51 protein-coding genes (1 of these 51 running past the window's edge) are annotated in these 57,443 nt (G+C 65.2%); 16 read left to right on the top strand and 35 right to left on the bottom strand.

Annotated elements, in window-relative coordinates; genetic code table 11:
* The 3 genes from MNI96_RS03685 to MNI96_RS21960 all read right to left on the bottom strand — a co-directional run.
* Window positions 1–794 carry the 5' portion of a WD40 repeat domain-containing protein gene (locus MNI96_RS03685; RefSeq protein WP_249690508.1) on the bottom strand. Its footprint begins 181 nt before the window's first position, so only the first 794 of its 975 coding nucleotides appear in the window; the start codon lies at window positions 792–794; its stop codon lies off the left edge, out of view.
* Between the two features lie 5 nt (window positions 795–799).
* Entirely contained in the window at window positions 800–1,861 is a 1,062-nt protein-coding gene (locus tag MNI96_RS03680; protein WP_249690506.1) for a CobW family GTP-binding protein, read from the bottom strand.
* Window positions 1,862–2,004: 143 nt separating this feature from the next.
* Window positions 2,005–2,463: a methylated-DNA--[protein]-cysteine S-methyltransferase gene (locus MNI96_RS21960; protein ID WP_249690504.1), complete on the bottom strand. Its 459-nt coding sequence runs from the start codon at window positions 2,461–2,463 to the stop codon at window positions 2,005–2,007.
* A 154-nt stretch (window positions 2,464–2,617) separates the two neighbouring features.
* On the opposite strand from MNI96_RS21960, the gene MNI96_RS03670 reads away from it, so the two are divergent.
* Window positions 2,618–3,796, top strand: coding sequence for a pyridoxal phosphate-dependent aminotransferase (locus MNI96_RS03670; RefSeq protein WP_249690502.1), 1,179 nt, complete (start codon window positions 2,618–2,620; stop codon window positions 3,794–3,796).
* A gap of 16 nt (window positions 3,797–3,812) precedes the next feature.
* Here the strand turns inward: MNI96_RS03670 and MNI96_RS03665 are convergent, their stop codons facing one another.
* From MNI96_RS03665 to MNI96_RS03610, 12 genes are all read right to left on the bottom strand, one after another.
* Complete coding sequence (locus tag MNI96_RS03665; protein WP_249690500.1) at window positions 3,813–4,253, bottom strand: AprI/Inh family metalloprotease inhibitor; 441 nt, start codon at window positions 4,251–4,253, stop codon at window positions 3,813–3,815.
* Window positions 4,254–4,403: 150 nt separating this feature from the next.
* Window positions 4,404–5,372, bottom strand: coding sequence for a 2-hydroxyacid dehydrogenase (locus MNI96_RS03660; protein WP_249690498.1), 969 nt, complete (start codon window positions 5,370–5,372; stop codon window positions 4,404–4,406).
* A gap of 45 nt (window positions 5,373–5,417) precedes the next feature.
* The gene (locus MNI96_RS03655) at window positions 5,418–6,548 is read right to left on the bottom strand and encodes a LacI family DNA-binding transcriptional regulator (RefSeq protein ID WP_249690496.1); all 1,131 of its coding nucleotides are present in this window, start codon (window positions 6,546–6,548) and stop codon (window positions 5,418–5,420) included.
* A gap of 84 nt (window positions 6,549–6,632) precedes the next feature.
* Window positions 6,633–7,574 (bottom strand): DMT family transporter, encoded by a 942-nt coding sequence (locus MNI96_RS03650; protein WP_249690494.1) that lies wholly within the window; start codon window positions 7,572–7,574, stop codon window positions 6,633–6,635.
* Window positions 7,575–7,828: 254 nt separating this feature from the next.
* Complete coding sequence (locus tag MNI96_RS03645) at window positions 7,829–8,299, bottom strand: MarR family winged helix-turn-helix transcriptional regulator (RefSeq protein ID WP_249691349.1); 471 nt, start codon at window positions 8,297–8,299, stop codon at window positions 7,829–7,831.
* A 196-nt stretch (window positions 8,300–8,495) separates the two neighbouring features.
* Window positions 8,496–9,083, bottom strand: coding sequence for an NAD(P)H-dependent oxidoreductase (locus MNI96_RS03640; RefSeq protein ID WP_249690492.1), 588 nt, complete (start codon window positions 9,081–9,083; stop codon window positions 8,496–8,498).
* Window positions 9,083–9,664: an NAD(P)H-dependent oxidoreductase gene (locus MNI96_RS03635; RefSeq protein WP_249690491.1), complete on the bottom strand. Its 582-nt coding sequence runs from the start codon at window positions 9,662–9,664 to the stop codon at window positions 9,083–9,085. Before MNI96_RS03635 ends, MNI96_RS03640 begins: the two co-directional genes overlap by 1 nt.
* Window positions 9,665–9,674: 10 nt before the next feature.
* Window positions 9,675–11,075: an FAD-binding oxidoreductase gene (locus MNI96_RS03630; RefSeq protein WP_249690488.1), complete on the bottom strand. Its 1,401-nt coding sequence runs from the start codon at window positions 11,073–11,075 to the stop codon at window positions 9,675–9,677.
* Window positions 11,076–11,078: 3 nt separating this feature from the next.
* Window positions 11,079–12,398, bottom strand: a complete 1,320-nt coding sequence (locus MNI96_RS03625; protein WP_249690486.1) for a cytosine deaminase — start codon at window positions 12,396–12,398, stop codon at window positions 11,079–11,081.
* A gap of 4 nt (window positions 12,399–12,402) precedes the next feature.
* Complete coding sequence (locus tag MNI96_RS03620; RefSeq protein WP_249690485.1) at window positions 12,403–13,278, bottom strand: ABC transporter permease; 876 nt, start codon at window positions 13,276–13,278, stop codon at window positions 12,403–12,405.
* 62 nt (window positions 13,279–13,340) lie between these two features.
* Complete coding sequence (locus MNI96_RS03615) at window positions 13,341–14,162, bottom strand: ABC transporter ATP-binding protein (RefSeq protein ID WP_249690483.1); 822 nt, start codon at window positions 14,160–14,162, stop codon at window positions 13,341–13,343.
* A gap of 62 nt (window positions 14,163–14,224) precedes the next feature.
* Window positions 14,225–15,250, bottom strand: coding sequence for an ABC transporter substrate-binding protein (locus MNI96_RS03610; RefSeq protein ID WP_249690481.1), 1,026 nt, complete (start codon window positions 15,248–15,250; stop codon window positions 14,225–14,227).
* A gap of 538 nt (window positions 15,251–15,788) precedes the next feature.
* Between MNI96_RS03610 and MNI96_RS03605 the strand changes: the two genes are divergently transcribed.
* From MNI96_RS03605 to MNI96_RS03595, 3 genes are all read left to right on the top strand, one after another.
* Window positions 15,789–16,181: a RidA family protein gene (locus tag MNI96_RS03605; protein WP_249690479.1), complete on the top strand. Its 393-nt coding sequence runs from the start codon at window positions 15,789–15,791 to the stop codon at window positions 16,179–16,181.
* A 180-nt stretch (window positions 16,182–16,361) separates the two neighbouring features.
* Window positions 16,362–17,705 carry an 8-oxoguanine deaminase gene (locus MNI96_RS03600; protein ID WP_249690478.1) on the top strand — a complete coding sequence of 448 codons (1,344 nt, stop codon included), beginning with the start codon at window positions 16,362–16,364 and terminating at the stop codon, window positions 17,703–17,705.
* 113 nt (window positions 17,706–17,818) lie between these two features.
* Entirely contained in the window at window positions 17,819–18,634 is an 816-nt protein-coding gene (locus MNI96_RS03595) for a creatininase family protein (protein ID WP_249690475.1), read from the top strand.
* A 9-nt stretch (window positions 18,635–18,643) separates the two neighbouring features.
* Here the strand turns inward: MNI96_RS03595 and MNI96_RS03590 are convergent, their stop codons facing one another.
* On the bottom strand, window positions 18,644–18,991 hold the full coding sequence (locus MNI96_RS03590; protein ID WP_249690473.1) for an ArsC family reductase: 348 nt from the start codon (window positions 18,989–18,991) through the stop codon (window positions 18,644–18,646).
* A gap of 143 nt (window positions 18,992–19,134) precedes the next feature.
* On the opposite strand from MNI96_RS03590, the gene MNI96_RS03585 reads away from it, so the two are divergent.
* From MNI96_RS03585 to MNI96_RS03540, 10 genes are all read left to right on the top strand, one after another.
* Window positions 19,135–20,838, top strand: coding sequence for an adenylate/guanylate cyclase domain-containing protein (locus MNI96_RS03585; RefSeq protein ID WP_249690471.1), 1,704 nt, complete (start codon window positions 19,135–19,137; stop codon window positions 20,836–20,838).
* 17 nt (window positions 20,839–20,855) lie between these two features.
* Complete coding sequence (argE, locus tag MNI96_RS03580) at window positions 20,856–22,016, top strand: acetylornithine deacetylase (RefSeq protein WP_249690470.1); 1,161 nt, start codon at window positions 20,856–20,858, stop codon at window positions 22,014–22,016.
* A 292-nt stretch (window positions 22,017–22,308) separates the two neighbouring features.
* Window positions 22,309–23,892: an ABC transporter substrate-binding protein gene (locus tag MNI96_RS03575; RefSeq protein ID WP_249690468.1), complete on the top strand. Its 1,584-nt coding sequence runs from the start codon at window positions 22,309–22,311 to the stop codon at window positions 23,890–23,892.
* Window positions 23,893–24,039: 147 nt separating this feature from the next.
* The gene (locus MNI96_RS03570; protein WP_249690466.1) at window positions 24,040–25,017 is read left to right on the top strand and encodes an ABC transporter permease; all 978 of its coding nucleotides are present in this window, start codon (window positions 24,040–24,042) and stop codon (window positions 25,015–25,017) included.
* 9 nt (window positions 25,018–25,026) lie between these two features.
* Complete coding sequence (locus tag MNI96_RS03565) at window positions 25,027–25,986, top strand: ABC transporter permease (protein WP_249690464.1); 960 nt, start codon at window positions 25,027–25,029, stop codon at window positions 25,984–25,986.
* Between the two features lie 30 nt (window positions 25,987–26,016).
* Window positions 26,017–27,000: an ABC transporter ATP-binding protein gene (locus tag MNI96_RS03560; RefSeq protein WP_249691347.1), complete on the top strand. Its 984-nt coding sequence runs from the start codon at window positions 26,017–26,019 to the stop codon at window positions 26,998–27,000.
* Window positions 27,001–27,008: 8 nt separating this feature from the next.
* A complete protein-coding gene (locus MNI96_RS03555; protein WP_249691345.1) occupies window positions 27,009–28,025 on the top strand; it encodes an ABC transporter ATP-binding protein in 1,017 nt (338 codons plus the stop codon).
* A gap of 117 nt (window positions 28,026–28,142) precedes the next feature.
* Window positions 28,143–30,401: a heavy metal translocating P-type ATPase gene (locus MNI96_RS03550; RefSeq protein ID WP_249690462.1), complete on the top strand. Its 2,259-nt coding sequence runs from the start codon at window positions 28,143–28,145 to the stop codon at window positions 30,399–30,401.
* A gap of 65 nt (window positions 30,402–30,466) precedes the next feature.
* On the top strand, window positions 30,467–32,266 hold the full coding sequence (locus tag MNI96_RS03545; protein WP_249690460.1) for an IlvD/Edd family dehydratase: 1,800 nt from the start codon (window positions 30,467–30,469) through the stop codon (window positions 32,264–32,266).
* A gap of 101 nt (window positions 32,267–32,367) precedes the next feature.
* Complete coding sequence (locus tag MNI96_RS03540; protein WP_249690458.1) at window positions 32,368–32,649, top strand: SCP2 sterol-binding domain-containing protein; 282 nt, start codon at window positions 32,368–32,370, stop codon at window positions 32,647–32,649.
* 99 nt (window positions 32,650–32,748) lie between these two features.
* Here MNI96_RS03540 and MNI96_RS03535 read toward each other — a convergent pair whose 3' ends face one another.
* From MNI96_RS03535 to MNI96_RS03500, 8 genes are all read right to left on the bottom strand, one after another.
* The gene (locus MNI96_RS03535; protein ID WP_249690456.1) at window positions 32,749–34,155 is read right to left on the bottom strand and encodes a TRAP transporter large permease; all 1,407 of its coding nucleotides are present in this window, start codon (window positions 34,153–34,155) and stop codon (window positions 32,749–32,751) included.
* A 7-nt stretch (window positions 34,156–34,162) separates the two neighbouring features.
* Window positions 34,163–34,783 carry a TRAP transporter small permease gene (locus MNI96_RS03530; RefSeq protein ID WP_249690454.1) on the bottom strand — a complete coding sequence of 207 codons (621 nt, stop codon included), beginning with the start codon at window positions 34,781–34,783 and terminating at the stop codon, window positions 34,163–34,165.
* A 157-nt stretch (window positions 34,784–34,940) separates the two neighbouring features.
* On the bottom strand, window positions 34,941–35,942 hold the full coding sequence (locus tag MNI96_RS03525; protein ID WP_249690452.1) for a DctP family TRAP transporter solute-binding subunit: 1,002 nt from the start codon (window positions 35,940–35,942) through the stop codon (window positions 34,941–34,943).
* Window positions 35,943–36,182: 240 nt separating this feature from the next.
* A complete protein-coding gene (locus MNI96_RS03520) occupies window positions 36,183–37,538 on the bottom strand; it encodes a sigma-54-dependent transcriptional regulator (RefSeq protein ID WP_249690450.1) in 1,356 nt (451 codons plus the stop codon).
* Between the two features lie 48 nt (window positions 37,539–37,586).
* Window positions 37,587–39,389 (bottom strand): sensor histidine kinase, encoded by a 1,803-nt coding sequence (locus tag MNI96_RS03515; RefSeq protein WP_249690448.1) that lies wholly within the window; start codon window positions 39,387–39,389, stop codon window positions 37,587–37,589.
* 76 nt (window positions 39,390–39,465) lie between these two features.
* Window positions 39,466–41,073 (bottom strand): GMC family oxidoreductase, encoded by a 1,608-nt coding sequence (locus tag MNI96_RS03510; RefSeq protein WP_249690445.1) that lies wholly within the window; start codon window positions 41,071–41,073, stop codon window positions 39,466–39,468.
* 105 nt (window positions 41,074–41,178) lie between these two features.
* Complete coding sequence (locus MNI96_RS03505; protein ID WP_249690443.1) at window positions 41,179–41,958, bottom strand: tellurite resistance TerB family protein; 780 nt, start codon at window positions 41,956–41,958, stop codon at window positions 41,179–41,181.
* Between the two features lie 113 nt (window positions 41,959–42,071).
* Window positions 42,072–42,572 (bottom strand): Lrp/AsnC family transcriptional regulator, encoded by a 501-nt coding sequence (locus MNI96_RS03500; RefSeq protein ID WP_249690442.1) that lies wholly within the window; start codon window positions 42,570–42,572, stop codon window positions 42,072–42,074.
* A 93-nt stretch (window positions 42,573–42,665) separates the two neighbouring features.
* Here MNI96_RS03500 and hppD point away from each other — a divergent pair, with 93 nt between their 5' ends.
* On the top strand, window positions 42,666–43,778 hold the full coding sequence (gene hppD / locus MNI96_RS03495) for a 4-hydroxyphenylpyruvate dioxygenase (protein WP_249690441.1): 1,113 nt from the start codon (window positions 42,666–42,668) through the stop codon (window positions 43,776–43,778).
* A gap of 76 nt (window positions 43,779–43,854) precedes the next feature.
* On the opposite strand, the gene MNI96_RS03490 is transcribed toward hppD, so the two are convergent.
* From MNI96_RS03490 to xylF, 6 genes are all read right to left on the bottom strand, one after another.
* On the bottom strand, window positions 43,855–45,237 hold the full coding sequence (locus MNI96_RS03490; RefSeq protein ID WP_249690440.1) for an alpha,alpha-trehalose-phosphate synthase (UDP-forming): 1,383 nt from the start codon (window positions 45,235–45,237) through the stop codon (window positions 43,855–43,857).
* A 128-nt stretch (window positions 45,238–45,365) separates the two neighbouring features.
* Window positions 45,366–47,162 carry a glycoside hydrolase family 15 protein gene (locus MNI96_RS03485; RefSeq protein WP_249690439.1) on the bottom strand — a complete coding sequence of 599 codons (1,797 nt, stop codon included), beginning with the start codon at window positions 47,160–47,162 and terminating at the stop codon, window positions 45,366–45,368.
* Window positions 47,159–47,896 (bottom strand): trehalose-phosphatase, encoded by a 738-nt coding sequence (gene otsB, locus MNI96_RS03480; protein ID WP_249690438.1) that lies wholly within the window; start codon window positions 47,894–47,896, stop codon window positions 47,159–47,161. The genes MNI96_RS03485 and otsB overlap by 4 nt, the downstream gene beginning before the upstream one ends.
* A gap of 102 nt (window positions 47,897–47,998) precedes the next feature.
* Entirely contained in the window at window positions 47,999–48,763 is a 765-nt protein-coding gene (locus MNI96_RS03475; protein WP_349629126.1) for an ATP-binding cassette domain-containing protein, read from the bottom strand.
* A gap of 24 nt (window positions 48,764–48,787) precedes the next feature.
* Window positions 48,788–50,083 (bottom strand): sugar ABC transporter permease, encoded by a 1,296-nt coding sequence (locus MNI96_RS03470; RefSeq protein WP_249690434.1) that lies wholly within the window; start codon window positions 50,081–50,083, stop codon window positions 48,788–48,790.
* 121 nt (window positions 50,084–50,204) lie between these two features.
* Window positions 50,205–51,239 (bottom strand): D-xylose ABC transporter substrate-binding protein, encoded by a 1,035-nt coding sequence (gene xylF / locus MNI96_RS03465; RefSeq protein WP_249690432.1) that lies wholly within the window; start codon window positions 51,237–51,239, stop codon window positions 50,205–50,207.
* 306 nt (window positions 51,240–51,545) lie between these two features.
* On the opposite strand from xylF, the gene MNI96_RS03460 reads away from it, so the two are divergent.
* Entirely contained in the window at window positions 51,546–52,793 is a 1,248-nt protein-coding gene (locus tag MNI96_RS03460) for an ROK family transcriptional regulator (protein WP_249690430.1), read from the top strand.
* A gap of 110 nt (window positions 52,794–52,903) precedes the next feature.
* Here the strand turns inward: MNI96_RS03460 and MNI96_RS03455 are convergent, their stop codons facing one another.
* From MNI96_RS03455 to MNI96_RS03435, 5 genes are read right to left on the bottom strand one after another with little or no spacing between them, the layout of a single operon-like run.
* Window positions 52,904–54,031 (bottom strand): thiolase family protein, encoded by a 1,128-nt coding sequence (locus MNI96_RS03455; RefSeq protein WP_249690428.1) that lies wholly within the window; start codon window positions 54,029–54,031, stop codon window positions 52,904–52,906.
* The gene (locus tag MNI96_RS03450) at window positions 54,000–55,490 is read right to left on the bottom strand and encodes an AMP-binding protein (protein ID WP_249690426.1); all 1,491 of its coding nucleotides are present in this window, start codon (window positions 55,488–55,490) and stop codon (window positions 54,000–54,002) included. The genes MNI96_RS03455 and MNI96_RS03450 overlap by 32 nt, the downstream gene beginning before the upstream one ends.
* Window positions 55,468–56,007: a biotin transporter BioY gene (locus tag MNI96_RS03445; RefSeq protein ID WP_249691343.1), complete on the bottom strand. Its 540-nt coding sequence runs from the start codon at window positions 56,005–56,007 to the stop codon at window positions 55,468–55,470. The genes MNI96_RS03450 and MNI96_RS03445 overlap by 23 nt, the downstream gene beginning before the upstream one ends.
* Window positions 56,008–56,024: 17 nt before the next feature.
* Window positions 56,025–56,669 carry an energy-coupling factor transporter transmembrane component T family protein gene (locus tag MNI96_RS03440; RefSeq protein ID WP_249690423.1) on the bottom strand — a complete coding sequence of 215 codons (645 nt, stop codon included), beginning with the start codon at window positions 56,667–56,669 and terminating at the stop codon, window positions 56,025–56,027.
* Window positions 56,666–57,310, bottom strand: coding sequence for an energy-coupling factor ABC transporter ATP-binding protein (locus tag MNI96_RS03435; RefSeq protein ID WP_249690421.1), 645 nt, complete (start codon window positions 57,308–57,310; stop codon window positions 56,666–56,668). The genes MNI96_RS03440 and MNI96_RS03435 overlap by 4 nt, the downstream gene beginning before the upstream one ends.
* Between the last annotated feature and the right edge of the window lie 133 nt (window positions 57,311–57,443).

Genomic DNA, 57,443 nt, shown 5'->3' with positions numbered 1-57,443 from the left:
TCGTGCGGGTGACAGGCGACGCGCGTGACGACCTGATCGCCGCGGGCACCCAGCTGCAGCGGTTGCTGGCCCATCGGCCCGCTCTTGCCGAAGAAGGGCCACACGATTGCGGCATTGGCACCGGAGGTCGCGAGATAGCGTCCCTTTGCCGACCAGCTCATCGAGCGGATCTTGCCGGGATAGCCGGTCATCCGCATGTCCTGCCCGTCGGACAGCCGCCAGCCGTGCAGCGCGTTCTCCTGCATGGTCGTCACCAGATACTTGCCGTCCGGCGAGAATGTGACGTCCTTGTGCGCGCCCTTCCAGTCGAGCAGCTGCGGCGCTGCGGCCGTGTTGACGAATTGCAGGGTCGCCCCGTCGTAGCGGGCGATCGCCAGCCGCAGTCCCTTCGGCGCGAAAGCAAGCCCGCCGACGGCGCGGCCTTGCGAGAAGTCCTTCACGGTGTCATCGGACTGGCGAACGAATGCACTGCGCCCGGCGCCATAGGCAACTGCGCGCTGCGGACCGGCCGCGAGCATGTCGATCCACTTGCGCGGCATCTCGGCAAGCGTCTCGACGGTGCCGTCGGCGCAAAGGCGCCGCACCGTCCCGTCATCGCCGCCGGACAGCAGCGCGTCGCCCTCCAGCGTGCGGCAGGCGACGAGCAGCCCGCCGTCATGGACGGGGATGCGGCGCTCGCCTGCATCGGTGAGAAGAAGCACGGCGCCAGCGCCGGAGGCGAAGGCCGGCTGCCCCCGGAGGAAGGCAGCCGCCACAACGAAACCGCCCGGATCGAGCGGAGCAACGGAGACCATCCCGATCAGGCCTCGCACGCCTTGAACGCGACCTCGAGCGCATCGAAATCGAGTTCGCGGCCGATCACCACCAGGCGGCTGTTGCGGGCTTCCCCGTCCTTCCACTCGCGCTGATGGTCGCCCTCCAGGATCATGTGGACGCCCTGCACCACATAGCGCTGCGGGTCGTCCTTGAAGGCGATGATGCCCTTCAGCCGCAGGATGTTCGGCCCGTTGACCTGGGTCATGTCGCCGATCCAGCGGAAGAAGACCTGCGGGTCGAGCTCGCCTGCGGTCATCGACACGCTCTTCACCGAATGCGGCGCATCGTGGTCGTGGTGATGGTGGTGATCATGGCCGTGATCGTGCCCATGATGGTGATGATGATGGTCGTGGTCGCAGTCCGGCCCGCATTCGTGCGTGTGCTCGGCCTCTTCCAGGAAATGCGGATCGAGCGACAGGATCCGCTCCAGGTCGAAAGCGCCCCGGTTCAGCACCTCGTCCAGCGGCACCGCGCAGCGCTCGCTGCGGATCCGCTTGGCATAGGGGTTGATCGACTGGATGCGCGTCTCGACGGCCTTCAGTTCGTCTGCGGTCACCAGGTCGGTCTTGTTGAGCAGGATCACGTCGGCGAAGGCGATCTGGTCCTCGGCCTCTTCCGTGTCGGCCAGCCGCTGCAGCACGTGGCGGCAGTCGACGACGGCAACCACCGCATCCAACTTCGCCTTGGCGCGCACGTCCTCGTCCATGAAGAAGGTCTGCGCCACCGGTGCCGGATCGGCAACGCCGGTGGTCTCGACGACGATGGCGTCGAAGCTGCCCTGGCGCTTCATCAGGTTCTCGACGGTGCGGATCAGGTCGCCGCGAACGGTGCAGCAGATGCAGCCGTTGTTCATCTCGAAGATTTCCTCGTCGGATTCGACGAGCAGGTCGTTGTCGATGCCGATCTCGCCGAACTCGTTGACGATCACCGCATAGCGGGTGCCGTGGTTCTCGCTGAGGATGCGGTTGAGCAGCGTCGTCTTGCCGGCGCCGAGATAGCCCGTCAGCACGGTAACGGGAATCTTGCTGTCCTGGGATAGGGTCATGGCCTTGCCTGTATCTGACTTGGGCGCGGCCCGGCGAGGATCGCCGGCCGCGCTTTCCCGTGAATATGGGGTGCGTTACCCATCGCAGTACCGAATTTTCCGCGCCTTGGCAAAATCTGGCGCGCGAGGCGAGGCGCAAGACGCTAGAGCAGGAAAGGAAAGCCGCCCTCGAGCTTCAAGAGCGCGATCTTGGTCTCGCTGCCGCCTTCCCCCGAATACCCGCCGAGACCGCCGGCCGACAGCACCCTGTGACAGGGAATAATCACCGGGATCGGGTTCGCGCCGCAAGCCTGACCGATCGGCTGGCCAAAGGTGGAGAGCCGGGCCGCAAGGTCGCCATAGGTGCGCGTCTCGCCATAGGGAATGGCCAGCAACTCGCGAAACACCGACTGCTGGAACGCGTTGCCGGCCGGCGCCAGGGGCAGGTCGAAGCGCGTCAACTCGCCGGCGAAATAGCGCCGCAGCTGGTCGAGCGCCTCCTCCAGAAGCGGCGTCGGCGATGCGTCCCGGCGGCGCCCCCAGCCGACACGCACAATGGCGTCCCGCTCCGCCTCTATCTCCAGAGGACCGACAGGGGTATCGAGATGTGCAACATCGCTCACGACAACCGCTCCGGAAAGTGCGCGGGGATACCCCGGCGGCCCATGACATCACTCCCCTTCCACGGGGCGTAAGCCCGCGATATCAAGGGCCTCAATGACTTTATCATGACCACACCGTGCGGACGACATCGCCTGCCCGGTCCCGGGAGGAACCATGCTGAAAACCATCGAAGGCTTCAACAGGATCGGCGAAGAGAACGCCTTCGCCGTGCTGGCGCGTGCCACCGAACTCGCCCGCACGGGCAAGGACATCATCAATCTCGGCATCGGCCAACCCGATTTCCGCACGCCCGACCACATCGTCGAGGCGGCGGTGAAGGCACTGCGCGACGGCCATCACGGCTATACGCCGGCGACCGGTATCCTACCTCTGCGCGAAGGCGTTGCAGCCGACATCGAAAAGCGCATCGGCGTTGCCGTCGATCCCGACAAGGTCGTCGTTGTGCCGGGCGGCAAGGTCACCATGTTCATGGCGATCCTGATGTTCGGCGAGCCCGGCGCGGAAATCCTCTATCCGGATCCCGGCTTTCCTATCTACCGCTCGATGATCGAGTTCACCGGCGCGACGCCGGTGCCGGTGCCGATCCGCGAGAAGAACGACTTCGCCTTCTCCGCGGAGGAAACGCTCGGCCTGCTGACGCCAAAGACCCGCCTGATTATTCTCAACTCGCCCGCCAACCCGACCGGCGGCGTGACGCCGCGCGCCGAGATCGAGAAGCTGGTGGCCGGCCTTGCCGCACGTCCCGACATCGCCATCCTGTCGGACGAGATCTACGGCCAGATGACCTATGACGGTGCGGTCCACACCTCGCTGCTGGAGTTCGAGGCGATCCGCGACCGGCTGATCCTGCTCGATGGCTGGTCGAAGACCTATGCCATGACCGGATGGCGCATGGGCTATGCGGTCTGGCCGCAGGCCCTGATCGACAAGGCGCGCAAGCTCGCGGTCAACTGCTGGTCCTGCGTCAACGCGCCCGCCCAATATGCCGGCCTTGCCGCGCTGGAGGGGCCGCAGGATGCGGTCGCCGACATGATGCGGGAATTCGACAAGCGCCGGAAACTGGTGGTGGATGGGCTGAACGCCCTGCCCGGTGTCAGTGCACGCACGCCCACGGGCGCCTTCTACGCCTTCCCCAACATCTCCGCGACCGGCTGGAAGGCCAAGCCCCTGGCAAGCGCGCTGCTGGAGGAAACCGGCGTTGCCACCATCGGCGGGCCGGATTTCGGCATTCTCGGCGAGGGCTATATCCGCCTGTCCTACGCCAACTCGGCCGAAAACATCGCCCGCGCGCTGGAGCGCATGGGCGAGTTCCTGTCGGAGAAGGCCAAGTAGGTTCTGAGGCGCCGGATCAGCGCGCTGTCGGAATGAGTGCCGACAGCGCCACCGCCCGCTCGGGCACCAGCAGCAGGAAGGCGCCGGCCGGCGCCACCGAGGCCAGAGCCTCGCTCTCCCCCACATCGAAGGCGGCGAGCACGCTGCCGTTGGCGAGGACGAACTCGATGCCACCCTCCGGCGGCACGCGCCAACCCAGTTGCGGCAGCTCGCCGCCGGCCGGGCTCGTGCAGGCGCTCATGTCAGCGCGAAACGCGTCCTGCGGAAAGAGGCCGCCAGCCGCCTCGGCCTTAAGATGAAGCCGGCAAACCGCACCCGACACCTCGTCGATGAGCTGCCATTGCCCGGCGACGCGCGCCTCGACCGGCTGAGCGCCCGTGAAGCCGGTGCCGAAGAACACCAGCGAGAACAGCGTGACGGCGACGAGAACGCCGATCCGTTGCATGTGAAGCGCCATGATCCCGTTCCTGCTTCTGCAAGGCGCGCGCGATGCGCAACCTGGTCCGGCAGCGGATGAGGACGGACGGTCTCAACCGCTCGTACCATCATCACCCGACTGCAATCGGAACAGGATCGGCCGAACCCATTAACGCTTCGTTAAGCTTGTTCAGACCTTTCGCACGAAAGGCGTCTCGGCGACCGGGGTAACCGGCTTTCCATCCCGGAACCAGGACAGCAGGTTGTCGACAACGAGCTGGCCCATGGCGTTGCGGGTGTGCTGCGACGCCGATCCCACATGCGGCAGCAGGACCACGTGCTCCATGTCGATGAGCGCCTGCGGCACCCGCGGCTCGTCCTCGAAGACATCGAGACCGGCGGACAGGATCGTTCCGTCCTGCAAGGCCTTCACCAGCGCCGGCTCGTCGATCACCGTCCCGCGGCCGACATTGACGACGATGCCGTCCGGCCCCAGCGCCTTCAGCACCTCGGCATTGACGATCCCCTTTGTGGAAGCGCCGCCGGGTGCCACCACCATCAGCGTGTCGCAGGCCTCGGCCATGCCCAGCAGCGTCTCGTGATAGCGATAGGCAACATCCGGCTGGCGCGAGCGGCCGTGATAATGGATCTCGAGGCCGAACGCCTCGGCGCGCGTTGCGATCGCCTTGCCGATACGGCCGAGGCCGAGAATGCCGAGCTTGCGTCCGCGCAGCGTCGCACGTGTGAGCGGAAACGGCCCCTTTGCCACCCACTGTCCGGCACGCAGGTAGCGCTCGGCCGCCGGCAGTTCGCGCGCCGCCATCAAGAGCAGGCTCATCGCGGTGTCGGCGACTTCCTCGCTCAAAACGTCGGGCGTGTTGGTGACGCAAATGCCCTTCGTCGCGCAGTAGCGGGCATCGACGGAATCGTAGCCGACACCGAAATTCGCGACGATCTCCAGCGACGGCAGCCGGTCGATCAGCGCGGCATTGACCGGAACATGCGCCCCGCCTGCCACCGCCTGAATGCGCGCGCGCAGATCGGCGGGCAATGCGGCCACGTCCGCCGCCGCCACCCGATTGACGGTGAAGTGCTTATCGAGACTCGTCTCCACCAGCGGCAGCATACGTCCGAGCATCAAGATTTCGGCCAGCGCCATTATGTCTTTCTCCCTTTAAGATCACATGGGGGATTGCACGAATCCTCACCCCGCAGCCCCTCCTGGCGGCGGAGTGCTCTCGCGGATGTTGAGGGTCGGCGCGATCATGCGACGCTCGTCGCCGACGGCTTCTCCGCCGATCTGGCGCAGGATCAGCTCCGCCGCCTCGCGGCCGATGCGACCCGGATTGTTGCCGACCGACGTCAACGACGGCGAACCGCCGGCGGCCCCATCGGTGTCGTCATAGCCGCCGACCGCCATCCCGGTCCCCGGTTCTACGCCGGAACGCTTCAGCGCGTCGATCAGCCCGAAGGCGATGAGATCGTTGAAGCCGAAGACGGCTGTCGGTCGAGACTGCGCCGCCAGAAGCGCCGGCACCGCGTCGCGCCCGTCCGCCTGTGTCATCAACTCGGGGATGTCCACCTGGGCGGCCGGATCGAGACCCGCCGCCTCCAGCGCCTGGCGCCAGCCGAGATTGCGGTCGCGACCGGCCGAACTGCGGCGTCTGCCGCCGACCATAGCGATACGTTCGTGCCCTTGCGCGATCAGATGCTCGGTGAGCATACGCCCGCCGGCGATATCGTCGCCTCGAACCACCGGGGCCCGCGCTCCCTCCACATCGCGGCAGATCAGCGTCACCGGGATGCCGGTCTCGACCAGTTGGTTGATTTCTTCGGCGGTGGTGTCGACGGAGGCGCACAGAAGCAGGCCATCGATGCGGTGCTGCAGCAGGCTGTCGACGAAACTGCGCTGGCGTCGCACGTCGTCCCGGTGATTGCAGATCAGGACGACCTGCTGCTCCCGTCCCAGCTCGTCCTCCAGCGCGCGGAAGATCTCGGCGAAATACGGGTTGAGGATATCGTGGACGGCAATGCCGACCATGTTGGAGCGCGCGGTGCGCAAGGCTGCGGCCGAGCGATTGTAGATATAGCCGACGCCACGGGCATGCGCCTTGATCCGGTCGCGGGTTTCCGCTGCGACCAGAGGCGAATTGCGCAGGGCAAGCGATACCGTGGCCGTCGAGACCTGAAGCTCTGCCGCCATGTCGCCGAGCGTGATGCGCCGGTGCGCGCTGCGAGAGGAAGTACGCGAGGATGAGGCATCAGCCGGGCCAGCTCCGGTCTCGCCTGCCGACCTGTCGGGACGATCCCGGTTCGGGGAAGATCTGTCGCTCACGATGCGTCCCTCGCACCGGATCGCTTGCCTGCGACCCTAATCGATTGAAAGATCGCCCATCGCACGAGAGCACACAAGGCGAACCTATCCCCGCCCTAGCGATGCGGCGTCGGCCGCTACCTCTGCCTTCGAGATCTTGCGCTCGCGATAGAGGATGTAGAGGCCCGAGGCGGTGACGATGGAGGCGCCGATCACCGTGTAGACGGTCGGGACGTCGGCAAAGACGAGATAGCCGAGCGCCACCATCCACAGGATCTGCGTATACATGAAAGGCGCCAGCACCGGGGCCGGCGCCAGCACATGTGCGCGGATCAGCGCGAAATGACCGATGCCGCCCAGCGCGCCGGTGGCCAGCAGCAGCACCCAGTGCCAGGCACTGGACGGCATCTGCCAGGCGGAAATGCCGAAGGGCGCGATTGCAGTGGCAGCGACGATTGCTGAGATCATCAGCATTCCGACCGGCGAATCGGTCTGTGTCAGCATGCGTGTTGTCAGCACGTAGATCGCATAGCAGAGCATCGAGCAGACAGAGAGCAGGGCCGCCCAGTGCATCTCGCCGAAGCCCGGCCGCGTGACGACCAGAATGCCGATGAAGCCGACGATAATCGCCATCCATCGGCGCAGACCGGCCCATTCGTTCAGCAGCGGCCCCGCCAGCGCGGTCACCACGAAGGGCGTCGCGAACATGATCGACACCGTCTCGGCCAGCTGCATGTAGCGGATCGCGAAAAAGTTGAACGCCGTCGAGCCCAACAGGCAAAGAGCCCTGAGAATCTGCAAGCCCCAGCGGCGCGTGTGCAGCACCTGCGGCGTACGCCAGAGACGGAACAGCAGGATACCGTAGAAGATATGCGTCATGAACCGCATCCACACGACCTGCTCGGTCGGCAGATACTGACCGAGATACTTCGCCGTCGTATCGAGGCAGGAAAAACACAGGAAGGCGAAACAGATCAGCGCAATGCCGATGAAACGCTCCGGAATGAGCTGATGCCAGCCGCTGACCGCCCGTTGCAGGGAATCCAAGATATACCCTCACTCGTCTGCCGACCGGCGCCGGCAGGTCGACGCACTCCATCGGTCACGACCGGAATCGTGCATTTGTCCTATTAATTAGAGTAGATCAGGGAATCTTGCGACTTGTCATGTCGCGGAAATGCACACCGGCTATGCGCTGGAGGCAACCCGGACCGTCGCTTCGCGCAGGGCACGCGCGCAAAACGCAGCACGCTCCTGGGTGCACTCCGCTGAACATGCAGGAAAACGGCAGAAATCTTGGCCTACTCGGCGTCGTCGACCTCGAGATCGACCTCGTCGACGGTCCGAGAGCCGAGGTTCTTCTCGACCTGCCTGAGCAGCTTGCGCAGCTTCTTGCGGTCCTTCTCGTCGAGACCGGTAAGCGCCTCCCGCTCGAGACGTTTCCATGCCCGATCGATCGTCTCGACCAGCGCCCGGCCCTCGTCGGTAAGGAAGACCCGGGCAAGGCGCCCGTCGGTTTCGGAGGCCGCGCGGCGCAGGAAGCCCTGCGCCGAAAGGCGGGTCACCATCTTGGTGATGGTCGGCGGCTGTACCGAGAGCACGGCCGCAAGCTGGCTCATGGTTTGGCCGTCGTCTTCCGACAGAACCTTGAGCACGGCTTCCTGACCCGGATGAAGCCCGATCCGGGAGAGGTGGATGCCTGCGCGCGAACGTTGGGCCTTGGCCGTTTGAGCCAGGCGAAACGTCACGCTCTTTTTGTAATTGAACGCCATGTCTCGCCTTCTAATGCCGGCAAATGAAAGCTTGATGACAGCGAACGAAAATCGCACCCATCCTTCATGGCCAATCCCGGACATGACGTCCACATCCGCATAATGCGTCCGGAATGACACGGAATCAAAAGGGATTCGCCGCCAAGGCGAAAACACCTGCCCGGTAGTCAGGTACCGAAGCGGACAGAAAGGCGGCTTACCACCGCGCCAGCTTGCGTTTCACTTTCTCAAGATAGCGCCTGCGACTGTCGTCGGTGGAGGTGTCCATCTTGTAGTGGGCAAGATAGCGGACACGGCACCACGGATGGCACAGGGCCCGGATGCCGCGCAACACGGTCTTGCGGCCCGGCTCGCCGATCACCTTCGACACCAGCCACGACGCGCCGCAGGTCGTGACCACCGCGATCTTGCGGATATGCTGCATGCGCGGCCGCGTGCCGGTTGTCTCCGTGGGAATATCGAAGGTGACATGGGGGATCCAGACCCGGTCCAGATAGCCCTTGAGCATCGCCGGCAGCCCGTACCACCAGGTCGGGTAGACGAAGAGCAGCGCCTCGGCCCACAGGATGTCTTCGACATGCTCGGCGACCGGGTCCCGGTTGACCGCCGGATCGGCGTAGCGCCGCCATTCGCTCTCCTGCATCACGGGATCGAACCCGCTTGCATAAAGGTCGGTAAGGCGCGTCTCGTGGCCGGCGGCGCCCAGTGTTTCCACCGCCGCCTTGCACAAAGCTGCGGCAAAGCTGTCCGAAGCGGGATGGCAGAAGATCACAAGAACGCGCATCAAAGCCTCTCGAGTTCCGCCGTAACGCGCGCGACGAAAGCCTTGCGTCCGGCCTCATCGATCCGGTTCATGTCGTAGAGCGCCAGATAGGACAGCCGCCCGGTCGGCGCGATCAGCGCCCGTAGCACCCTTCTCACCAGTTTGCGCGGCGGATCGCCGACCAGACAGGCGCGCAGCCGACTGCCGCCATAGGTGGTGACCGCAACGAGCCTGCGGATGTGCTGGAGGTTGGGCACGACCTTGCCGTCGCGCATCCGAAAGGAAACGCCGGGCAGGAACACCCGGTCGAAATAGCCCTTCAGGATCGCCGGAAAGCCGAAGTTCCAGACCGGGTAGACGAGCACGATCGCCTCCGCCCGCATCAGCTGCTCGACATAGTCCGCCACCGGTTCGCGATTGCGCTCCACGTCATGATAGGCGAACCGCTCCTCCCGGCTGAGGACCGGGTCGAAGCCCTTGGCGTAAAGATCGCATTCCTCGACCGAATGGCCCGCGGCCACGAGCACCCGCAGTGCCTCGGTCTTGAGCGCGGCGGAGAAGCTTTCCTCCACCGGATGCGCATGGATGAGCAGCACGCGCAAGGGAGCCGGCCTATCGTGCGAGACCGGGGAACAGGAATGTCTGCTCGGCCGAGAAATCGAAATCCGGATTTTCCCAGGCGATCATCTTGCCGGGATTGAGCAGACCCTTGGGGTCGGCTTCGCCCTTGAAGGAGAGCTGCACCGCATCGGTCTGCTTCATGCCGCCCTCTTCGAGCGTGTAGCGATGCGGATTGAAGATCGGACAGCCGAGGTCCTCATGGATGCGGATGATCTCGTTGAGCCGCTCCTCGGTCGTGTAGCGCACCACCGGCAGGCCGAAGCAGGTGATCTTGCCGTCGAAGCGCACGAACTCCAGATGCCCCGGCACCTCGTCGCCGAACATCTCGGCCAGCTGCACCGCCTTCTGCACATGATCCGGGAACGGATAGAGCACCTGCAGGTAGGTGATCGTGGGATCGACCCGCAGGCCACGCAGCGTGGTGTGGTTCCAGGTCAGCTCATAGACCGGAGGCAGCCCCTTGCTCTCCTCCTCGCTCGCCAGATCCGAGCGATAGACGACCTCCGCTCCCTTCTGGCGCCGGGTGAACGCGGCGAAAGCATCCATTGCGAAGGGCGCCACCATGAGCGCACAGACGGACTGGTCGGAGCGCAGGAACTTGCGATGACGCAGGAAATAGTCGTGCGGCAGCGGCGCGGCGATCGGTGCGATCTCCTTGGTCAGGATGCCGTCCTGATTGGCAATCGCATCAGCATACCGCGCCGCGCCGGCGAAATCGTCGAAGCCGACCAGCACATCGACCCAGTCGTAGGCTGCCGTCAGCGGCACCGTCACCTCGGTGATGATGCCGTTGGTGCCATAGGCGTGGCTGACCTTGTGCATGTCCTCGCCGGACAGCGTCAGCACCCGCGGCTCGGCCTCCATCGTCACCACCTTCAGCGAGATGATATTGCCGAAATCCCTGAGCCCGCCCCAGTTGATCGACCCGACGCCGCCCGAACCGCCGGCGATGAAGCCGCCGATGGTTGCCGTCCGGTAGGTGGACGGGTGCATGCGCAGTTCCTGCCCCGTGGGACGGACGGCTTCGTCGATGGCGTACATGATCGCACCGGCCTCTGCCCGTACGAAGCCGCGCCCCGTCTCCAGCACCTGGTTCATCTCGGCAAGGCTCAGCACCACACCGCCGGACAGCGGCATGGCCTGGCCATAGTTGCCCGTGCCGGCGCCACGCGTCGTGACCGGGATATTCAGCTCGTAGCAGGCCTTCAACACGCGGATCACATCGGCCTGGCTGCGGGCGCTGACGACGAGATCGGCGGTGACGTCCTCGAGCTGACGCTTGAGAACCGGCGAGTACCAGAAGAAATCACGGCTCTTCTGCCGCACGATCTGCGGGTTGTCCTCGATCGCCAGACCTTCCAGAGCGGTCTTGAGTGCGGCGATGTCATGCATGATTCAAGGCTCCATCAGATCGTCGAGTTCGCGATAGTCGGGCAGTGCGTGCTCAAGGGCAATGCCGGCGCGCAGCACCCGACGGGGTCCGGACGGCCGTGCGCACAGTTCGTTCCAGTTGCGGGCCCGGAACAACACGAGGTCGGCGGCGAGCCCCGCTTCGATCCGCCCGCGCGTCGGATCGCCGAGCAAGCTCGCGGGCGTCGTCGTGACCGTACGTATCCAGTCGCCTGAAGGATGATCGAGATGGAGGATGCGGGTCGCCTGGGTGAACACCTCGACCATATCGAGGTCGCCATAGGCATAGAACGGATCGCGCGTATTGTCGGAGGCGACCGCGACGGGAATGCCCCGCGCCTTCATCTCGTGCAACAGCGTCACCCCGCGCCAGCGCGGCGTCCGCCCGGCCTGCCGGTCCATCAGATACATGTTGCAGAGCGGCAGCGACACCACGCCGATCCCCGCTTTTGCAACGAGGTCAAGCGTGCGATCGACGTCGTCCGCCTCCTGCCGGGCCAGCGAGCAGCAATGACCGCAGACGATCCGTCCCTCGAAGCGGTTGCGCAGCGCGCCCTCGGCAATGAGCGCCAGCGAGCGGGCCTGCGGGTCGGCGGTCTCGTCCACATGGAAATCGAGATCGAGACCACGCTCGGTTGCGGCGCGAAACAGCGCGTCGATATGCCCTTCCAACCCCTCGATCATGTAGGTGACCGCGCCGAGCGTGCCGCCCGTCTTCAGCACCGTATCGGCGATCCGGTCGAGAAAGCCGGGGATCAGAAGGCTTTCGACACCGTAGAGGGCGGACGCCTGCAACTCGACTCGGTCCATCCAGTCCTGCCGGATCTCGGCAAACACCGGCCAGCTGATGTCGTCCTGCGGCGGGATGCTGTCGAGATGCGTGCGGATCATCACCGTGCCATGGGCATGGGCGCAGCGCAGGGCGAAGTCCATGCGCCGCCGCAGGTCCGCTGCCGTCCAGCGCGCAGGCCGATCCGCCGACACCGCCTCCAGCGCCCCGGGAAAAGTACCGTCCGGATTGGGCCGGCGCGGCCAGATGTGGCCCTTGTCGAGATGCGTGTGCATGTCGACGAAGCCGGGCAGCACAAGTCCACCGTCGAGATCGACCACGGTCACGCCGTCACGCCGGTCGAGCAGGCCCGGCGGAGCGATAGCGGCGATCTCGCCGTGCTCGATCTGGATGTCCGCCCGGCCGAGGCCGTCGCCGATATGGTTCAGCGTGCCGCCGGTGACGGCGCTCGGCACAGTGGCATTGGTCAGCAGGGCCCTGCCGGTTGTTGGAATTTCAGGCACGACATGTGTCATCAGGTCAGGAGTCCCGCTTGATCGCGCTTTCGTGCCAGTGGCGCAGCAACAGATGCGACAGCACGCTCAAGCTGGCGAAGATGATGATGCCGGTGACCGAGATGAGCAGGATCGCCGCAAACATGCGCGGGATGTTCAGCCGGTAGCTCGCCTCCAGGATCTTGAACGCAAGCCCCGAACCGAGGCCGCCGGTTCCGGCGACGAATTCCGCAACGATGGCGCCGATCAGCGACAGGCCGCCGGCGATCTTCAGACCGCCGAGGAAATAGGGCAATGCCGCCGGCAGGCGCAGATAGCGCAGCGTCTGCCAGCGGGTCGCCCCATAGAGCTGGAACAGGTTGCGCAGGTTGTGGTCAGCGGAGTTCAGCCCGAGCGTCGTGTTCGACAGGATCGGAAAGAACGCGACGATCCACGCGCAGATCAAGAGGCCGGCGATCTTCGAGGGCACGTAGATGAAGATCAGCGGTGCGATGACGATGACCGGTGTCACCTGCAGGATCACCGCATAGGGAAAGAACGACATCTCCACCCATTTCGACTGGGCAAAGAGGACCGCGAGACCGACGCCACCAATGGTGGCGATGACCAGCGCCCCAAGCGTGATCGCGATGGTGATCAGCAGGGCCGGCCACAGCATCGACCAGTCGGCGATGAGCGCCTGCACCACCCGGTCTGGACCGGGCAGGATGTAGTGGGGCACCTTGAAGGCGTCGACATACCACTGCCAAAGGGCGATCGTCGCAACCATCACCACCACCGGCAGCAGCCAGCGGGCGGTCCGGTCGACACGCTCGCGGCGCGCCTTGCGCAGTTCCGCCGGATCGACGGGCGCAGCCGCCTCGACGTTCAAGCTTGCGGTGGTGTCCAGGTTGGCCGTCATCCGGTCGTCCTCTGGCTGTTCGACGGAAAGCGGCGCAGGTCGCCTCGACCCGGCACCGCAACTTAGTGGTTGCTGTCGCCTTCTGCGGCCATCGCTGCCTGCAACGCCTCGGATGCGCTGCGGCAATGGTCGGAATAGGCGTGCGAGGTGCGGAAAGTCTCGTCCCGCGGATACGGGGCATCCACGGAAAGGTCGGCAACGACGCGCCCGGGCCGGGCCGCCATCACGACGATCCGGTTGGACAGATAGACGCTCTCGAACACCGAGTGGGTCACGAAGATCACGGTCCAGCCGAACTCCTGCCACAGGCGCAGCAGGTCGTTGTTGAGGCGGAAGCGGGTGATCTCGTCGAGCGCAGCGAAGGGCTCGTCCATCAGCAGAAGTCGCGGCTTCGTGACGAGCGCCCGGGCGATGGAAACGCGCATTTTCATGCCGCCGGACAATTCGCGCGGATAGCTTGTCGCGAACCGCTCCAGCCCCACCATCTCAAGCGCCTCCATCACGGTCGCACGGGAGGCGTCGGCGGATTTGCCCTTCAGCTTGAGCGGCAGGTGCACATTGTCGAACACCGTCGCCCAGGGCATCAGCGTCGGCTCCTGGAACACGAAGCTGATGGCGTGGTCATGGGCACCGGGTCGCTCGTCCGGCCACACCAAGCGGCCTGCCGTCGGGCTAGACAGCCCGGCGATGATCCGCAACGCCGTCGACTTGCCGCAGCCAGAGGGGCCTAGCAGGCTGACGAACTCGCCGCTGTTGATGTCGAGCGTCATGTCCTTCAGCGCCACGGTGGCGTTGGCGAAGGTCTTCGACACCCGCTGCAGCGAGACGATGGGCTTGCGCGGGGCGGCATCGCCCCCCGCAGTCATGATCGGGGAGGCGCTCATCGCGCGCCTCCCTTCGCCGCCGGCCGGACCGGCCGGATCGCTCTGCAACTGGACAAGGCCGTTCAGTTCCCCGTCAGCTTCTTCTTCACATCGAGGCCTACGCCCTTGTTCACGAACTCGAGCGTGTAGGTCTTCTTGATGTCGAGCCCGTCCTCGATGACGCCGGCCTTGACCATCTTCTGATAGAAGTCGGTCATGCGCTCGTCGGTCATCGCGCCGATGCCCATCGTCTCCGTATCGCCGGAATCGACGATGCCGTACTCCTTCATCTTCTCGATGGAGAAGGCGATCTGCTCGTCCGACATTTCGGGATTGGCCGCCTTGATCGCTGCGTTCGCAGCGGAATTATCGCCATAGAGATAGTTGTTCCAACCGATGGCCGAGCCCTCGACGAAGCACTTCACGACCTCGGGACGATTGGCGATCGTGTCCGCCATCGTCTCCACGGTGGTGGCATAGGTGCTGAAGCCGTAGTCGGCGATCAGATAGATGTCCGGCACGAACCCGCCCTCACGCTCGACCGCAAAGGGCTCAGACGTCACGTAGCCCTGCTGGCCGGCCGCAGGATCGGCCAGGAACGGCGCCGGGTTGAACGTGTAGGGACGGCGCTGCTCGACGGTGAAACCGAACTCGGAGATCATCCACTGGTAGTAGGAGGCAAAGCCGTTGTCGCCGATCAGCAGCGGCGCGGTACCGGCCATCGCCTCGAAGCTCTCATACTTGCCGGGATGAGTGATGATGACCTGCGGCTCCTTCTGGAAGTCGGCTGCCACCACGACGACGGGGATGTCCTCGCGCAGGGCGAAGAAGGCCTGCAGCATGTTGCCGCCCATCAGGAAGTCGATCTTGCCGGCCAGCATGAGCGCCCGGTTGTTCACTTGCGGACCGCCCGACACGATGGTGACGTCGAGACCGCAGGCTTCGTAGGTGCCGTCGGCAACGGCCTGGTAGTAGCCGCCATGCTCGGCCTGGGCGAGCCAGTTGGTGCCGAACGTCACCGCCTCCTGGGCAAGCGATCCGCTCGCCGAAATCGAAACAAGCACAAGTGCCGCGCCCCCCAGCAGGGCGCCCTTCGAAACTGTCCGCATGATGCTGTTCGCCTCCAGAAATGCTCCAAACCCGTTTCGGCCTTGAAGAGCCGTCCGTCCCGTTCTTGTTTGAGGGCGATCCGCGCTCCCGGAGCAGGAACCGCCACAGCCGACCGAGTATGATCGGCCCTTGAGGATCGGCCACGCTCAAATTGCAGCCATCTCCTCGCAGCACAGCAATCGACGTGCCATACGCCTCGCAATACCAGTCAATTCTGACAGTCCTGCAAGGGCTGGAACCGTTTCTGGAACCTGCGCCGAAGGGACAATGGCAGAATAGACCAGGCAAGTCCCTTTCAGCGGCGCTTCATGGCATCGACGCGCCACACTAACCCAGCTTGTCCGCACAAAAAAGCGGCATGACGACCTGCGGTTACGCCGGAAATTTCATCACACCGCATCGCTTCGACGATGGATGGATCTTTCGCGGCAGGGCCCGATACGGCTAGCGTTGCCGGCAACGCCTTACGTCCCTTCCCTGCCATAGGCGGTTCGAGCGCGTCCCAGGGCAGGGAGGAGACAACTACGGAGATCCTCAATGAAAACCGCGATCACGCCCGCCGACATGGCACCGCCCTTTGCCCGCTACAGCCACGCGATCGAGGTTCCGACGGGGCACCGCCTGGTCGTCTGCTCCGGCCAGCTCGGCATCGATTCGCAAGGGGAGGTGCCTGCCGACGTCGAAGGCCAGACGCGCCTTTGCTTCGAAAACATCCGCCGTATCCTGACGGCGGCCGGCATGGACCTTTCGGACATCGTGCGGATCAACGCCTACGTCACGGGCCGCGAGCATCTGCCCGGCTACATGAAGACGCGCGACGAGTTCACCGGCTCACCGCCGCCCGCCTCTACCTTGATGATCGTCTCGGGCTTCGCCAGACCCGAATTCGTGGTCGAGGTGGAAGTGATCGCGGCGGCCCCGCCAAAGTGATTCGCGCGCAACGCCGCAGGAGCCCGTTGCCGGGTATTTGCCCCCTCTGCTAGGGTCGAGCTCGCGTCCGACCGTTTTCGGGCCCGGCGCCGATTATGCAACCCTTCCCTGTGCGGAACTCGGGCGGCCTCGGGCCGCTATCCAAGCCTCCAGGTCGACCCGACGACAGGACGTACCTTCATGCGCATGTGGATCAAGGACCCGCTCGCAATCCTTGCCGACAACGCCGCCCGCGGCATCGTGGTGGAGGATGGTCGCATCACCGAATGCGTGCCGGCCGGACAGGACCCCTCCCGCCCGGTGGATCAGATCTACGACGCCTCGGCCGAGGTGGTCATTCCCGGTCTCATCAACACGCACCACCATTTCTTCCAGACGCTGACGCGGGCCCATCCCAGCGCCATTAACAAGGAGCTGTTTCCCTGGCTCCAGGCGCTCTATCCGATCTGGGCCAGAAACGTCACGCCGGAGACCTTTCGCCTCGGAACGCGCCTTGCCCTCACCGAATTGCTGATGTCGGGCTGCACCACCGCTTCGGACCATCACTACCTCTTCCCGGCCGGGCTCGAGAACGCGATGGACATCCAGGTGGAGGAGGCCACGCGGCTCGGCATCCGCATGACGGTGACGCGCGGCTCGATGAACCTCAGCCAGAAGGACGGCGGCCTGCCGCCGGACACGGCCGTCCAGGACGAGGACACGATCCTTGCCGACTGCGAACGGGTCCTGTCCCGCTATCACGACACGTCCGAAGGCGCGATGATCCAGGTGGCGCTCGCCCCGTGCGCACCTTTCACCGTCACCAAGCGGCTGATGCGCGAGAGCGTGACGCTGGCCGAGCGCTTCGACTGCCGCCTGCACACGCATCTGGGCGAAACCATCGACGAGGACGATTACTGCCTGCACCACTTCCAGTGCCGGCCCGTCGATTATCTTGAGGAATGCGGCTGGCTCAACGAGCGTGTCTGGCTGGCGCATGGCATCCATTTCAACGACGACGAGGTGCGGCGCCTCGGCCATGCCTGCGTCGGCGTCTGCCATTGTCCGACGTCCAACATGACGCTGGCCTCCGGCCAGTGCCGGACGAAGGAGTTGGAAGCCGCCGGTTGCCCTGTCGGCCTCGGCGTCGACGGCTCGGCCTCCAACGACAATTCCAACCTGATGGAAAGCCTGCGTCACGCCCTGATGATCAACCGGCTGACCTACGATGCGGCCTCGGTGACCCATTTCGACACCTATCGCTGGGCAACGGAAGGTTCGGCCCGCTGCCTGGGCCGCAAGGATCTCGGCTCCATTGCGGTGGGAAAGCAGGCCGACCTTGCCTTCTACCGGCTGGACGAGCTGCGCTTTTCCGGCGCCGGAGACCCGCTCGCCGCGCTGATCCTGTGCGGGGCCCATGCCGCGAGCCGGGTGATGGTCGCCGGCGACTGGAAGGTGATCGACGGCCGCCCCGTCCACATGGATATCGAACGCTTGCGCGCCGAGCATGGCGCCGCAGCCAAGCGCTTCCTCGAAGCGCTTTGACTGCCGGCCTTGCCGGGCCCACATGACCGGAGGCCGGGCACCACTGCCCGGTCTTTTCGCCTTCGGCCCTTCCATGCAACATGGGTCGCCACGCAAACGAGAGCTGCAAAGACATGACCGACCTGCCCCGCCGCTTCTGGCACGAGATGACCGCCTTCGACTTCGCCAACGCCGACACCTCGTCGTGGATCGCGGTGCTGCCCGTGGCGGCGATCGAGCAGCACGGCCCTCATCTGCCGGTCTTCACCGACACCTGCATCGCCGAGGGCCAGATCTCGCGTGTGCTGGAGCTGCTGCCGCGCGACGTGCCGGCGACGTTCCTGCCTGTTCAGGCCGTCGGCAAGTCCAACGAGCACATCTCCTCGCCGGGCACGCTGACGCTGTCCTGGGAAACGGCGACCCGCGCCTGGATCGAGATCGGCGAGAGCGTGTTCCGCGCCGGCGTACGCAAAATGATCCTCGTCACCTCCCATGGCGGCAACGTGCCGCTGATCGACATCGTCGCGCGCGAGCTTCGCGTGAAGCACGACATGTTGGTCACCGCGACCGGCTGGTCGCGCTTCGGTCAGCCGCATGACCTTTTCCCGGCCGAGGAATTCACTTACGGCATCCATGGCGGTGACATCGAGACGTCGCTGATGCTCTATCTGCGCCCGGATCTGGTGCACATGCGCAAGGCGGAGGACTTCCGCTCCACTCAGCTCGACTTCCTGCGCGAGTTCAAGCACCTGCGCGGCCACGGGCCGGCCCAGTTCGGCTGGAAGGCACAGGACCTCAACCCGGCAGGAACGGTCGGCAATGCCACCGCCGCCACGGCCGCCAAGGGCGAGGCCTCGCTCGACCATGCCGCGCGCGGCTTCGTCGACCTGCTCAAGGACATGCACGCCTTCGACCTCGACCGGCTGTGGAAGCCGGACGGCGAAATCTGAGGCGGAACTTCAGCGCAAGGTCGCCCAGGACGTCGGGTCGAAACCGATCAGCCAGCGATCGCCATCGTGATAGATCGGCCGCTTGATCGCCGACGGATTGTCCAGCAGCACGGCCAGCGCCCCGGCCTCGCCGGCGGCTTGAGCTTTCGTCTCGTCCGGCAGCTTACGCCAGGTGGTCCCGCGCGTGTTGACCACCGCTTCCCATCCGAAGGCCTCGAAAAAGGACCGCAACAGGCCTTCGTCGACGCCGGCCTTCTTGTAGTCGTGAAAGGTGTAGGCGATGCCGTTCTCATCGAGAAAACGGCGAGCCTTCTTCATCGTGTCGCAATTGGCTATACCGTAGAGCATGGCGGCCATGGTCAGGGTTCCTGACAGGAGGGGTCGGCGAGACATCGCCAAGGGTCGCCGCAGGATGGGCGACCAGCACTTGCAGCGTCAAGGCCGGGCTCCCTAAGACATGACCTTCCCGCAAAATGCGGGACGAGCGGACGGCGGCTTGAATGGCACAGAAGAAGACGTCCGCACCGACGGACGGACAGGGAATCCGGCAGCGGCTCAGGCTGGGGAGCGGCCTCGTCCTGCTCGCCTTCGCGTTCAGCCACTTCGTCAATCACATGCTCGGCATCTGGTCGCTCGAGGCGATGGAGGCGGGGCGGCGGGTTTTTCTCGCCGTCTGGCGTAGTCCGCCCGGCGAAGCCCTGCTGCTGTCTGCCCTTCTGGTCCATGCCTCGCTCGCCCTGTGGAAGACTGCGCGCCGCCGAAGCCTGCGCCTTTCCGCTTGGCAGTGGGCGCAGCTCCTGCTCGGGCTGGCCATCCCCTTCCTGCTCATTCCGCACGCCATCGGAACGGGCGGGCTTGCCCACCAGTTCGGCTATGAGGACACCTACCGCAACGTGCTCACGGTCCTGTGGCCGGGGCTGATCTTCAATCAGACCGTCTTGATGCTGCTGGTCTGGCTGCACGGCATGATCGGCTTGCATTTCTGGCTGCGCCTGAAGTCGGGCTACGCACCCTTCAAGCCGCTTCTTTTCGCTCTCGCGCTGCTGGTGCCCGTCCTTGCGACCTGGGGCTGGACGGATGCGGCCCGCCGGCTGCGCCTGACGGAGAACCCGCCCTTCCCCCTGACGCAGGAAATGACCAGCTGGTCCGATCCGCTGGTCACGCTGCTGCGCAACGGCTTCTATGCGCTGGTTGCCCTCGTCGTCCTCGTCATCGTCCTCAGGGCCCTTGCTCGCCGCTCGCGCCGGACCATCGAGATCACCTATCCGGGCGACCGGGTGGTGAAGGTCGCGCCCGGTCCGACCTTGCTGGAAATCAGCAAGATGAACGGAATTCCCCATGCTGACGTGTGCGGCGGCCGTGCCCGCTGCTCGACATGCCGGACCCGCATTCTCGACGGCCTCGACACGCTGCCCGACCCGTCTGCGACCGAAGCGAAGGTACTCACCCGCATCAGCGCAGGCGAGGACATTCGCCTTGCATGCCAGGTGCGACCGGAAGCTCCGCTGAAAGTCCAGCCCTTGGTGCCGGCAAGCGGCGCGGTGCGGGTCGCTGGATCGGACGGCGACGCCTATCACTGGGGCGTCGAGCAGCCGGCGGCGATCCTGTTCGTCGATCTGCGGAATTTCACCGACCTTGCGGAGCACCGGCTTTCTTACGACGTCGTCTTCCTCCTCAACCGCTATCTTGGCGAGACCGCCAAGGCCGTCGAAGCCTGCGGCGGCTATGTCGACAAGTTCATCGGCGACGGTGTCATGGCGATCTTCGGCATGAAGGACGGGCTGCAGGCCGGCTGTCGCAACGCGCTCGCTGCGACAAACGCCATCGCGGAAACCATGGAGCGGCTGAATGTCGAGCTCGGACCGCAGCTCAGCGCACCGCTCAGGGTCGGAATGGGCCTGCATGCCGGGCCAGTGATCCTGGGACGCATCGGCGCCGTGAGCGGCAACGGCGCCAGCGCCCGGATCACCGCGCTCGGCGACGTCGTCAACATCGCGAGCCGGCTGGAAACGGCAACGAAAGAACTGGGACACAGCCTCGTCGTCTCGAGCGCCGTGCTGGAGGCCGCCGGCTACACATGCGATCTGGCAGGCAGGACCGAGATCGCGGTCAGGGGCCGGCGCGAGCCGCTCGATGTTTTCGCTCTCGACCCGCCCGCCCGGCTGGTCGATACTCTCGCCCGACCCGCCTTTCCTTCCGCCTGAACCAGGTCATTCTCCCCATGTCGCGACAGTATTCTTCTCAGGAAATGCTTGCCCGTCTCGTTGCCTTCCCGACGGTTTCCGCCAACAGCAATCTCGATCTCATCGATTTTGTCGAGACCTATCTGGCAGGGCACGGCATCGCCTCCCGGCGCGTGCCGGACGCCACCGGCACCAAGGCCGCACTGCACGCCGTGATCGGTCCGCACAAGGACGGCGGCGTTGCCCTGTCAGCCCATACCGACGTCGTGCCCGTCGAAGGGCAAGCCTGGAGCAGCGACCCGTTCATCCTGCGCGAAGCCGATGGCCGGCTCTACGGCCGCGGCACTTGCGACATGAAGGGCTTTGCCGCCGTGGCGCTGGCCGCCGTGCCGCAGATGGTCGCCGCACCGCTGACCCGCCCCATCCACATTGCCCTGTCCTACGACGAGGAAGTGGGCTGCGTCGGTGCGCCTCCGATGATCGATTCGATGCTGCGCTCCGGCCCCCGGCCGTCGATGGTGGTGGTCGGCGAGCCCAGCAACATGCGCGTCATCACCGCGCATAAGGGCACTGCGGTCATCCGTGTGACCGTGCGCGGACACACGGTTCACTCCAGCCAGTGGGAACGCGGTGTCTCGGCGATCGCCTATGCCGCCCGTATCATCTCCTGGCTCGACGACCGCACCCGCGAGAACCAGCGCGCCGCCGACCCGGCCCTTGCCATGGAGCCGCCCTTCACGACCCTTCATTGCGGCGTGATCGAGGGCGGCACTGCGGCGAATATCGTCTCGCGCTCGTGCTCCTTCTTCTGCGACATCCGCACCATCCCCGGCGACACGCGGGAAGTCTGGCTGGAGCGACTGGAAACCTTCATCCGCACCCAGATCGAACCGGGCATGCATGCCGTCCACGCCGACACGGGAGTGACCATCGAGAAGCTCGCCTACGCTCCCGCGCTCAGCGAGGAGCAGGACGGGCCGGCCGAAGCGCTGGCCCGCCGGCTTACCGGAGACAACGGCCGGCATATGGTCGTCTATGGCACCGAGGCCGGCCAGTTCCAGGAGCGCGGCATTTCCGCGGTCGTCTGCGGCCCGGGTTCGATCGACCAGGCTCACCAGCCCGACGAATACATCGAGAAGACGGAGATCCTAGCTGCGGACGGGTTCGTCTCGCGGCTCATTGCCGACATGTGCCGTTAGGGCAGTTCGTACCGGCCTGCCCGCGAGATAGGCAGGTAATCCACAGGCGCCTTGCGGTTGTATGCGAGGTGCCTTGCGGGCTTTCCGTCAGGAACCGTGCGGGCATGGGGCGAGACTTCCGCTACGACTTCCGCAATTCCTCTCTTTCGTGTCCAGCACATGCTGGACTGTCGCTTTCGACATTGCTTAGATGCAATCTGGTGATCCGCGAAAATGCGGCACATCGGGTCGGCACCGGCCTCTCAGGTCGGCGCCGGAGGAGCCCGAGACAACGATAAGTCATGAGGGGACTATGCGCATCAAATCGACAATAGCTGCGGCGGCGCTCATCTCGTCGCTGCTGGGAACGACTGCATCGGCGGAAACGCTCCGCTACGCCTTTCAGGGCACGTTGAACCAGCTCGATCCCTATTCCCTGAACGAGACCTTCACGCTCGGCACGCTCGGCAATGTCTACGAGGGCCTGACCCGGCGCGCTCCCGATCTGACGATCGAACCGGCCCTGGCGGAGCGTTGGGAAGTCCTCGAGCCGACCCGCTGGCGCTTCTACCTGCGCAAGGGCGTCAAGTTCCACAACGGCAACGACTTCACGGCCGACGATGTTGTCTTCTCCGCCGAGCGCATCCGCTCCGAAGGATCGGACCTCACCACCCGCATCGGCGCCGACGTGAAGGTCGAGAAGGTCGACGACCACACGGTCGACTTCGTGCTGACCGGGCCGAATCCCATTCTCCATTACGAATGGGACACCTGGTACATCATGGACAAGGAGTGGACCGAGGCGAACAACGCCACCAAGGTGACCTCGGCGTCCGATACTGCCCCGAACTACGCCTCGCTGCATGCCAACGGCACGGGTTCCTACAAGCTCGTCAGCCACGAGCCCGGCGTCAGGACCACGTTCGAGAAGAACGAAAACTGGTGGGACAAGGTCGCCGGCAACATCGACAAGGTCGAATTCACGCCGATCGGCTCCGACGCGACCCGCGTGGCGGCTTTGCTGTCCGGCGAGCTCGACATGGTGTTCCCGATCCCGGTGCAGGACATCAAGCGCGTAGAGGACAGCCCGCAGACCAAGGCGCTCACCGGGCCGGAGCTGCGCACGATCTTCCTCGGCTTCGACCAGAAGCGCGACGAGCTGCGTTATTCCAGCGTGAAGGGCAAGAACCCGTTCCAGGACGTGCGGGTCCGCAAGGCCTTCTACCAGGCCATCGACATAGACGCGATTCGCGACAAGGTGATGCGCGGTCTGTCGACCCCGTCGGCCCTGCTGATCTCGCCGTTCCAGTATTCGCGTTCGGAAGAGTTCAAGCGTCATCCGTATGACCCGGAAGCCGCCAAGGCCCTGCTCGCCGAAGCCGGCTATGCGGACGGCTTCTCGGTCGGCATGGACTGCCCGAACGACCGCTACGTCAATGACGAGGCGATCTGCCAGGCGGTAGCCTCCTTCCTCGCCCGTGTCGGCATCAAGGTGGATCTCAACGCCCAGCCCAAGGCGCAGTACTTCGCCAAGGTACTCGCCTCGAACGGCTACGACACCTCGTTCTACCTGCTCGGCTGGACCCCTGGCTCCTTCGACAGCTGGAACGTGCTGCACAACATCACCGGCTGCCGCGACGACAAGGGCAAGGGCGGCCCCTTCAACCTCGGCGGATACTGCAATCCGAAGGTGGACGAACTGGCGGCCCAGATCCTGGTCGAGAACGATCCGACCAAGCGCGACGAGCTGATCGCCCAGGCCTTCACCATCGTGCATGAGGACGTGTCGCACATCCCGTTGCACCAGCAGGCCCTGGCCTGGGGTGTTGCCGAGAATGTGGACGTCGTACAGCGCGCGGACGACCAGTTCCACTATCGCTGGGTCGTGAAGAAGTAACATCGGCGTCCTGCCGGTTCTGCAGCCCGGACCTTGGTGCCGGGCTGCAGCCTTTTTTCGGCGATCCCCGCCCGACGGCACAAGGGATCCGCCGGAGCGAAACCGGAACCGACGGCCAAAGGCCGAGGCACCTGACGCAGAGGCCCCATGCTCGCCTTCACAATTCGCCGCCTCCTGCAGGCCATACTGGTTATGCTTGTCGTGGCCCTGATCTCGTTCACCCTGTTCCGTTTCGTCGGCGATCCCGTCAACCAGATGGTTGGCGTCGAAACCACACCGGAACAGCGCGAAGCCCTGCGCGAGCGTCTCGGTCTCAACGATCCGATCCTCGTCCAGTTCGGCCGCTTCATCGCCAAGGCGGCGCAGTTCGATTTCGGCACCTCCTACCAGTTCCGCCAGCCTGTCGCCGAACTGATCGGCCGCCGCCTGCCGGCGACCCTGGAGCTCTCCTTCGTCTCGGCCGTATTCGCTCTGCTCGTCGGCATCCCCATGGGCGTCTATACAGGCCTGCACAGAGACAGCTGGCTATCGAAACTGTTCCTGTCGATCTCGCTGATCGGCATCTCCCTGCCTACCTTCTTCATCGGCATCCTGCTGATCTTCGTCTTCGCTGTGACCTTACAATGGCTGCCGAGTTTCGGGCGCGGCGACGTGGTGCAACTGGGCTGGTGGTCGACAGGCCTGCTCACCTGGAGCGGCATAAAGGCGCTGATCCTACCTGCCATCACCCTCGGTCTGTTCCAGATGACGTTGATCATGCGCCTGGTGCGGTCGGAAATGCTGGAAGTGATCCGCACCGACTACATCAAGTTCGCCCGTGCCCGCGGCCTGCGCCAGCGCAGCATCAACTTCCGCCACGCGCTCAAAAACACCCTGGTTCCGGTCATCACCATCACCGGCCTGCAGCTCGGCTCCATCATCGCCTTCGCCATCATCACCGAGACGGTGTTCCAGTGGCCGGGCATGGGACTGCTCTTCCTGCAGTCGGTGCAGAATGTCGATATCCCGATCATGGCCGCCTACCTGATGCTGATCGCCTTCCTGTTCGTGACCATCAACCTGATCGTCGACCTGCTCTACTTCCGCGTCGACCCGCGCCTGCGGGTCGAGCGTGCAGCGCACTAGGAGGCGATCATGACCAATGCCCCCGACGAGAGCGCGATCAAGCTGGAGGCCGGCAGCCGCAGCAGGTGGTCGCGCATCCTCGACAGCGACATCATGCACTCCTTCCTGCGGTCGAAGGTCACGATCCTGTCTGCGATCGTGACGCTGCTATTCCTGTTCGGCGCTGCCTTCGCGCCCTGGATCGCTCCGCACAACCCCTTCGATCTTGCGACCATCTCGATCCTCGATGCACGGCTTCCGCCGATCGGCATGGAATATTCCGATCCGAACTATCTGCTGGGGACAGACGACCAGGGCCGCGACGTCTTCTCGGGCATCCTCTATGGCGCCCGCATTTCCATCGCCGTCGGTTTCCTGTCGGTCTTCTTCGCCGCCATTGTCGGCGTGCTCCTCGGGCTGATCGCCGGCTATGTCGGCGGCAAGGTCGACGCGGTGATCATGCGCGTGGCCGAGGTCCAACTGACTTTTCCGGCAATCCTGATCGCCCTGCTGGTCGACGGCGTCGCCCGTGCCACGTTCGGTAACCTCGACCGGGAACGCTTCGCGTTCTGGATCCTGGTCTTCTCCATCGCGCTGTCCTTCTGGGTGCAGTTCGCCCGTACGGTGCGCGGCTCGACCCTGGTGGAGCGCAACAAGGAATATGTCCAGGCCGCCCGGCTGATCGGCATTCCGCCCTTTCTGATCATGATCCGGCATGTGCTGCCCAACGTCATCGGGCCGGTGCTGGTGATCGCAACGATCAATCTGGGCCTTGCCATCATCACCGAAGCGACACTCTCCTTCCTCGGCGTCGGCATTCCGCCCACCCAGCCTTCGCTCGGAACGCTGGTGCGCATCGGCAACGACTTTCTGTTCTCGGGCGAATGGTGGATCGCGATGTTCCCGGGCTTTGCGCTCGCCGTGCTGGTGCTGGCGGTGAACCTGTTGGGCGACTGGCTGCGCGACGCCTTGAACCCGAAGCTGCGTTGACATGAACACGGACAGAGACGGCTGATCATGATGAGACACCCCCTGCTTTCCGTGAAGGACCTGCGGGTCGAATTTCCCACCCGCCGCGGCGCGCTGACGGCAATCGATGGAATCTCGTTCGACCTGCGCGAGGGCGAGGTACTGGGTGTCGTTGGCGAATCCGGCGCCGGAAAGTCGATCACCGGCACAGCGGTGATCGGCCTGCTCGAACCACCGGGCCGCATTGCCAGCGGCGAGATCCGCCTGAAGGGCGAGCGCATCGACAACCTGCCGCCGGCGGCCATGCGCAAGCTGCGCGGCAAGCGCATCGGCATGGTGTTCCAGGACCCGCTGACCAGCCTCAATCCGCTCTTCACCATCGGCGACCAGATCATCGAAACGATCATGACGCACCTGCCGGTCTCCGAGCGGGAGGCCCGCGACCGGGCGGTGGCGCTGCTGGAGGAAGTCGGCATTCCGGCGGCCGGACAACGGCTGTCCGCCTATCCGCATCAGTTCTCGGGAGGCATGCGCCAGCGTGTCGTAATCGCTCTTGCCCTGTGCGCCGAGCCGGAACTGGTGATCGCGGACGAACCGACCACCGCCCTCGACGTGTCGGTGCAGTCGCAGATCATCCGCCTGCTGCAGCGCGTGTGCCGCGACCACGGCACGGCGGTGATGCTGATAACCCACGACATGGGCGTCATCGCCGAGACCGCAGACCGGGTGGCCGTAATGTATTCCGGCCGCATCGCCGAGATCGGTCCGGTCAGGGACGTGATCAAGTCCCCGAGCCACCCCTATACGATCGGCCTGATGGGCGCGATTCCCTCCCTCACCGGCGATCACGACCGGCTGACCCAGATCCCCGGCTCGATGCCGCGTCTCGATTCCATTCCTCGGGGCTGCGCCTTCAACCCGCGCTGCTCGCTGACGATGGATCGCTGCCGTGTCGAGCGACCCGATCTGATACCTGCCGGCGACAGCCACGCCGCCTGCTGGAAACTGCTGGAAACGGAAGGGGCAGGTCGATGAACACGGTCATGCAGCACGCCACTGCGGAAAGCGGTGCCGTCGTCGAGGTCCGCTCGCTCTCGCGCACCTTCGACGTGTCCAAGCCGTGGCTGAACCGGGTGCTGGAGCGATCGCCGAAGGCCTTCCTCAAAGCTGCGCAGGACATCTCCTTCTCCATCTCGAAAGGCGAGACCTTCGCGCTTGTCGGCGAAAGCGGCTCAGGCAAGTCGACCGTCGCCAAGATGGTCGTCGGGCTGCTGGAGGCGAGTGCCGGCGAAATCCGCATCGAGGGCGTCGACATGCGCTCGCGCCGCCAGTCGGGGCAGGAGATGCGCGAGCTGCGCCGGCGCATCCAGATGATCTTCCAAGACCCCTATGCCAGCCTCAACCCACGCTGGCGGGTCGACCGGATCATCGCGGAGCCGATCCGCGCCTTCAAGCTGGAGAGTTCCGAAGAGGCGATTTCCGCCCGTGTCGGCGAGTTGCTCGAGTTGGTGCGCCTGCACCCGCGCGACGGCGCCAAATATCCGCACGAGTTCTCCGGCGGGCAACGGCAGCGCATCTGCATTGCCCGGGCGCTGGCCTCGAAGCCCGAGTTCCTCGTGTGCGACGAGCCGACCTCGGCGCTGGACGTCTCCGTGCAGGCGCAGATCCTCAACCTGATGCGCGACCTGCAGGACGAGTTCGGGCTGACCTATCTGTTCATCAGCCACGACCTTGCCGTCGTCCGGCACATGGCAAAGCGCATCGGCGTGATGTATCTCGGCCGCCTGGTCGAGGTGGCGGAAAGCCGCGAACTCTTCCGCAATCCGCGCCATCCCTATACGCGGATGCTGCTGGCAGCGATCCCCGACCTCGATATGACGGGAACCCCGCGCCGCCCGGTCGAAGGCGAAATCCCCAACCCGATCAATCCGCCGAGTGGCTGCGCCTTCCATCCGCGCTGCCCTCTCGCCAATGATCGCTGCAAGCGCGAACTGCCCTTGCTGCAGGACATGGGCGGCGCCGGCGTCGCCTGTCATGCAGTGGAGGAAGGGCGGACCTGACCTCTCTCCGCCCCTCTTGACCTTCCAGCGACTGGAAGGACTATACCCGTTGCCGACACAATCGGAGCCTCTCCCGGCCCTCTCGCCGGACGGCGCTCCTGCAACGGAGAACAGCGGATGACACAGGCCGCCCTTGAAACGCATGACGCGCTCCCGGCCTCGACACCCGGCACACCGCCTTTCGTCCATCTCGATATCGGCGGTATGACCTGCGCGGCGTGCTCGGCACGGATCGAGAAGGTCCTCGGCCGCAAGCCCGGCGTGTTGCGCGCCACCGTCAACCTGCCCCTGGAGACGGCCGTGGTCCAGACAGACGGTAGCGTGACGCCCGCCGATATCATCTCCGCCGTAGAGGCAACCGGCTACACCGCCAGCGAACGCTCCACCGGCTGGCAGGAAGAAAAGCGCCGGCAGGACGAGACGGACGCCCGCATCCGCCGCGACGAGCGGCGCACGTTGCTGCTTCTGCTCTTTTCCGCCCTGATGTCGGCCCCGATGGTCGCCTCGATGGCGGCGGCCCCGTTCGGCGTGATGCTGATGCCGCCCGGCTGGGCGCAGGCGATCCTTGCCGGATTGGTGCAGGTTCTGGTCGGTCGCAGGTTTTATGTCGGCGCCTGGAAGGCGCTTGCCGGCGGCGGCGCCAACATGGACGTGCTCGTGGTCCTCGGCACCACTGCCGCCTATGGCTACAGCCTGGTCCTCACCGTGATGGCCTGGCCGCAGGAACCCGGCCACCTCTATTTCGAGGCGTCCTCGGTCATCCTGACGCTGATCCTGTTCGGCAAACTGCTGGAAATGCGCGCGAAGCGCACGACAACAGCCGCCATCCGCGCCTTGAGCGATTTGAAACCCCAGGTCGCCCACAAGATCGCGGGCGACGACATCGAGACCGTACCGGTCGAGAGCCTGTTTCCGGGCGATGCCATTCTCGTGCGTCCCGGCGAACGCGTACCGGTCGACGGCACCGTGCGCGACGGCGCCAGCGAAGTGGACGAAGCGCTGCTTACCGGCGAGAGCATGCCGGTTGCCAAGGCCATCGGCGACGAAGTCATCGGCGGCACGATCAACGGGTCGGGCGCCCTGACCGTCGAGGTCACCGCCGTTGCCGGAGACAGCAAGCTCGCCTCGATCATTCGCCTCGTGGAAAATGCTCAGAACTCGCGCGCTCCGGTACAGAAGCTGGTGGACAAGGTTTCCGCGGTCTTCGTACCCGTCGTCGTTCTGGTCGCACTCGCCACTTTCGCGGGCTGGTGGTTCTCCGGTGCTGGACTCGATGCCGCCATCGGCGCGACCGTGGCGGTGCTGGTCATCGCCTGCCCCTGTGCACTCGGCCTCGCGACCCCGACGGCGCTCGTTGCAGGAACGGGCGCGGCGGCGCGCGCCGGCATCCTGATCCGCGACATCGAGGCGCTGGAGACGGCCCATTCAGTCAACACGGTCGTGTTCGACAAGACCGGCACCCTCACCCGGGGCACCCCTGCGGTCACCGACATCCGGGCGTTCGACGGCAACCAGAACCGGCTGCTGCTGATCGCGGCGAGCGCCCAGTTGCCGAGCGAACATCCGTTGGCGGGAGCCATCGTCGCAGCCGCACGCGAGCGTGGCCTGGACCTCTCGCGTCCGGCAAATTTCCGCGCCATCGCAGGCCAGGGAATCGTGGCCGACATTGCCGGCGAACAGGTCCTGATCGGCAATCGCCGGCTGTTCGAGACCCATTCGATCGACACCTTCCTCGTGCAGCAGATCTTCCGGGAATTCGAGGCCCAGGGGAAGACCTGTGCCGGCATTGCTGTCGCCGGCCGGGCCGTCGGCGTGATCGCAATGGCCGATACCTTGCGGGAGGAGACGCCGGTCGCCTTGCGGCGCCTTGCCGCCATGGATGTCGAGACGGTCATGCTTACCGGCGACACGGAAGCCGTGGCACGAGCGGTCGCGGCCGAGGCCGGTATCGGCCGGGTGATCGCCGGCGTTGCGCCCGAAGGAAAGGCAGAGACAGTCTCCGAACTCACCAGCGCCGGCCGCACCGTCGCCATGGTCGGCGACGGGGTCAACGATGCGCCCGCGCTCGCGGCAGCCAGCGTCGGCATTGCCATGGGCAGCGGCACGGAAGTGGCGATGGAGACCGCCGGCATCACCTTGATGCGCTCCCGTCCCGATCTCGTGGCCGATGCGATCGACATTTCCCGCGCAACGGTTCGCAAGATCCGCCAGAACCTGTTCTGGGCCTTCGTCTACAATGTGGTCGGCATCCCGCTTGCCGCACTCGGCATGCTGACACCGGCGCTTGCCGGAGCGGCGATGGCCCTGTCGTCGGTCTCCGTCGTCACCAACGCGGCATTGCTGCGCCGCTGGCGGGCGAAAGAGAACCAGAAATGACAGTGTGGCCGTTGGCTGCGTCATATTGTAATACAAATAGAACAGCCAACGGCCCGGAGACAAGAATGACCGCCAGAGACCCCAAACGCCTTCGTTCGCGCGCCTGGTTCGACAATCCCGAAGATCCGGGCATGACGGCACTCTATATCGAGCGCTACCTGAACTACGGCCTGACACGCGAGGAACTGCAATCCGGCAAGCCGATCATCGGCATTGCCCAGACGGGGTCCGATCTCTCGCCCTGCAACCGCCACCACATCGAACTGGCCAAGCGGGTGCGCGAAGGCATCCGCGAAGCCGGCGGCATCTGTTTCGAGTTTCCGGTTCACCCCATCCAGGAGACGGGCAAGCGGCCGACCGCCTCGCTCGACCGCAATCTCGCCTATCTCGGCCTGGTGGAACTGCTCTACGGCTATCCCATCGACGGCGTGGTGCTGACCATCGGCTGCGACAAGACCACCCCCGCCTGCCTGATGGCGGCGGCGACCGTCAATATTCCCGCCATCGCCCTGTCGGTCGGACCGATGCTCAACGGCTGGCATCGGGGCGAGCGCACCGGCTCCGGCACCATCGTCTGGAAGGCGCGCGAGATGCTGGCCGCCGGCGAGATCGATTATGCCGGCTTCATGGATCTGGTCGCCTCCTCGGCCCCCTCCGTCGGCTATTGCAACACGATGGGCACGGCGACGACGATGAACTCGCTGGCCGAGGCGCTCGGCATGCAGTTGCCCGGCAGCGCGGCCATTCCCGCCACCTATCGCGAGCGCGCGCAAGTGGCCTACCAGACGGGTCTGAGGATCGTCGATATGGTCTGGGAGGATCTCAAGCCCTCCGACATCATGACCCGTGAAGCCTTCGAGAACGCCATCGTCGTCAACTCGGCCATCGGCGGCTCGACCAACGCGCCGATCCATCTCAACGCGGTCGCCCGGCATCTTGGAGTGCCGCTCGACAACGACGACTGGCAGCGACTCGGCCACGATGTTCCGCTGATCGTCAACATGCAGCCGGCCGGCGAATATCTCGGCGAGGACTATCATCATGCCGGCGGCGTGCCGGCGGTCGTCGGCGAGTTGATGAAGGCGAACCGCCTGCCGCATCCGCAGGCGCTGACCGTCAACGGCAGGAGCCTCGGCGACAATTGCCGGGAGGCGGAGAACCTCGATACGCGGGTCATCCGGCCGGTAAGCGATCCGCTGGTCGACAAGGCGGGCTTCCTGAACCTGAAGGGCAACCTGTTCGACAGCGCGATCATGAAGACAAGCGTGATCTCGAAGGAGTTCCGCGATCGCTATCTGTCAAACCCGGACGATCCAGACGCCTTCGAGGGACGGGCCATCGTCTTCGAAGGGCCGGAGGATTATCATCATCGCATCGACGATCCGGACCTTCAGATCGACGAACATTGCCTGCTGTTCATCCGCGGCACCGGCCCGATCGGCTATCCGGGCGGCGCGGAAGTGGTCAACATGCAGCCGCCTGCCGCTCTCATCAAACGCGGCATCCACGCCATGCCCTGCATCGGCGACGGACGCCAGTCCGGTACGTCCGGCTCGGCCTCGATTCTCAACGCCTCCCCCGAGGCAGCGGCCGGCGGCGGCCTCGCCCTGCTGAAAACCGGCGATCGAGTCCGCATCGACCTCAGGGCCTGTACGGCCAACATCCTGATCCCGGACGAGGAACTGGAACAGCGGCGCGCCGAGCTTGCCGCTGGCGGCGGCTTCGCCATCCCGGATCACCAGACGCCGTGGCAGGAGATCCAGCGCGGCATTGTCGACCAGTTCGACAAGGGCATGGTGCTGAAACCGGCGATCGCCTATCGCGATATCGCCGCCTCCAAGGGATTACCGCGCAACAATCACTGAGCGGGGCGTGTGGTCGCCGAAACCTGAATGCACTTGACGATTACGTAAGCGTCATGATTGGGTGCAGCCAACGAAGGTTCGGCGACAGGAGGACATGGAACATGACGATGGATGAACTGACGGAGGCCGTGCGCGGCAAGGTGGCCGGTGGCGGCATCTCCGACAGCGTGAAATTCGACTGCGGCGATGCGGGCGTCATCTATGTCGAGGGCGCAACCGTCTCCAACGAGGACAAGGACGCCGACTGCACGATCTCCATCTCGCCGAGCGACCTTGCGGACCTGCTGGCCGGCGAGCTCAATCCGACCACGGCCTTCATGACCGGCAAGATCAAGGTTGCCGGCGACATGAGCGTTGCGATGAAGCTGGGCAGCATCGTCTGACCGCCAGCTGCCAAGTGTGCTGCCTCAACCAAAAGAAAGACCCCGGCGATGGAACCATCGCCGGGGTCTTTGCTGTTGCGGCCTTGCCGGACCTCGGGGTCAGCCCGTGCGGGTGACCAGTTCCGGCCCCATCAGCGAGTAGGGCAGCCAGGTCGACAGCGCCGGCACATAAGTCACCAGGATCAGGAAGATGAACAGGATCAGCACGAAAGGTGCTGCCGCCCGCACCACCTGAACGAGGCTCATGCCGGTTATGCCTGATGTGACGAACAGGTTGAGGCCGATGGGCGGCGTGATCATGCCGATCTCCATGTTCACCACCATGATGATGCCGAGATGGATCGGATCGACCCCGAGCGCCATACCGATGGGGAACACCACCGGAGCAACGATCAGCAGCAGGCCCGACGGCTCCATGAACTGGCCGCCGATCAGCAGCAGGATGTTCACGGCGATCAGGAAGGTGAACCAGGTGAAGCCCGCGCCGATCATCCAGTCAGTGATCGCCTGCGGAATCCGCTCGGCCGTCAGGGTGTGAGCGAAGAGCAGCGCGTTGACGATGATGAACATCAGCATCACCGTCGTTTTCGACGCGTCGACCAGCACCTTGCGCGTGTCGCTGTGGACGCAACCCGGCAGGAAATAGACAACCGTCAGCCAAACGTTGCGCCCCACCGCCGCGGGCAGGGACTCCCCGTCCCTGCGCATCGGGACGCCCTTGAGCGGCCCCATGTCGCGATAGATGAAGATGGCGATCAGGAACGAATAGACCGCAGCCACCGCCGCAGCTTCCGTCGGTGTGAAGATGCCGCCGTAAATGCCGCCGAGGATGATGACGATCAGCAGCAGGCCGAAGCCCGCCTCGCCGGCCGCCGAGGCGACCTCGCCCAAACCGCCGAACGGCTGCTTGGGCATGTTCTTGATGCGCGCGTTCACGTAGATCGCAACCATCAGCATCAGACCGGCAACAAGGCCCGGAATGACGCCGGCCAGAAACATGCGGCCGACGGACACGTCAGTCGCAGCCGCATAGACCACCATGACGATGGACGGCGGAATGAGAATGCCGAGCGTGCCCGCATTGGCGATGACACCGGCGGCGAATTCCTTCGTGTAGCCGACCTGGCGCATGCCGGCGATGGCGATCGTGCCAATCGCGACCACGGTTGCCGGCGAGGAGCCGGACAGTGCGGCAAAGAGCATGCACGAGAAGACCGCCGCGATCGCCATGCCGCCGCGCAGATGACCGACGCAGGCGATGGCGAAGCGGATGATGCGCCGGGCGACGCCACCTGTCGACATGAAGGCCGAGGCGAGAATAAAGAAGGGAATCGCCAGGAGCGTGTAGTTCTGCGAGGCCGTGAACAGCTGCAGGGCAACCGAGGACATGGAGTCCTGGGAGAAGAAGGCGATCGTCAGGACGCTGGACAGGCCCAGCGCGATCGCGATCGGGACGCCGAGGAACAGCAGCCCGAGCACCATGATGAAGAGAACACCGGCTTCCATGGCGGGATCAGTCCTTCAGCACGTTTTTGTTTTCGGCAACGAGCTCTTCCGCTTCGTGCGCTGCGATCATCATCTCGCGCTTGCCGGTGGCGATCTGCCAGACGGCCTGGGCACAGCGGAAGGCGAAAAGGGCCAGTCCCACGGGCAGGATCAGATAGGCGATCCAGCGCTGCACGCGCTCCTGGGTGCCGAACATCTCCTGAACCAGCTCCGGGTAGCGCAAATCATCGAGACCAATGCCGATACGATACATGCGCGACCAGTAGTCGATAGCGCCGCCGCGCGTGCTGATGCCGAGCCATTGCAGCCAGTCGGAATGCAGCAGGATGACCGCATAGGCCACACCGCAAAGCGCGCCGAAAATCGCGAAGATGCGGAAGATCGGCGCCGGGAACAGGCGAATGACGGCATCGACGCCCAGATGCGTGCCCATCTTCACCCCGTAGCTCATGCCGAAAAGAATCAGCCAGGCAAAGAGAATGCGGGTGAGTTCGAGCGCTCCGGTCCAGCCGGAATTGAAGCCGTAGCGGGCAACCACCTGAGTGAAGGTCACGATGGTCATCGCCGCGAGCAGAAGCGCGATCACGTTCTCCTCGAAGCGCGTGACCCAATTGTCGACGCGTTGCATCGCTTCCCCCAATGTGTCTGTTTTGTCGGGAACGAGGGCTGGAAAGCTCCCGGTCGGGCGCAAGGGGCAAGGCCCTCGTCCTGCGCAACCGCCGGGAGCGATCCGATAGGCCGAACCGCCCGCGAACCCGAGGGTACGCGGGCAATCCGGATCAGTGTCAGCTGGGGTTGTTCGAAGCCTGGGCAGCCTCGATCAGCTCTTCGCCGATATCGCCGCGGAACTTGTCCCAGACCGGCTTCATGGCATCGACCCAGGCCTTCCGCTGCTCCGGGGTAAGCTCCCGGATCTCGCTGCCGGCATCCAGGATCTTCTGGCGGTTTTCGGCTTCCTGGCCGGCGACGGCAGCATTGGCGGCGACCGTGACCTCGTTGACGATGGTCAGGAACTGGTCACGCACATCCGGCTCGAGACCGCTCAGCCACTCGTCGGACGTGACGAGCAGATAGGCCAGCAGCTGGTGGTTGGTCTCGGTGATGCCGTCCTGCACCTCGAAGAACTTCTGAGTGTAGATGTTGGACCAGGAGTTCTCCTGACCGTCAACGACACCGGTCTGCAGCGCGCCATAGACCTCCTTGAAGGCCAGCTTCTGGGCATTCGCACCCATGGCGGCGATCATGGCCTCGGCAACGTCCGACGTCTGGATGCGGAACTTCAGCCCGGCAGCGTCCGTCGGCAGCAGCAGCGGCTTGTTGGCCGAGAACTGCTTCATGCCCGAGCTCCAGTAGCCCAGGCCGACGAAGCCTACATCGGTCATCGAGTTCAGCAGCTCCTTGCCGGGCTCGCTAACCGCGAAGCGATCGATCGACGACAGGTCGTTGAACAGGAACGGCAGGTCGAAGAGGCGATACTTCAGCGTATAGGCCTCGAACTTCGACAGGGACGGGGCCGCGAGCTGCACGTCGCCGAGCAGCAGGGCTTCCATCACCTTGTCGTCGTCGAAGAGCTGCGAATTCGGGAACACCTGCATGCAGGCCTTGCCATTCATCTCCTCGTTGACGCGCTTGGCGAGCAGGGTCGCCGCGTCGCCCTTGGGATGGCCGGAGCCGGCCACCACATGGCTGAACTTGATGACCATCTCGCCATCGTCGCAATCGGCGAGAGCCGGAGCGGCGAAGGTGAGGCATGCGGCAGCGACCGCAGCCGTTGCGAACTTTTTCATGGATGTCCTCCCAGACATGTTTTGCCGCGCCAGGGCGCGCGGACAGGTGATCCGGCAAGAGGTGCCGGTTTATTCGCGTCCCACAATTAGCAACATGCGTGCCAAATGCCTGAGAGGCGAGCAAATCGCCCGTTTTGCGGGCAGGGAGGATCGCACGCGTCCTGTCGCAAGCTCGAAATGTGCAGGAAACGACACATCATTCAGAAAGGATGTGTCGACATCGACACATCGGGGCGGATCTCAGCCGGGAAAGTCGCCGTCTTCAGTCGAGCGGTCGAGGCCGTACTTGCGGATTTTTTCGTAGAGCGCCTTGCGCGACAATCCCAGTCCCTCATACGTCGCCTTGAGGCTGCCGCCGTTCTTGGCGAGCTCTTCGGCAATCACCGCACGCTCATAGGCGGCAACGCGCTCGGACAGAACCGTCGCCTCGGCCATGCCGCCCGCAGGCCCCGCACCGCCTGGCCGCTCGAGCCCCAGGACGAAACGATCAGCGACGTTCCGCAATTCCCGGACGTTCCCGGGCCAGTCGCGTGCAATCAGTTCGCTGACGAAAGCTGGCATCACATCTGGGATTTCCCGCCGGTAGCGGGCGCGCGCCTCGCGTGTCAGGTGATGAAAGAGCAAAGGAATATCTTCCTTGCGCGCCCTGAGCGGGGGAATCTCGATGGTGACGACATTCAACCGGTAAAACAGGTCCTTGCGGAACCGCCCCGCATTTCCGGCGACCTCCAGATCGTCCTTGGTCGCCGCCAGGAAGCGCACGTCCAGGGGTATTGTCCGGTTGGAGCCCAGCCGCTCTATCGTGCGTGTCTCGATGACCCTGAGCAGCTTGACCTGAAGATCGAGCGGCATCGACTCGATCTCGTCGAGAAAGACGGTGCCGCCATGCGCATGTTCGAGCTTGCCGATCCGCTGGCTTGCCGCTCCCGTGAAGGCGCCTTTCTCGTGGCCGAAAAGCTCCGACTCGATGATTTCCGCCGGCAGGCCACCGCAGTTGAGCGCAACGAACGGTCCCTCGCGGCGGTGCCCCTCCTCGTGAAGGGCGCGCGCCACCACTTCCTTGCCGGCCCCGGTCTCGCCGATGATCAGCACGTCGGCATCGGTGCCGGCAAGCGCTCCGACGAGCCCGCGCAGCCGCTCCATTGCGGCGGAACGGCCGACCAGCCGCCCCTCCAGGCCTGTCCGGCTGGCCAGTTGTTCGCGCAAAAGGCGGTTCTCGAGCACCAGGCGCCGTTTCTCCAGCGCCCGCTCGATCACCGTCGACAGCCGGCTGACCGGAAACGGCTTCTCGATGAAGTCATAGGCCCCGGCCCGCATCGCCTGGACCGCGAGCGGTACGTCGCCGTGACCTGTGATGAGAATGACCGGCAGGGCGGGATCGATCTCCAGCGCCTTGCGCATCAGATCGAAACCATCCGTCTGGGGCATGCGGATGTCCGTCACCAGCACACCGTAGAAATCCCGGCCGAGCGTCCCGAACACTCCGGACGCGCCTTCAAACGTCTCGACGCTGTGGCCAGCCAGCTCCAGCCCTTCCGCAAGCGCTTCACGCAGATCGGGCTCGTCATCGACGAGCAGCACGGTCGCCTTGTCCATCAGTGTCCCGTTTTGTCACCGCAAATGCGCCAGCGGGCGAGCAACACTCTACTCCGCCGCATCGCTCAGCCCCTCGGCCAGCGGCAGCCGAACCGTGAAGACGGCCCCGCCGCCCTCCGCATGGCGCACGGTCAGGCTGCCCGAGAAATCGTGGACGATCTTGTAGGCGATCGAAAGCCCGAGGCCCAGCCCCTTGCCGACTTCCTTGGTGGTGAAGAACGGATCGAACACCTTCGGCAGGAGATCGGAGGAGATGCCCGGGCCGTTGTCCCGCACCTCGATCACCGCCAGTCCCGCCTCGCTGCGGGTGGTCAGAACCACCTGCCCGTCGTCACGCACCTCCACGGCATCGAGCGCGTTGGAGACGAGGTTGAGGACCACCTGCTCCAGCCGCACATGCCCGCCCACGACCGAAAGCGGCCCATCGAGATGCGTAACGATCAAGCGGGCCCTGCCCTGCTTGATCCGCGGCGACAGCAGCATCATCGCCTCGTCGACAACCGGCTTCAGGGCCGTCGGCCGCAGGTCCGTACCTGCCCGGCGGCTGAACCCCTTCAGCACACGGGAAATCTCCGCCATCCGCTCGACCATCAGGATGATGCGGTCGAGCGCACTGCCCACCCGCTCGCCCATGCCGCGTTCGAGAAACTGCTTGGCATTGTCGGCATTCGAACGGATCGCGGCCAGAGGCTGGTTGAACTCGTGCGAAAGAGCTGCGGACATCTGGCCGAGCGTTGCCATCTTCGCCGCCTGCACCAGGTCGGCCTGCATGTTCCTGAGTTCCGCCTCCGCGGCCTCGCGCTCGGTGACCTCCCGTGCGAGCCGCGCATTCGCCTTGGAGAGGTCGCGGGTGCGCAGGCGCACTTTCCGCTCCAGGCGCGAGGCGGCGATCTTGTCTTCGCGCAGGCGGCGCAGAACCGCGACGCGTCGGTCGGCCGCCACCCAGCCGACCACGCTCGCCAGCAGACAGATCAGCACGGCGATCGCTGCGACCTTCTGGCTCTGCGAACGGGCATCGGCCGTATCTGCGAATGCCGCGACCTGCCAGTCCAGCACCGGCAGCGTCCGCGCCATCCTGAGATAGGGGCCGCGCCCGGTCGCGCCGTTGAAGCGAACATATTCCGCTTCGGTGGCGGCGGCGGCGGCGCCGTCTCCGGTTCGCGGCACCTCGGCCGTGCCGAGCACGGTGAAGCGCTCGCTCGCCCTTTGTCCGCGCCATGCCGGGCGGTTTGTGGCCACGATCTCTCCCGTTGTGTCGATCGCCACGATGGGCGCCGGGCTCAGGGCCCAGGCCTGCTCGATTTCGGCAAGGCTGACGCGCACGACCACGATGCCGACGACGAGACTGCCGGCGCGGACGGCCGAGGCGAAGACGTAGCTACCCGGCTCGCTGCCGTTGCCTCGCCGATAGGCGCGACCGAGGCGACCCTGCTGGGCCTCCGCCAATGGCAGCTCCTCCAGGCTGTTGCCAGGCGGCCGGGGCGACATATGGCTGGACGCGATCAGCGCGCCGGTCGCATCGAGAACCAAGACCTCCTGCGCTCCGGCCATACCGGCAACCAGCGCAGCCGCCCGCTCGCCCAGCGCAGCGTCCCGGCGCAGGATGATGTCCCGCACATCTGGACGTTGCGCCAGCAGAGGCGACAGGAGGCGGAACTTGTCGAGCTGACGCTCCAGCGTTGCCGACTGCACGGACAGAAGCGCCTGCGCCCTCGTCGCCACCTCGGCGGCGAACAACCGCGAGGCGGTCTCCCACGTCACCCAACCGATCAACACGGTCACCGGCAAGGCGCAGCACAGCACCAGGATATGTTGCGAGTTGCGCCTGGCCCATCTGGCAAGCGTTGTCATGACCGTGTCTTTCCCCAGCGTTTCGGGGCGATCCTAGCGATCCGGACGGCCGGGCACAAATCGCGGGAACACGAGTTCAGGCACGCCGGTCCGCGCGGATCATCTCCGCGGCCTTTTCGGCGATCATCATCGTTGGAACCGCCGTGTTGCCGGAGGTGATCGCCGGCATGACTGACGCATCCGCAACTCGGATACCGGCAACGGCGCGCAACCGCAGCCGCCCATCGACGACCGAGGCATCGTCCGCGCCCATTCGGCAGGTCCCCACCGGATGAAAGATCGTCGTGCCGATATCGCCCGCTGCACGCGCCAGGTCCTCGTCGCTGCGCACCAGCGGACCGGGCAGGTGCTCGACCGGCGAAAAGCGCGCCATCGTATCCGTGGTCATGATGCGCCGGGTCAGCCGGATGCTGTCGGCAGCGACCTTGCGATCGCCGGCCGTCGACAGGTAGTTCGGCCGGATCTCCGGATGGGCCAGCGGATCCCGGCTCGCGACATGCACGCTTCCCCGGCTCTCGGGACGCAGATTGCACACGCTCAAGGTGATTGCCGGAAAGGAATGGAGCGGTTCGCCAAACTTGTCGAGTGACAGAGGCTGCACGTGATACTCGATATTTGCGGTCTCGAATGCCGGGTCGGACTTTGCAAAGACGCCTAGCTGCGATGGCGCCATCGACATCGGTCCGGAGCGCGACACCGCATATTCCATCGCGATTCTCGCCTTGCCGAACAGGTTCGAGGCCAGTTGGTTGAGCGTGACTGCGCCGCTGACCTTGAAGATCGTGCGGATCTGCAGATGGTCCTGGAGATTGCTCCCCACCTGCCGGCTTTCCGCGACTGTTTCGATGCCCTGTCGCGCAAGCACCTCCGGATCGCCGATGCCCGACAGTTCCAGGATTTGCGGGGAGCCGATGGCCCCTGCCGAAAGCACCAGTTCACCCGCCACTCTCGCCTGCGCGGGAGCGCCGTCGACGCGCAGCTCGACGCCGCTCACCCGGCCTTCGGCGACCGTCAGTCTGGTCACCTGCGCACCGGTGACGATCTTCAGGTTCCGGCGGTTCGCGACCGGCTTGAGGAAGCCCTTGGCAGCGGTCCAGCGGATGCCGCCGCGCTGCGTCACCTGGAAATAGGACGAACCGAAATTGTCGCCGCGGTTGAAGTCGTCGATCTTCGGGATTCCGACCTCCTCGCAGGCATCGCGCACCGCATCGAGAATATCCCAGGACAGCCGCTGCTGCTCGACGCGGCATTCGCCGCCACGGCCATGCATGTCGTCGGAGAGCTCGTAATGGTCCTCGGCACGGCGGAACAGCGGCAGGACATCGTCCCAGCCCCAGCCGTCCAGCCCCATCTGGCGCCAGCCGTCATAGTCGCGCGCCTGGCCGCGCATGTAGATCATGCCGTTGATGGCGGAGCAGCCGCCGAGCACGCGGCCGCGCGGATAGGACAGAGATCGGCCGTTGAGACCAGCCTCAGGTGCGGTCTTGAAGCCCCAGTCGGTCCGGGGATTGCCCATGCAATAAAGGTAGCCGACAGGAATGTGAATCCAGACGTAGTCGTCCTTTCCGCCAGCCTCGAGTAGCAGGACCTTGACCTGCGGATCGGCCGAAAGGCGGTTGGCCAGCACACAGCCGGCCGAACCCGCACCGACGATCACGTAGTCCCATTCCCCCAGGTCGCGCATGGTTCCTCCCTGCCCTGGCCCGCGTGGAGCGGAACGATGCCCGCTGCCGCCAGCAATGGCAAGGAGGGAAAGCCCGGCGCCCGGAACAGTCGGACGCGGGCCGCCTCAGAGCGAGGCTTCGGCCTCCGCAACCGCGCGATCGACCTCTTCTGCAAGGCCAGGCTCCAGCCCGAGACGGGCGGCCAGCATCTGGAGATAGGCCCGCTCTGCCGGGTGATCCGGATCGATGGCGAGACGCGAGGCGGCATAGACTTCCAGCGCCGCCTCCGGGCTCTTCGCCCCCTTCACCACGCGGTCGATGTCGAGCGGCGCGCGCAGCTCGTCCATCACGAAGGCCTTGGCCTCGCTGTCAAGGTCGAGCGTATCGAGTTTGTCGAAGATTTTGCGCTGCTCGTCCGCATCGATATGCCCGTCGGCCTTTGCCGCCGAGATCATCGCAGTCAGCAGGACGAGCGCGAACTCCTCCTCCCCACCCGGCTGGCGCGCCGGCGAAAACGGCGAATTGGAGGGAGGCGGCAATACGGGGGCAGAAGAGGAGGCAGTGTCCGGAGCACTCTGCGCAGGCGCCGGAACGGCTCCGCCACCACCACCGCGGTAATCGCGATAGGCCTTATAGGCGAGACCGGCAACCAGTGCCATGCCGCCATAGGTCAGCGCCTTCTTGCCGATCTTGCGGCCACCCTTGGTGCCAAGGAGCAGGCCTGCAAGGCCGCCTGCCAGCGCGCCGCCGGCAAGTCCGCCGGAGCCGGAAGATCGCAGATAGTCCTGGCCGCGCGCCAGAAGATCGCCGGCACCACTTCCGCCGGGACCAGTGCGTCCGGAACCTGCTGAGGAACCGCCACCCTGGCCCATGAACTCCTCAAGCAGCTTGCGTGCATCGAACATCGTCGTCTGTCTCCAGTCCCTTGCGATCGGCGGCAGTCCGGGCGTGCCCGGATCGCATTCATGACTGCAAATGGGAACAGAAAGCCGCGACCGCAAGCACAGGGCGTTACCGCTCAGGCAAAAGGCAGGCGGTTGTCGTCCTTCAGCGTCTCCATGGCGATGGACGAGCGCACGTTGCGCACCGCGTCGTGCGGCAGCAACTCGTCATTGATGAAGCGCGACAGCGCCGCAAGATCGGTGACCGCCACCTTCAGCATGTAGTCCATGTCGCCGGTCAGTACATGCGCCTCCTGAACCTCGGGCAAAGCTCGCACCAAATCGCGGAACCGACGGGCGTTCTGCCGGCTGTGGGCATTGAGCGCGACGCCGACGAAGGCAACCACGCTGAACCCGACGGCCGCGGCATCGACATCGGCCCGGTAGCGACGGATGACGCCCGCCTCCTCCAGCCGTTGACGTCGCCGGGAGACCTGCGAGGCCGACAGTCCGATCCGCTCCCCGAGTTGCTGGTTGGTGACCGCCGCATCGTCCTGCAGGCTTGCAAGCAGGCGAATGTCGAAAGGGTCGAGGTCCATCATCTTGTGCGCGTCCAGCTCTATCAATGCACGTTCCATGCATTGGTAATCCATAACTCACCCAGAATGCACGCACCTTGCATCGATCCGGGCGCATACTGTGCGAAGTTTGGCTTTCCAGAGGAGGACAGCATGGGACCGTTTCCGCACGACGCACCGCCCGCCAAGATCGACGCCACCAACCCGGCCGGCACGGACGGCTTCGAGTTCGTCGAGTTTTCCCACCCCGAGCCGGAAAAGCTCGACGCCCTGTTCCGCCGCATGGGCTATGCGCCCGTCGCCAAGCACAAGACCAAGGCGATCACCCTCTACCGCCAGGGCGACATCACCTATGTGCTGAACGCCGAGCCCGGCTCGCACGCGATGCGCTTCGTCGAGGAGCACGGCCCCTGCGCCCCCTCGATGGCCTGGCGCGTGGTCGATGCCCGTCACGCGTTCGAGCATGCGGTGAGCAAGGGCGCGACGCCCTATCACGGCGACGACAAGGCGCTGGACGTCCCGGCCATCGTCGGCATCGGCGGATCGCTGCTCTATTTCGTCGAGACCTACGGCGCCAAGGGCTCGGCCTATGACGACGAGTTCGAGTGGCTGGGCGAGCGCGATCCGCGTCCGGCAGGCGTCGGCTTCTACTACCTCGACCACCTGACCCACAACGTCTATCGCGGCAACATGGACAAGTGGTGGGACTTCTACCGCGACCTGTTCGGGTTCAAGCAGATCCACTTCTTCGACATCGACGGCCGCATCACCGGTCTCGTCAGCCGGGCGATTACCTCGCCCTGCGGCAAGATCCGCATCCCGCTCAACGAGTCGAAGGACGACACCAGCCAGATCGCCGAGTACCTGCGCAAGTACAAGGGCGAAGGCATCCAGCATATCGCGGTCGGCACGGACGACATCTACGACGCCACCGACCTCCTGTCGGACAACGGGCTGAAGTTCATGCCGGGTCCGCCGGACACCTATTACGAGATGTCCCGCGACCGCGTGCATGGCCATGACGAACCCATCGGGCGGATGAAGAAGCACGGCATCCTGATCGACGGCGAAGGCGTGGTGAACGGCGGGACGACCAAGATCCTGCTGCAGATCTTCTCCAAGACCGTCATCGGGCCGATCTTCTTCGAATTCATCCAGCGCAAGGGTGACGAAGGCTTCGGCGAAGGCAACTTCCGCGCCCTGTTCGAATCGATCGAGGAAGACCAGATCCGCCGCGGCGTGATCAAGGCCGACGCTGCCGAGTAAGGCAGCCCCGGTCAACGAAGAAGCGGAAGGGGAGCGGCAGGCCCGCTCCCTTTTTTTTTGCGGATCGCAGGTACGGTCAGGTCGCGGCCCGGCCGCGCAGGGCATCGAGGAACGAATTCGCCCAGGACGCGGCGTCGTTCCGGCAGATGCGGTCGAAGATTGCCTGCCAGCGCGACCGGCGCTCATCGAGCGGCATGTTGAGTGCGGTCTGCAGGCTGGACGCCACACCTTCCGCCGAATGCGGATTGACGATCAGCGCCTCCGGCATGTCTTCCGCCGCCCCGGCGAACCGCGACAGCACCACGACACCGGGATCCTCTGCCCGCTGCGCCGCAACATATTCCTTGGCAACTAGGTTCATACCGTCGCGAAGCGGCGTGACCAGCGCCACGCGGCTGGCACGGTAGAGCCCGGCAAGCGCCCGCCGGGTGAAGGACCGGGTCATGTAGCGGATCGGCGTCCAGTCGAGATCGGCGAACCGGCCGTTGATATTGCCCGACAGTTCCTCCAGCTCACGCCGGATTTCCGCATAGGCGTCGAGCTCGGCGCGGGACGGCGGAGCTACCTGCATCAGGCTCACCTTGCCGCGGTTCTCCGGATAGTCCTCCAGCAGGCGACCGAACGCCCGAAACCGCTCCGGCAATCCCTTCGAATAGTCGATACGATCGACTCCGATGATCTGCTGGCGGCCTACGAGAAGTTTCTCCGTTCGCATCGTGTTACGGCGCGCTTCCGGCGTCGTCGCCTGTCGCGCGAACCCGGCCGCATCGATCCCGATGGGAAAGGCACGCGCAATCACGGAGCCGCCGGCGACATCCAGCCGCTCGCCGTCGCGCTCAATCGCGCCCAGCTCCTCCACCGCGAAGCGGCGGAAGTTCGCCGCGTCCCGTCGCGTCTGGAAACCGACCACGTCATAGGCGAGCATTTTGCGGACCAGCCGCTCGGCATTCGGCAGGCCGGCGAGCACTTCCGGCGCCGGGAACGGAATGTGCAGGAAAAAGCCGATCGGATTGCCGACCTCCATCGCCCGCAGTTCCGCCGCGAAGCCGAGGAAATGATAGTCGTGGACCCAGATCATGTCGTCGGCTTGCAGCAGCGGGCGCAGCCGCGTGGCGAAACGCTCGTTGACCCTCCGATAGCCTTCCTCGAACCGCCGGTCGAAATCCGCAAGGTCCAGGCGGTAATGCAGCACCGGCCAGAGCGTGCGGTTGGCGTAGCCGGCATAGAACTCGTCGTAATCGGCCTGGGTCATGTCGACCGTCGCCATCGCCACCTTGCGGGTGCCCCCGCCCTGCTTGAGATTGCCGAAAGTGCCTTCCTCGGAAACCTCACCGCTCCAGCCGAACCACAGCCCTCCCATCTCCGTCAGCGCGTCGACAAGCGCCACCGCCAGACCGCCCGCCCGCCCCGTATCCTTGAGCGGTCCGACACGATTGGAGACGACGACAAGTCTGGACATGGGTTCCTCCGGTTTGCGTGTCCGTCCACATGGGCACAGGCCGACATCGACCCGCAGGCCGGACCGGGCGGACACGGGAATGATCAGATCAGGGCCGCAGCGATCTGCGGACCAATGCGAGCGTCAGGTCACACGAGGCTTTCCCATCCGGCCGACAGCCGCATGGCGCCATTGATGATACCGACCATCGAATAGGTCTGGGGGAAGTTGCCCCACATCTCGCCTGTCACCGGATCGGTGTCCTCGGACAACAGGCCGACATGGTTCCGGCAGGACAGCATCGTCTCGTAGATGTCGCGCGCCTCTTCCTTCCGGCCGATCCGCGCCAGCGCGTCGATGTACCAGAAGGTGCAGATGTTGAACGCGTTCTCCGGCGCGCCGAAATCATCGGCGGCATGATAGCGGAAGAGATGCTTGCCCCGGCGAAGGGTCTCGCCGATCCGCTCCACCGTTGCGATGAAGCGCGGATCTTGCGGCGGCAGGAAACCGACCTCGGCGATCAGCAACAGGCTGGCGTCGAGATCGCGCCCCTCGAAGCTTTCAACGAAAGCGTTGGTGTTCTGGTTCCATCCGCGCGACAGGATCACGGAACGGATGGTATCGGCCCGCTCCTGCCAGAGCAGGGCCCGTTCGTTCCGACCGAACTGCCGCGCGATCTTGGCGAGGCGGTCGCAGGCCGCCCAGCACATCAGCGAGGACGAGGTGTGGACGCGGGCACGGGTGCGCAACTCCCACAAGCCGGCGTCGGGCTGATCGTGCATGGCGAAGGCGCGCTCGCCAATGACCTCCAGCCGCTCGAAGTCGTCGACGCCGGGCTGGCGGAGGAGCCGCTTGTCGAAGAAGGCCTGCGAGGCGCCGAGCACGATATTGCCGTAGACGTCGTGCTGGAAATGCTCGTACGCCTGATTGCCAACCCTGACCGGCCCCATGTTCCGGTAGCCGGGCAGGTCCACCGTCGTCTCGATCAGGCGATCTTCCAGCGCGATGCCGTAGAGCGGCTGGACGTGGCCGCTGCCGGTCATCGAGGCGATGTTGTTGATGTAGCGGAGATAGTTCTCCATCGTCTCCATCTCGGAGAGCGAATTGAGGGCCCGCACCACGAAGAAGGCATCGCGCAGCCAGCAATAGCGGTAGTCCCAGTTGCGCCCGCTGTTCGCCGCCTCCGGGATCGACGTCGTCACCGCCGCGATGATTGCGCCCGTTTCCTCATAGGTGCACAACTTCAGCGTGATCGCGGCGCGGATCACCGCTTCCTGATAATCGAGCGGCAAGCCGAGGCGCCGGGTCCAGAGCCGCCAGTGCAGCACCGTCTCTTCTTCGAACTCGCGGCACAGCGTCTCGGGATGATGGGTCAGGCTTTCGTCGGGACCGAAATAGAACGACACCGGCCCGTCGAGCAGGAACGGCGTCTCGTCGCGCACATAGGTGATCGAGGCATTGGTCGTCAGCCGCACTGTCTGGCCGTTGCCGACGAAGCGCATGTGATTGGAGCCGTAAGTGACCTCCGGGACACGTGCGCCATAGTCGAACCGCGGGCGGCAGCGCACACGGATCCGCGGATGGCCCGACAGCGGGCGGACCCGGCGGACAAGCGCCGTCGGCCGGAACATGCGTCCCTTGGTCTGAAAGCGGGGCGCGAAATCGGTGATCTCGATGGCATTGCCCGCATCGTCGAAGATGCGCGTCACCACGACGGCGGTATTCTCCTGGTACGCCTGCTCGCTGCGGACCGCGTTCTCCAGTTCGATGGCAAACAGCCCGTCGCGTTCGTCGCTGCACGTGCCCAAAAGCCCATGGAAGACCGGATCGCCGTCGAAGCGCGGCAGGCACAGCCAGACGACCCGCGCCATCCTGTCGACCAGCGCCGCAATCGAGCAGTTGCCGATGAGAGCGAGATCGAGGGAAGCCTTGCGGTCGAGCGTCATGAATGTGGTGTCCTTGCCAGTACCTTTGCCGGGAGACCGAGGGCCAGCCAGTCGCGAACGCCTTTCACGTCGCCGACGCGGAAACGGGCAAGGCTGTCGGCCGTTCCCACCTTGACCCCGAAGCCGCCGACGGACTCGGCTGCGCGAATACCGTCCTCGTCGGTTACGTCGTCGCCTACGAAAACCGGCGTGCGGCCGCGAAAGGGATGAAGGTCCATGAAGGTCGCGACCGCCCAGCCCTTGTCGCGGAAGGCGGGCTTTGCCTCCACCACCATCTTGCCGCGCACGAGATGCAGGTCGGGAAGCTCGGCGACGGCGGCCTGCATCACCTCAAGGACCGCGTGCTCGCAATCGGGCGCGATTCGATAATGGACGGCAATTGCCGGTCCCTTGTCCTCGATGGACACGCCGCGCCCGAGCAACCCGCTGCCGGCAAGCGCAGCCTTCAACTCCTCAATCTCGGGAGCCACCGGCGCGCGCAGGACGTCTTCGTCCGGATGCAGCCGGGTTTCCAGTCCGTGCAGGCCCGCGCAGGGAAGCCGGAGAGGTGCGAGATAGTGGTCGATCTCATGGATCGGGCGACCGCTTACGATCGCCAGAGCCCCGCCGAGATGCTCGACGAGCCCTTCCAGGCACGCAATGGTCGCCCGGCCGGCCTCGACCGCATCGGGCGTTCGGGCGATTTCGACCAGCGTTCCATCGAAATCGAGGAACAGGGCGATATCGTCTGTCACGGGCGGTGGCGCGTTCATCCGCAAAGCCTAAGGGAACTCACCCGCGATGAGAAGTCCTGGCCCGGAAAAAGCCTTTACTTCCTGACGCCTTGCCGCACTGCATCAAGCTGCGGATGCATCCGTGAACGCCCCGGGCCCCGGGATTGCCCCATCCGGACACTTGCCAAGGATGATCATACCCAGCACCTCGTCCTTGGTCACGTCCTGCGTGCGGGCGGTGCCGACCAGCTTGCCGTTCTTCATCACCGCCACCCGGTCCGCCAGATCGAACACGTCGTGAATGTCGTGGCTGATCAGGAAGATACCAAGACCCTGCTTCTTCAGTTCCTTGATCAGTTCGGAGACCATCTGCGTCTCCTGGACGCCGAGCGCCGCCGTCGGCTCGTCCATGATCAGGATGCGGGCGTTGAAATAGACGGCTCTGGCGATGGCAACGGACTGCCTTTGACCGCCCGACAGCGCCTTCACCGGCGCCTTGAACTTGCGGAAATTCGGGTTGAGGCGGCTGAGGATCTTGCGGGTCTCGGCCTCCATCGCATCGTCATCGACGAAGCCGAGCGGCGTGACGATCTCCCGGCCGAGGAACAGATTGGAGGCCGCATCCAGATTGTCGGCCAGAGCCAGGGTCTGGTAGATCGTCTCGATGTTGTAGTTGCGGGCATCCCGCGGGCTGTTGATCGTCGCGCGGTTGCCGTCGATCAGGATCTCGCCGCTGTCCGCGCGATAGGCGCCGGACAGGACCTTGATCAAGGTCGACTTGCCGGCGCCGTTGTGACCGAGCAGCCCGACCACCTCGCCGGGGTGCAGGTCGACGCTGACATGGTCGACCGCATGCACGCCGCCGAAGGAGATGCAGATGTCCTGCATCTGGACGAGAGGAGTTGCCATGGCTCAGTCTCCCGTGCGCTTGCGGTAGAGGATGTCGACGAGCACGGCGACCACCAGCACCACGCCGACGACGATGTTCTGGAGCGGCGCATCGACGCCGACCATGGCCATGCCCGACTGCAAGGACTGCATGATCAGCGCACCGAGAATGGCTCCGTAGATGGTACCGATGCCGCCGGACAGCGCAGTTCCGCCGATGACCGCCGCAGCGATCACGCGCAACTCGTCCAGCGTGCCGATGTCGTTGGTCGAAAATCCGAGGCGGGCCGAGGCGACCGCTGCCGATAGCGCGCAAAGGCCGCCCATGATCGCAAAGATCTTGACCGTCAGCAGCCGCGTGTTGATGCCCGACAGTTCGGCCGCGTCCGGATTTCCGCCGGCCGCGAAGATGTAACGCCCGAGCCGCGTCCGCCGGGCGACCACCGTCATGCAGACGGCCACGACGATCAGCAGCAGCACCGAATAAGGCAGGCCATAGGCAGCTGTGTAGCCCTCCGGCACCTCCAGACCGCGTGCCGCGAAGTCGCGCCGCAACACCCGAGCAGGTACCTCGTAGGCGTTGAGAATGGCGATAAACCCGACGATGGTGCCGGCAATAATGGCTCCGAGCGTTACCTCCGCCCAGATCGGCTTGACCGGAAAGCCGTGTTTCTGCTTGCGCCGTCGGGACGAGAACTGCAGCGCAACCGCCACGATCACGGCTAGGCCGGCAAAGATCCACGACCACATCTCGCCCAAGGTACCGCCGATGCCGCCGATCATCGTAAACCGCGCGTCCAGCGGACCGATCGTCTGGCCGTCGGTGATGAACCAGGCAGCGTTGCGCCAGACCAGAAGGCCGCCGAGCGTGACGATGAAGGCGGGAATGCCGAGATAGCCGATCAGCACGCCCTGAAAGGCGCCGATCAGCGTTCCGACGACGACGCCGGCAAGGATCGCCAGGATCCAGATGGCCGGATGGCCGAGTTCCAGGCCGAAGACGGCCGGCAACACTTGCGTCTGCACCATCGCCATCACGGCCGCGACGGTCGCGAGCAGCGACCCGACCGACAGGTCGATATGGCGCGTGACGATGACGAACACCATGCCCGTCGCCATAATGGCAACCGAGACCGTCTGGATCGTCAGGTTGAAGATGTTGCGCGGCGTCAGGAAGTTGCCGCCCGTGAACACGTTGAACACCAGGCACAGGACGACGAACGCACCGATCATGCCCAGCAGCCGCGTGTCGATCTGCAGCGCTGAGAAGAACGATTTGGTCGCCGGCGGCTTCGGTCCGGTGACTGCGGTCTCAGACATGGAAAAGCTCCCGCTTGGAGGATGGCGCGCTCCCTGCGCCCCCTCGCGGCCGGATGTCACCCATCAGCGGCCGCCCTGCCCCGACCATGGCCGGGGCAGGGTCATCGCTTGAAGGGCTGGCTCAGTTGCAGGGAGCCGGGCCGCCACTGACGCCCTGGCACAGGGCATCCTTGGTGATCCAGCCTGCATCGACCACGACCGACAGGTTGTCGCGGGTGACCGGGATCGGTGCCAGGAAGCGCGCGGTCAGCTCGGTGCCGGCAGGCGAAGTCCACTTGCTCGCGCCCTCGACGCTGTCCATCGTGCCGCCCTTGGCGAGCGCCAGGGCGATTTCGCCGGCGACCTTGCCGAGTTCGCGCGCGTCCTTCCACACGGACACGGTCTGCGTACCCTTGGCGACACGGTTGAGCGCGGCGTGGTCGCCGTCCTGACCGGAAACCGGGATGCCTTCCATACCCTGCGCGGTCAGCGCGGCAACCGCACCGCCAGCGGTACCGTCGTTGGAGGCCACCACCGCGTCGACAGCGTTGTTGTTGGCGGTGAGGATCTGCTCCATGTTCCGCTGCGCATTGGCGGGCAGCCAGCCGTCCGTATAGGCCTCGCCGACGATCTTGACCTTGCCGGCGTCGATTGCCGCCTGCAGGACTTCCTGCTGGCCGCCGCGCAGGAAGTCGGCATTGGGATCGGTGGGCGAGCCCTTGATCATCACGTAATTGCCTTCCGGCGCCTGCTTCAGGACCTCGCGAGCCTGCATGCGGCCGACTTCGACATTGTCGAAGGTCAGATAGAAGGCGCGGTCATCCTCGATCAGGCGGTCATAGCCGACGACCGGAATGCCCTCGTTGGCAGCTGCCTGGATGGCCGGACCGATGGCCTGGGAATCCTGCGCCAGAATGATCAGCGCATCGACTCCTTGAGCGATCAGCGCCTCGATGTCCGACAATTGCTTGGCAGCCGAGGACTGGGCATCGGCGGACACATAGGCCGCGCCGGCGGCCTCGAGCGCGCCCTTGATGGCGGCTTCGTCCGTTTTCCAGCGCTCTTCCTGGAAATTCGACCAGCTGACGCCGACCGTGATGTCCTGCGCCTGCGCATGGAGCGGCAGCGCGACGGAAACGAGAAGCGCTCCGGCCAGAAGCGGGTAGAATCTGCGCATGATGTCTTTCCTCCGATTTGTCCCCGCTCCTCCCAAATGCGGAACGAAGGATCGTGTATCAGGCAAGCTGTCCCCGGCCTGTGCCTCCCCGGCCGAAGGATGCTCGCTTTGGTTCGTCGGCGTAATTTTATTTTTTTCGACGTCCGAAAAAAAGTTGCTCCAAACGAAAGCCCCTGTCAACATGGTTTCTCGACGAGGATCCGGGATCATGGCAAAAACACCCGGCGAGCGTAAACTCTGGCTAAGGCCATGCCTTGCGCGCGACACAGCTCCCGTCGGGGTGGAAACGAACGCTTTGGTGTGGGCATGACGCAGAAGGCCGACCGCGACCAGATACGACGCCAGAATCGCTCGGTTGTTCTCCAGGCCCTGCGACGGAAGGGGCCCCAGGCACGCATCGATCTTGGCCGCGTCACCCAGCTTAGCCCCGCCACCGTCACCTCCATCACCTCCGATCTGATCGCCGAAGGTCTCATCGCCGGCGTCGACGACGACGCCCAGCGAGAGCGCGAGAAAGGGGCGAGAGGCCGCCCGCGCAGCCTGCTGACGCTCGACGGGTCGGCCGCCCGTGTGCTCGCCGTGAAACTCTCGGTCAACACCATAGAGATGGCACTGGCGGATTATGGCGGCCGGCTGGTCGGCCGCGACGTCGCCTCCTTCGACAGCGCCACCGTCACCGCCGACGGGTTCGGCCAGATCCTCATCGACAGCCTGCGCGGCTTCATCGACGGACTTGGGGGCCCGCCCCCGGCAATCGTCGCGCTGGCCTCGCAAGGCGTCGTCGACGACAGCGCCGGCACGGTCGCCTGGTCGCCTGCCTTTGCTGTCCGGCATGTGGAGGTGGTGGCGCCGGTCGCGCGCGCCTTCGGCGTACCGTGCCTGCTGTCGAACGACACCAACATGATCGCCGAGGCCCTGCACCGGACGGATCCCGCGCGCTACGGCGGAACCTTTGCCGTGCTCTTCGTCGATTACGGCGTCGGCATGGGGCTCTTCGTCAACAACCGGCTTTTCGTCGGTGAAACCGGTGCAGCAGCCGAGATCGGGCATGCCAACCACATTCCCGGCGGCTCTCTGTGTCGTTGCGGCCGGCGCGGCTGCCTGGAGGCCTATCTCGGCGACTATGCCCTGCTGCGGCACGCAAGAGGACTGGACCTGCAGACGCCTCCTTCGCGCCTGCCGGTCGGTCGCGAGACGATCCGGGAGTTGATTGCTGCAGCAAGGGCCGGCGAAGACGGTGCGCTCGACGCCTTCAACGCCGGCGGCACCGCGCTCGGCTATGCCTTCGCCCGGGTGATCGCCACGCTCGATCCCCGGCGCATTGTCGTCACCGGAGCTGCGGCCGATGCCTATCCGCTGATGGAGGCGGCCGCACTGGCCGCCCTTGAAGAGGCACTGGTGACCGATCTGCGCGGCAGCGTCGACATCGAAGCGATTCCCTGGGAGGAGGATCTCATCCTGCGCGGCACCGTCGCGCGGGCGCTGCATGCCCTCGACACGGAGGTGTTCTCCGACACCGGGTATGGCAGCCAGAAGGAGGCCTCGGCCAACTAGGTCGTCCCGCCTCCCCGAAGGGCGTGGATCCGGCTCCCATCTGCGGTGCCCGATTGCTCCGCCCGGAGGACCTGCCCCGACCAGAATGCTCCGAATTGGCCGAAAGGGCTCTAGACCCGCTGCAGGACCATCGCGGAGCCGAGCCCACCGGCACTTGCGATCGCTGCAAGTCCGAAGCTGCCTGCGGGCTCGCGCTGCAACTCGTGGAACAGCCGCACGGCGAGGATCGCTCCCGATGCGCCGATGGGATGCCCGCGGGCAAGCGCCCCTCCTCCGCGATTGACCCTGGTTGGATCGAGGCCGAGATCCTCGATACAGGCCATCGCCTGCACTGCATAGGCCTCCATCACCTCGCTTGCCGCCAGGCGTTCCACGTCGATCCGCCCAACGGAAAGCGCCTTGCGCGCAGCCTCGACCGGCGCAAGACCCGGCAGGCAAGGATCCCCGCCGGCCGCCCCGCCGGCAACGATCCGGCACGCGGGCACGGATGGATTTCGCGCAAGCCAGTCGTGCGAGACCACCAGCACGAATGCTGCTGCATCTGCCGAGACCGCCGCCGTTGCGGCGAGCACGCGCTGTCCGGCCCGGCCGGCCAGCGGACGAGACCGGCGACAGATTGCAACGGTCAGGCCGCGGGCATAGCTGTCCCGGGCAAGCCCCGCGATCTCGACGATCTCGTCGGCAAGACGCCCGGTTTCGGCCGCGACTCGCGCCGCGGCATGGCTCTTCACCGCAAAGGCGGCCTGCGCCTCTTCCGGCACCGCCCGAAGCTCTGCCAGTCGTGCGGCCGCTTCCGGCATATCGGGATCGCGGTCGGGCCAGGGCGTGAAAGGCGGCCGGTCGTAGGCAACCGGCGGCTCGCCCCCTGGCGGGCGACGCATGCGAAGGGGGGCACGAGAATAGCTTTCAAGTCCCCCGGCCAGCACACAGTCGGCAGCCCCGGCCTCCACCATGCGCGCAGCCAGAATGATCGCATCGAGACCCGAGCAGCACTGCCGGTCGAGACTGAGCGCGGGGACCTGTTCCGGAAGCCCCGCCAGCAGCGCGGCGCGCCGGGCCGGATTGCCCCCGCCATAGAGCGCATTGCCGGCCAGGACCTCATCCACTGCGGCAACCTGCCCGGCGGAAAGGCAAGCGTGCATCACCGGCGCGGCGAGCGCGTCGATCTCCAGCGCCGCAAACGCCCCGCCCATCGGCGCCACGGCGCTACGCCTCGCGGCGACCAGAAACGCCGGCATCGGCTTCCTCCTGCTCGCGGACCCAAGCCTCTATAGCCGGCAAGTCCGGCTTGCCGCCCGGCGTCAGCGGCCAGTGATCGGAAAAATGAAAACGACGGGGAACCTTGGATCGCTCGAGCCTTGCAAGGCAATGGCGCCGCAAGTCCGCCTGCTCTGTCCCCCGCTCCGCCGGCTGCAGCGCAGCGACGATCCGTGCGCCGCGCAAGATGTCCGGAACCCCGAAAACCGCGGCCTGGGCGACGCCCGGATGCTCCAGAAGTGCGGCCTCGATTTCCTCGGCAAACACATTGAGCCCCGAGGTCACGATCATCCGCCCGCCGCGGCCGGCAAGAAAGATCCGCCCCTCCTCGTCGAGATGGCCCCGGTCTCCGACGGTCAGCCAGCCCGCCGCAACTCGCGTCATCGGCTCGTCGCCCATCACATAGCGGTCGAACAGCAGGGGACTGCGGACCCAGATCTCGCCTTCCCCTCCCGCGGCAAGAGCGCATCCCTCGGGTCCGCGTACCTCGACCTCGACGCCAGGGAACGGCCGGCCGACACCTTCGCCAAGGCTGTCGGCCGGGCCGCGATGAGAAATGAAACTGGTCTCGGACGTTCCGTAGAACTCGTGGCATTCAGCTTGCGGAAACACGGCGGCAACAAGCGCTCGGTCGCGCGCATGCCATTTCGCACCGCTGATCAGGATCCGCCGGAGAACGCCAAGCCGCAGCCCCTCCCTGCCGCCGGCGATCGCCAGCAGGCGCAACTGCGTCGGCGTGGTGACCAGCACGGTACTGGCCGCGTCCTGCATCCGCCGCAAGACGGCGGCAGGCTGGAAACTGCGGACGACATCCACCCGCCAGCCGCGATGCAGCGCATGGATCGCCCCGAAAAGGTGCAAGGAATGCCCCAGACCGCCCGGCACGAGGACCCGCTCGTCTGGCCCGAGGCCGAACGCCTCGTCGGCAAGACGGAAACTCTCGGTCCAGGACCGGTGCGACCGTTGAAAGGCCTTGGGATGGCCGGTCGAACCTGACGTCAGGCCTATGTAGAATGGTGTATCCGGCCCCGGTTTCCGCGGCAACGCCGCCGCCGCTTCTGTCCGCATCGCGGCGCGGGGAGATGTCTCGTCCCAGTCAGCGAACATCGGCGCGAGAGACCGCCCGAGCCTGTCGCCATGCCGTTCCAGGTGAACCGGATCGACAACGACGGCCGCCCGACCGCTGCGTGCGGCAGCAAGGAGCCGGCAGAGCGCCTCGACCGCTGTGCCCGTCGACACGAGTACCCGGTCTGCCGCAGCCCTATGCGCAAGCAAGGTCTCGCAAGCCTCAACCTGGCCCAAAAGCTCCGCGCGTGTCAGCGTATGACGGCCGTCGCTGAGCGCGACCCGGCTTGGCTCGCGCCCCGCCAGAAGGTCTAGCGTTGCTCCCACATAAGACATGGCCGATGCTGGCTGTCTATTGCCGGGAGAAGATCGCATCCGGACGGCCCCGCTCGATCGCGCTGGCCACCAGCGCCGTGCCGAAACATTTCAGGATGTCTCCGGGAAGAAAGACCAGCGCGCCGACTGCGGACTCCCATAGCGGCTTTCCCGCGACCAGCGAAATCCCCAGGATGCCGAAAGGATAGAGCGCCAGAATACCCCCGACCATCGAGGCAACCAGCACTGAGGGAAACACCGGGCGACGCTTCAGTGCCTGCATCACGAGTCCACAGACGAAGGCTGCCACCGGGAAGCCGACAAGAAAACCGACTGAGGGAAGGAAAAACACGCCGATGCCGCCGCGTCCGCCGGACAGGAGGGGCATGCCGAGAGCGACGATCAGCAGGAACAAAAGAACGGCCAGGGCGCCGCGAACCGGCCCCAGCATGACGCCGGCCAGCATGATGCCGAGGGTCTGGGCGGTGATGGGCACGCTGCCGGTGAACGGCGTCGTGAAGGCGGGCAAGTAATACCCGAGCGCCGAGATCACGGCCACATGAATGGCGATATGCACCAATGAACGATCGGCAGTCATCGTCGAACCTTGTCCTCTTCCCCGTCAGTGCTTTCGGGCGGACACCCATCCACACCTCCGCGCGCCGCAAGTGCTTCCGCAATATGGTCGGCGGCATTTAGGGCGTGGAGGCAGAGCGGTGCAACAAGTTTGACATGACCGTTTCGCCCGGACCGCGCCCGGTAGGCTTCGTTGAGCTGCCGCGTGACATCGACCAACATGGGCGTGAACCGAATGGCGAGCGCGATCGCCAGCGCCAGCCGCCGCTCGGACAAGCCGACCAGCGCGACGGGACGAAGCACCGGCGTCAACGTGTCCAGCATGTCGTCGAGCCGCGTGGTCAGGGTGATCAGGGTCGCCAGCAGAAGCAGCGATGCCAGCCTCAGGGCGACGATGACGCCCGCCTCCAGCGTTCCGAACAGGCCATGCAACGCAAGAATGAAAACAACGACGAAGGCCACCGGTTTCAAGGAGCGCAGGACCGTACCCGCGCCTGACCCGAGCGAGGCCAGCAGCCCCAGAGCACAGGCCAGGACAGCTGCGAGAACCAGCGGCGAATCGACCGGCAGCAGCACCATCGACACCAGAAGCAGCGCGAGCAGCTTCCAGCCGGCGCCGATCCTGTGCAGGAAGGTGCGCCCCGGCAGATAGGAGGAGATCAAAGGCTGTCCGCCGTCAGTTTTCTCGCCCTTGCCCGCGCGAAAGACCGGTAGTCGGGCAGGATATCCTCCGGGCGCCCGTCGCCGACAACACTCCCCTTGTCCAGCCAGATGATCCGATCGAACTCCGACAGCATGTCGAGATCGTGGCTCACCATCACCACATGAGCAGGACTTGCGGCAATATGATCGGCGAAATGCAGGCGCAGGGAAAGATCGAGACCGGAGAACGGCTCGTCGCACAGCAACAGCCGGGGTTTGGAGATGCTCGCAGCAAGCAGGCAGACGAGCTGCTTCTGCCCTTCCGAAAGCAGTGCGACCGGCTGCTCCGCCCAATCGCCGCAGCCGTGCTGGGCAAGCGTCTGGCGCGCCATCGCCTCGGCCTCGCCACGGGTTGCTCCCATCTGGCGCGGGGCGAAGGCGAGTTCTTCGAGAACGGTCGGGAAGATCATCTGATGGTCCGGGTTCTGGAACACCATCCCGACATGCCGCGGCAGCTTGCGCTGGTCTTTGCGGCTGTCCAGACCGAACACAGTAACGGTTCCCTCGTCCGGCAGGAGAAGGCCGTTCAGCATGCGCAGCAGCGAGCTCTTGCCCGACCCGTTGAGGCCGACAAGGGCGACGCGCCTTTCCGAAAGCGCCAACGAAAGGCCCCGGAAAACGCAAAAAGCGCCACGGGTGAGCGTGACGCTGTCGAATATGGCAAATTGTGAAGTAGAGACGGACATCTGAAGTCCGAACACAAGCGAAGCTGCTCCACCCCGCGTTGATATTGTT

This window comes from Stappia sp. WLB 29 (assembly GCF_023507705.1).
Lineage (GTDB): Bacteria > Pseudomonadota > Alphaproteobacteria > Rhizobiales > Stappiaceae > Stappia.
Note: the sequence above shows the minus strand (reverse complement) of the source record. Positions and strands in the feature narration are given on the sequence as shown.

Excerpts from the sequence above, each read along its gene's own strand:
- MNI96_RS03680 (WP_249690506.1), bottom strand. The coding sequence starts at position 1,861 with ATGACCCTATCCCAGGACAGCAAGATTCCCGTTACCGTGCTGACGGGC.
- MNI96_RS03670 (WP_249690502.1), top strand. The coding sequence starts at position 2,618 with ATGCTGAAAACCATCGAAGGCTTCAACAGGATCGGCGAAGAGAACGCC.
- MNI96_RS03665 (WP_249690500.1), bottom strand. The coding sequence starts at position 4,253 with ATGGCGCTTCACATGCAACGGATCGGCGTTCTCGTCGCCGTCACGCTG.
- MNI96_RS03660 (WP_249690498.1), bottom strand. The coding sequence starts at position 5,372 with ATGGCGCTGGCCGAAATCTTGATGCTCGGACGTATGCTGCCGCTGGTG.
- MNI96_RS03645 (WP_249691349.1), bottom strand. The coding sequence starts at position 8,299 with ATGGCGTTCAATTACAAAAAGAGCGTGACGTTTCGCCTGGCTCAAACG.
- MNI96_RS03640 (WP_249690492.1), bottom strand. The coding sequence starts at position 9,083 with ATGCGCGTTCTTGTGATCTTCTGCCATCCCGCTTCGGACAGCTTTGCC.
- MNI96_RS03630 (WP_249690488.1), bottom strand. The coding sequence starts at position 11,075 with ATGCATGACATCGCCGCACTCAAGACCGCTCTGGAAGGTCTGGCGATC.
- MNI96_RS03625 (WP_249690486.1), bottom strand. The coding sequence starts at position 12,398 with ATGACACATGTCGTGCCTGAAATTCCAACAACCGGCAGGGCCCTGCTG.
- MNI96_RS03620 (WP_249690485.1), bottom strand. The coding sequence starts at position 13,278 with ATGACGGCCAACCTGGACACCACCGCAAGCTTGAACGTCGAGGCGGCT.
- MNI96_RS03615 (WP_249690483.1), bottom strand. The coding sequence starts at position 14,162 with ATGAGCGCCTCCCCGATCATGACTGCGGGGGGCGATGCCGCCCCGCGC.
- MNI96_RS03610 (WP_249690481.1), bottom strand. The coding sequence starts at position 15,250 with ATGCGGACAGTTTCGAAGGGCGCCCTGCTGGGGGGCGCGGCACTTGTG.
- MNI96_RS03605 (WP_249690479.1), top strand. The coding sequence starts at position 15,789 with ATGAAAACCGCGATCACGCCCGCCGACATGGCACCGCCCTTTGCCCGC.
- MNI96_RS03600 (WP_249690478.1), top strand. The coding sequence starts at position 16,362 with ATGCGCATGTGGATCAAGGACCCGCTCGCAATCCTTGCCGACAACGCC.
- MNI96_RS03595 (WP_249690475.1), top strand. The coding sequence starts at position 17,819 with ATGACCGACCTGCCCCGCCGCTTCTGGCACGAGATGACCGCCTTCGAC.
- MNI96_RS03590 (WP_249690473.1), bottom strand. The coding sequence starts at position 18,991 with ATGGCCGCCATGCTCTACGGTATAGCCAATTGCGACACGATGAAGAAG.
- MNI96_RS03585 (WP_249690471.1), top strand. The coding sequence starts at position 19,135 with ATGGCACAGAAGAAGACGTCCGCACCGACGGACGGACAGGGAATCCGG.
- argE (WP_249690470.1), top strand. The coding sequence starts at position 20,856 with ATGTCGCGACAGTATTCTTCTCAGGAAATGCTTGCCCGTCTCGTTGCC.
- MNI96_RS03575 (WP_249690468.1), top strand. The coding sequence starts at position 22,309 with ATGCGCATCAAATCGACAATAGCTGCGGCGGCGCTCATCTCGTCGCTG.
- MNI96_RS03570 (WP_249690466.1), top strand. The coding sequence starts at position 24,040 with ATGCTCGCCTTCACAATTCGCCGCCTCCTGCAGGCCATACTGGTTATG.
- MNI96_RS03565 (WP_249690464.1), top strand. The coding sequence starts at position 25,027 with ATGACCAATGCCCCCGACGAGAGCGCGATCAAGCTGGAGGCCGGCAGC.
- MNI96_RS03560 (WP_249691347.1), top strand. The coding sequence starts at position 26,017 with ATGAGACACCCCCTGCTTTCCGTGAAGGACCTGCGGGTCGAATTTCCC.
- MNI96_RS03555 (WP_249691345.1), top strand. The coding sequence starts at position 27,009 with ATGCAGCACGCCACTGCGGAAAGCGGTGCCGTCGTCGAGGTCCGCTCG.
- MNI96_RS03550 (WP_249690462.1), top strand. The coding sequence starts at position 28,143 with ATGACACAGGCCGCCCTTGAAACGCATGACGCGCTCCCGGCCTCGACA.
- MNI96_RS03545 (WP_249690460.1), top strand. The coding sequence starts at position 30,467 with ATGACCGCCAGAGACCCCAAACGCCTTCGTTCGCGCGCCTGGTTCGAC.
- MNI96_RS03540 (WP_249690458.1), top strand. The coding sequence starts at position 32,368 with ATGACGATGGATGAACTGACGGAGGCCGTGCGCGGCAAGGTGGCCGGT.
- MNI96_RS03535 (WP_249690456.1), bottom strand. The coding sequence starts at position 34,155 with ATGGAAGCCGGTGTTCTCTTCATCATGGTGCTCGGGCTGCTGTTCCTC.
- MNI96_RS03530 (WP_249690454.1), bottom strand. The coding sequence starts at position 34,783 with ATGCAACGCGTCGACAATTGGGTCACGCGCTTCGAGGAGAACGTGATC.
- MNI96_RS03525 (WP_249690452.1), bottom strand. The coding sequence starts at position 35,942 with ATGAAAAAGTTCGCAACGGCTGCGGTCGCTGCCGCATGCCTCACCTTC.
- MNI96_RS03520 (WP_249690450.1), bottom strand. The coding sequence starts at position 37,538 with ATGGACAAGGCGACCGTGCTGCTCGTCGATGACGAGCCCGATCTGCGT.
- MNI96_RS03515 (WP_249690448.1), bottom strand. The coding sequence starts at position 39,389 with ATGACAACGCTTGCCAGATGGGCCAGGCGCAACTCGCAACATATCCTG.
- MNI96_RS03510 (WP_249690445.1), bottom strand. The coding sequence starts at position 41,073 with ATGCGCGACCTGGGGGAATGGGACTACGTGATCGTCGGTGCGGGTTCG.
- MNI96_RS03505 (WP_249690443.1), bottom strand. The coding sequence starts at position 41,958 with ATGTTCGATGCACGCAAGCTGCTTGAGGAGTTCATGGGCCAGGGTGGC.
- MNI96_RS03500 (WP_249690442.1), bottom strand. The coding sequence starts at position 42,572 with ATGGAACGTGCATTGATAGAGCTGGACGCGCACAAGATGATGGACCTC.
- hppD (WP_249690441.1), top strand. The coding sequence starts at position 42,666 with ATGGGACCGTTTCCGCACGACGCACCGCCCGCCAAGATCGACGCCACC.
- MNI96_RS03490 (WP_249690440.1), bottom strand. The coding sequence starts at position 45,237 with ATGTCCAGACTTGTCGTCGTCTCCAATCGTGTCGGACCGCTCAAGGAT.
- MNI96_RS03485 (WP_249690439.1), bottom strand. The coding sequence starts at position 47,162 with ATGACGCTCGACCGCAAGGCTTCCCTCGATCTCGCTCTCATCGGCAAC.
- MNI96_RS03475 (WP_349629126.1), bottom strand. The coding sequence starts at position 48,763 with ATGCAGGACATCTGCATCTCCTTCGGCGGCGTGCATGCGGTCGACCAT.
- MNI96_RS03470 (WP_249690434.1), bottom strand. The coding sequence starts at position 50,083 with ATGTCTGAGACCGCAGTCACCGGACCGAAGCCGCCGGCGACCAAATCG.
- xylF (WP_249690432.1), bottom strand. The coding sequence starts at position 51,239 with ATGCGCAGATTCTACCCGCTTCTGGCCGGAGCGCTTCTCGTTTCCGTC.
- MNI96_RS03460 (WP_249690430.1), top strand. The coding sequence starts at position 51,546 with ATGACGCAGAAGGCCGACCGCGACCAGATACGACGCCAGAATCGCTCG.
- MNI96_RS03455 (WP_249690428.1), bottom strand. The coding sequence starts at position 54,031 with ATGCCGGCGTTTCTGGTCGCCGCGAGGCGTAGCGCCGTGGCGCCGATG.
- MNI96_RS03450 (WP_249690426.1), bottom strand. The coding sequence starts at position 55,490 with ATGCGATCTTCTCCCGGCAATAGACAGCCAGCATCGGCCATGTCTTAT.